54 protein-coding genes (2 of these 54 running past the window's edge) are annotated in these 55,209 nt (G+C 70.4%); 26 read left to right on the forward strand and 28 right to left on the reverse strand.

All coding sequences use genetic code 11. The features are described from left to right. Positions 1-29, reverse strand: partial view of a hypothetical protein gene (locus T336_RS0109915; protein WP_026432413.1) — the 5' portion only. It extends 661 nt beyond the left edge of the window; the window shows 29 of its 690 coding nt (coding positions 1-29); the start codon lies at positions 27-29; the stop codon falls past the left edge of the window. A 74-nt stretch (positions 30-103) separates the two neighbouring features. Next, on the reverse strand, positions 104-784 hold the full coding sequence (gene pyrE / locus T336_RS0109920) for an orotate phosphoribosyltransferase (protein ID WP_026432414.1): 681 nt from the start codon (positions 782-784) through the stop codon (positions 104-106). A 37-nt stretch (positions 785-821) separates the two neighbouring features. Here pyrE and T336_RS0109925 point away from each other — a divergent pair, with 37 nt between their 5' ends. Beyond that, positions 822-1,637: an exodeoxyribonuclease III gene (locus T336_RS0109925; RefSeq protein WP_026432415.1), complete on the forward strand. Its 816-nt coding sequence runs from the start codon at positions 822-824 to the stop codon at positions 1,635-1,637. A gap of 65 nt (positions 1,638-1,702) precedes the next feature. Here T336_RS0109925 and T336_RS0109930 read toward each other — a convergent pair whose 3' ends face one another. The 3 genes from T336_RS0109930 to T336_RS0109940 form a co-directional block, all read right to left on the reverse strand. Beyond that, a complete protein-coding gene (locus tag T336_RS0109930) occupies positions 1,703-2,926 on the reverse strand; it encodes a PrpF domain-containing protein (RefSeq protein WP_026432416.1) in 1,224 nt (407 codons plus the stop codon). A 178-nt stretch (positions 2,927-3,104) separates the two neighbouring features. After that, complete coding sequence (gene dkgB, locus T336_RS0109935) at positions 3,105-3,938, reverse strand: 2,5-didehydrogluconate reductase DkgB (protein ID WP_035225629.1); 834 nt, start codon at positions 3,936-3,938, stop codon at positions 3,105-3,107. Between the two features lie 47 nt (positions 3,939-3,985). Next, a complete protein-coding gene (locus T336_RS0109940; protein WP_019699872.1) occupies positions 3,986-5,188 on the reverse strand; it encodes an MFS transporter in 1,203 nt (400 codons plus the stop codon). A gap of 116 nt (positions 5,189-5,304) precedes the next feature. On the opposite strand from T336_RS0109940, the gene T336_RS0109945 reads away from it, so the two are divergent. The 3 genes from T336_RS0109945 to T336_RS0109955 all read left to right on the forward strand — a co-directional run bounded on the left by T336_RS0109945 (position 5,305) and on the right by T336_RS0109955 (position 7,147). Then, complete coding sequence (locus T336_RS0109945) at positions 5,305-6,201, forward strand: LysR substrate-binding domain-containing protein (protein ID WP_026432418.1); 897 nt, start codon at positions 5,305-5,307, stop codon at positions 6,199-6,201. A gap of 122 nt (positions 6,202-6,323) precedes the next feature. Then, on the forward strand, positions 6,324-6,548 hold the full coding sequence (locus T336_RS0109950) for a hypothetical protein (RefSeq protein WP_244883912.1): 225 nt from the start codon (positions 6,324-6,326) through the stop codon (positions 6,546-6,548). 74 nt (positions 6,549-6,622) lie between these two features. Further along, positions 6,623-7,147, forward strand: coding sequence for a GAF domain-containing protein (locus T336_RS0109955; RefSeq protein ID WP_026432420.1), 525 nt, complete (start codon positions 6,623-6,625; stop codon positions 7,145-7,147). 44 nt (positions 7,148-7,191) lie between these two features. Here the strand turns inward: T336_RS0109955 and T336_RS0109960 are convergent, their stop codons facing one another. Continuing rightward, a complete protein-coding gene (locus T336_RS0109960) occupies positions 7,192-8,157 on the reverse strand; it encodes a bifunctional GNAT family N-acetyltransferase/nucleoside diphosphate kinase regulator (RefSeq protein WP_026432421.1) in 966 nt (321 codons plus the stop codon). 128 nt (positions 8,158-8,285) lie between these two features. Between T336_RS0109960 and T336_RS0109965 the strand changes: the two genes are divergently transcribed. After that, positions 8,286-8,924 (forward strand): MBL fold metallo-hydrolase, encoded by a 639-nt coding sequence (locus T336_RS0109965; protein WP_026432422.1) that lies wholly within the window; start codon positions 8,286-8,288, stop codon positions 8,922-8,924. A 183-nt stretch (positions 8,925-9,107) separates the two neighbouring features. Next, positions 9,108-10,625, forward strand: a complete 1,518-nt coding sequence (locus T336_RS0109970; RefSeq protein WP_026432423.1) for an SLC13 family permease — start codon at positions 9,108-9,110, stop codon at positions 10,623-10,625. A 21-nt stretch (positions 10,626-10,646) separates the two neighbouring features. On the opposite strand, the gene T336_RS0109975 is transcribed toward T336_RS0109970, so the two are convergent. From T336_RS0109975 to T336_RS0109985, 3 genes are all read right to left on the reverse strand, one after another. After that, positions 10,647-11,501: a M48 family metallopeptidase gene (locus T336_RS0109975; RefSeq protein ID WP_026432424.1), complete on the reverse strand. Its 855-nt coding sequence runs from the start codon at positions 11,499-11,501 to the stop codon at positions 10,647-10,649. A 154-nt stretch (positions 11,502-11,655) separates the two neighbouring features. After that, positions 11,656-12,618: a DMT family transporter gene (locus tag T336_RS0109980; protein ID WP_035225636.1), complete on the reverse strand. Its 963-nt coding sequence runs from the start codon at positions 12,616-12,618 to the stop codon at positions 11,656-11,658. Between the two features lie 75 nt (positions 12,619-12,693). Beyond that, positions 12,694-13,449: an AraC family transcriptional regulator gene (locus tag T336_RS0109985; RefSeq protein ID WP_026432426.1), complete on the reverse strand. Its 756-nt coding sequence runs from the start codon at positions 13,447-13,449 to the stop codon at positions 12,694-12,696. Positions 13,450-13,537: 88 nt separating this feature from the next. Between T336_RS0109985 and T336_RS0109990 the strand changes: the two genes are divergently transcribed. The 3 genes from T336_RS0109990 (at position 13,538) to T336_RS0110000 (ending at position 17,204) form a co-directional block, all read left to right on the forward strand. Further along, entirely contained in the window at positions 13,538-14,899 is a 1,362-nt protein-coding gene (locus T336_RS0109990; protein WP_026432427.1) for an AmpG family muropeptide MFS transporter, read from the forward strand. A gap of 100 nt (positions 14,900-14,999) precedes the next feature. Then, positions 15,000-15,719, forward strand: a complete 720-nt coding sequence (locus tag T336_RS0109995; RefSeq protein WP_011793460.1) for a response regulator — start codon at positions 15,000-15,002, stop codon at positions 15,717-15,719. Between the two features lie 240 nt (positions 15,720-15,959). Continuing rightward, on the forward strand, positions 15,960-17,204 hold the full coding sequence (locus tag T336_RS0110000; RefSeq protein WP_020424791.1) for a sensor histidine kinase: 1,245 nt from the start codon (positions 15,960-15,962) through the stop codon (positions 17,202-17,204). A gap of 28 nt (positions 17,205-17,232) precedes the next feature. On the opposite strand, the gene T336_RS0110005 is transcribed toward T336_RS0110000, so the two are convergent. Then, entirely contained in the window at positions 17,233-18,507 is a 1,275-nt protein-coding gene (locus T336_RS0110005; RefSeq protein ID WP_026432428.1) for a YbfB/YjiJ family MFS transporter, read from the reverse strand. Positions 18,508-18,576: 69 nt separating this feature from the next. On the opposite strand from T336_RS0110005, the gene T336_RS0110010 reads away from it, so the two are divergent. Then, positions 18,577-19,461, forward strand: coding sequence for a LysR family transcriptional regulator (locus tag T336_RS0110010; protein ID WP_026432429.1), 885 nt, complete (start codon positions 18,577-18,579; stop codon positions 19,459-19,461). 40 nt (positions 19,462-19,501) lie between these two features. Further along, positions 19,502-20,599: an NAD(P)H-dependent flavin oxidoreductase gene (locus tag T336_RS0110015; RefSeq protein WP_026432430.1), complete on the forward strand. Its 1,098-nt coding sequence runs from the start codon at positions 19,502-19,504 to the stop codon at positions 20,597-20,599. On the opposite strand, the gene T336_RS0110020 is transcribed toward T336_RS0110015, so the two are convergent. The 4 genes from T336_RS0110020 to T336_RS0110035 are packed head-to-tail and all read right to left on the reverse strand — an operon-like array spanning position 20,577 to position 25,132. After that, positions 20,577-21,602, reverse strand: a complete 1,026-nt coding sequence (locus T336_RS0110020) for a glycosyltransferase family 32 protein (RefSeq protein WP_026432431.1) — start codon at positions 21,600-21,602, stop codon at positions 20,577-20,579. The two genes, T336_RS0110015 and T336_RS0110020, sit on opposite strands and share 23 nt — an antisense overlap. Then, complete coding sequence (locus T336_RS0110025) at positions 21,599-22,660, reverse strand: glycosyltransferase family 2 protein (RefSeq protein WP_156957827.1); 1,062 nt, start codon at positions 22,658-22,660, stop codon at positions 21,599-21,601. The genes T336_RS0110020 and T336_RS0110025 overlap by 4 nt, the downstream gene beginning before the upstream one ends. Then, positions 22,657-23,820 carry a glycosyltransferase gene (locus tag T336_RS0110030; RefSeq protein ID WP_084151403.1) on the reverse strand — a complete coding sequence of 388 codons (1,164 nt, stop codon included), beginning with the start codon at positions 23,818-23,820 and terminating at the stop codon, positions 22,657-22,659. The genes T336_RS0110025 and T336_RS0110030 overlap by 4 nt, the downstream gene beginning before the upstream one ends. A 10-nt stretch (positions 23,821-23,830) precedes the next feature. Continuing rightward, positions 23,831-25,132 carry an O-antigen ligase family protein gene (locus T336_RS0110035; protein ID WP_026432434.1) on the reverse strand — a complete coding sequence of 434 codons (1,302 nt, stop codon included), beginning with the start codon at positions 25,130-25,132 and terminating at the stop codon, positions 23,831-23,833. Between the two features lie 174 nt (positions 25,133-25,306). Here T336_RS0110035 and T336_RS0110040 point away from each other — a divergent pair, with 174 nt between their 5' ends. Further along, positions 25,307-26,299 carry a glycosyltransferase family 32 protein gene (locus T336_RS0110040; RefSeq protein WP_026432435.1) on the forward strand — a complete coding sequence of 331 codons (993 nt, stop codon included), beginning with the start codon at positions 25,307-25,309 and terminating at the stop codon, positions 26,297-26,299. 38 nt (positions 26,300-26,337) lie between these two features. Here T336_RS0110040 and T336_RS0110045 read toward each other — a convergent pair whose 3' ends face one another. From T336_RS0110045 to radA, 4 genes are all read right to left on the reverse strand, one after another. Next, a complete protein-coding gene (locus T336_RS0110045) occupies positions 26,338-26,544 on the reverse strand; it encodes a zinc-finger domain-containing protein (RefSeq protein ID WP_019700823.1) in 207 nt (68 codons plus the stop codon). 41 nt (positions 26,545-26,585) lie between these two features. Next, a complete protein-coding gene (locus T336_RS0110050; protein ID WP_026432436.1) occupies positions 26,586-27,524 on the reverse strand; it encodes a branched-chain amino acid transaminase in 939 nt (312 codons plus the stop codon). 44 nt (positions 27,525-27,568) lie between these two features. Beyond that, the gene (locus T336_RS0110055; protein WP_026432437.1) at positions 27,569-28,042 is read right to left on the reverse strand and encodes a hypothetical protein; all 474 of its coding nucleotides are present in this window, start codon (positions 28,040-28,042) and stop codon (positions 27,569-27,571) included. Positions 28,043-28,139: 97 nt separating this feature from the next. Further along, entirely contained in the window at positions 28,140-29,519 is a 1,380-nt protein-coding gene (gene radA / locus T336_RS0110060) for a DNA repair protein RadA (protein WP_026432438.1), read from the reverse strand. Between the two features lie 296 nt (positions 29,520-29,815). Here radA and T336_RS0110065 point away from each other — a divergent pair, with 296 nt between their 5' ends. The 3 genes from T336_RS0110065 to T336_RS0110075 all read left to right on the forward strand — a co-directional run bounded on the left by T336_RS0110065 (position 29,816) and on the right by T336_RS0110075 (position 31,886). Next, positions 29,816-30,145 carry a hypothetical protein gene (locus T336_RS0110065; protein ID WP_026432439.1) on the forward strand — a complete coding sequence of 110 codons (330 nt, stop codon included), beginning with the start codon at positions 29,816-29,818 and terminating at the stop codon, positions 30,143-30,145. 131 nt (positions 30,146-30,276) lie between these two features. Beyond that, positions 30,277-31,272, forward strand: a complete 996-nt coding sequence (locus T336_RS0110070; RefSeq protein WP_026432440.1) for a 2-dehydropantoate 2-reductase — start codon at positions 30,277-30,279, stop codon at positions 31,270-31,272. Then, positions 31,269-31,886 (forward strand): glutathione S-transferase family protein, encoded by a 618-nt coding sequence (locus T336_RS0110075; RefSeq protein ID WP_026432441.1) that lies wholly within the window; start codon positions 31,269-31,271, stop codon positions 31,884-31,886. The genes T336_RS0110070 and T336_RS0110075 overlap by 4 nt, the downstream gene beginning before the upstream one ends. A 21-nt stretch (positions 31,887-31,907) precedes the next feature. Here the strand turns inward: T336_RS0110075 and T336_RS0110080 are convergent, their stop codons facing one another. Beyond that, complete coding sequence (locus T336_RS0110080) at positions 31,908-32,687, reverse strand: IclR family transcriptional regulator (protein WP_026432442.1); 780 nt, start codon at positions 32,685-32,687, stop codon at positions 31,908-31,910. Positions 32,688-32,807: 120 nt separating this feature from the next. On the opposite strand from T336_RS0110080, the gene T336_RS0110085 reads away from it, so the two are divergent. Together T336_RS0110085 and fahA are read left to right on the forward strand one after the other, a co-directional pair. Beyond that, complete coding sequence (locus T336_RS0110085; RefSeq protein WP_026432443.1) at positions 32,808-33,812, forward strand: Bug family tripartite tricarboxylate transporter substrate binding protein; 1,005 nt, start codon at positions 32,808-32,810, stop codon at positions 33,810-33,812. 9 nt (positions 33,813-33,821) lie between these two features. After that, a complete protein-coding gene (fahA, locus tag T336_RS0110090; RefSeq protein ID WP_026432444.1) occupies positions 33,822-35,087 on the forward strand; it encodes a fumarylacetoacetase in 1,266 nt (421 codons plus the stop codon). 29 nt (positions 35,088-35,116) lie between these two features. On the opposite strand, the gene T336_RS0110095 is transcribed toward fahA, so the two are convergent. The 3 genes from T336_RS0110095 to alr all read right to left on the reverse strand — a co-directional run bounded on the left by T336_RS0110095 (position 35,117) and on the right by alr (position 38,829). Further along, positions 35,117-36,712, reverse strand: coding sequence for an ABC transporter substrate-binding protein (locus T336_RS0110095; RefSeq protein WP_026432445.1), 1,596 nt, complete (start codon positions 36,710-36,712; stop codon positions 35,117-35,119). 135 nt (positions 36,713-36,847) lie between these two features. After that, on the reverse strand, positions 36,848-37,720 hold the full coding sequence (locus tag T336_RS0110100; protein WP_026432446.1) for a hypothetical protein: 873 nt from the start codon (positions 37,718-37,720) through the stop codon (positions 36,848-36,850). Beyond that, complete coding sequence (gene alr, locus T336_RS0110105) at positions 37,720-38,829, reverse strand: alanine racemase (RefSeq protein ID WP_026432447.1); 1,110 nt, start codon at positions 38,827-38,829, stop codon at positions 37,720-37,722. The genes T336_RS0110100 and alr overlap by 1 nt, the downstream gene beginning before the upstream one ends. Before the next feature lie 139 nt (positions 38,830-38,968). Between alr and lplT the strand changes: the two genes are divergently transcribed. The 7 genes from lplT to T336_RS0110135 all read left to right on the forward strand — a co-directional run bounded on the left by lplT (position 38,969) and on the right by T336_RS0110135 (position 46,374). Next, on the forward strand, positions 38,969-40,249 hold the full coding sequence (lplT, locus tag T336_RS0110110) for a lysophospholipid transporter LplT (RefSeq protein ID WP_019700810.1): 1,281 nt from the start codon (positions 38,969-38,971) through the stop codon (positions 40,247-40,249). A gap of 85 nt (positions 40,250-40,334) precedes the next feature. Further along, positions 40,335-41,210, forward strand: coding sequence for a DMT family transporter (locus T336_RS0110115; RefSeq protein ID WP_026432448.1), 876 nt, complete (start codon positions 40,335-40,337; stop codon positions 41,208-41,210). Between the two features lie 200 nt (positions 41,211-41,410). Continuing rightward, a complete protein-coding gene (locus tag T336_RS24960; protein ID WP_156957828.1) occupies positions 41,411-41,824 on the forward strand; it encodes a hypothetical protein in 414 nt (137 codons plus the stop codon). 18 nt (positions 41,825-41,842) lie between these two features. Further along, the gene (locus T336_RS24965) at positions 41,843-43,510 is read left to right on the forward strand and encodes a hypothetical protein (RefSeq protein WP_156957829.1); all 1,668 of its coding nucleotides are present in this window, start codon (positions 41,843-41,845) and stop codon (positions 43,508-43,510) included. A 204-nt stretch (positions 43,511-43,714) separates the two neighbouring features. Continuing rightward, positions 43,715-44,287: a hypothetical protein gene (locus T336_RS24970; RefSeq protein WP_051647113.1), complete on the forward strand. Its 573-nt coding sequence runs from the start codon at positions 43,715-43,717 to the stop codon at positions 44,285-44,287. An 8-nt stretch (positions 44,288-44,295) separates the two neighbouring features. Next, positions 44,296-45,843 carry an AAA family ATPase gene (locus T336_RS0110130; protein ID WP_026432449.1) on the forward strand — a complete coding sequence of 516 codons (1,548 nt, stop codon included), beginning with the start codon at positions 44,296-44,298 and terminating at the stop codon, positions 45,841-45,843. Positions 45,844-45,879: 36 nt separating this feature from the next. Then, positions 45,880-46,374: a glutathione peroxidase gene (locus T336_RS0110135; RefSeq protein ID WP_013592815.1), complete on the forward strand. Its 495-nt coding sequence runs from the start codon at positions 45,880-45,882 to the stop codon at positions 46,372-46,374. Positions 46,375-46,384: 10 nt separating this feature from the next. On the opposite strand, the gene T336_RS0110140 is transcribed toward T336_RS0110135, so the two are convergent. Then, positions 46,385-46,858, reverse strand: a complete 474-nt coding sequence (locus tag T336_RS0110140) for a hypothetical protein (RefSeq protein WP_019700808.1) — start codon at positions 46,856-46,858, stop codon at positions 46,385-46,387. Positions 46,859-46,870: 12 nt separating this feature from the next. Beyond that, positions 46,871-47,584: a hypothetical protein gene (locus T336_RS0110145; protein ID WP_019700807.1), complete on the reverse strand. Its 714-nt coding sequence runs from the start codon at positions 47,582-47,584 to the stop codon at positions 46,871-46,873. Positions 47,585-47,812: 228 nt separating this feature from the next. Between T336_RS0110145 and T336_RS24975 the strand changes: the two genes are divergently transcribed. Both T336_RS24975 and T336_RS0110155 read left to right on the forward strand, forming a co-directional pair. Further along, positions 47,813-49,378, forward strand: coding sequence for a hypothetical protein (locus T336_RS24975; protein ID WP_156957830.1), 1,566 nt, complete (start codon positions 47,813-47,815; stop codon positions 49,376-49,378). A gap of 47 nt (positions 49,379-49,425) precedes the next feature. After that, complete coding sequence (locus T336_RS0110155; RefSeq protein ID WP_026432450.1) at positions 49,426-51,036, forward strand: hypothetical protein; 1,611 nt, start codon at positions 49,426-49,428, stop codon at positions 51,034-51,036. A 137-nt stretch (positions 51,037-51,173) separates the two neighbouring features. Here the strand turns inward: T336_RS0110155 and T336_RS0110160 are convergent, their stop codons facing one another. The 4 genes from T336_RS0110160 to glcE all read right to left on the reverse strand — a co-directional run. Next, complete coding sequence (locus tag T336_RS0110160; protein WP_026432451.1) at positions 51,174-52,163, reverse strand: ProQ/FINO family protein; 990 nt, start codon at positions 52,161-52,163, stop codon at positions 51,174-51,176. A gap of 111 nt (positions 52,164-52,274) precedes the next feature. Beyond that, complete coding sequence (gene glcF / locus T336_RS0110165) at positions 52,275-53,534, reverse strand: glycolate oxidase subunit GlcF (RefSeq protein WP_026432452.1); 1,260 nt, start codon at positions 53,532-53,534, stop codon at positions 52,275-52,277. A 46-nt stretch (positions 53,535-53,580) separates the two neighbouring features. Next, the gene (locus tag T336_RS0110170; RefSeq protein ID WP_026432453.1) at positions 53,581-54,351 is read right to left on the reverse strand and encodes a YoaK family protein; all 771 of its coding nucleotides are present in this window, start codon (positions 54,349-54,351) and stop codon (positions 53,581-53,583) included. A gap of 8 nt (positions 54,352-54,359) precedes the next feature. Further along, a protein-coding gene (gene glcE / locus T336_RS0110175) for a glycolate oxidase subunit GlcE (protein ID WP_026432454.1) crosses the window boundary here: on the reverse strand, positions 54,360-55,209 show its 3' portion. The gene runs 263 nt beyond the window's last position; only the last 850 of its 1,113 coding nucleotides appear in the window; its start codon lies beyond the right edge, outside the window; its stop codon occupies positions 54,360-54,362.

Consider the following 55,209-nt stretch of genomic DNA (forward strand, 5'->3'; position numbering starts at 1 on the left):
CTCAGTTGCTTCACCGGAAGGGCTTCCATGCTGTGCAGGTATCCGTGCTCTCCCGCCGCCCGAAAAAGCCCGATGCGGCGTGCGAAGTAAGGTCAGGCGCGGTTCAGACGCCGTAGCGCTGGCGGTAGGCCAGCACGCGCTCGTGGTGGGCGCCCATGCCGGAGCCCCCACGGTCCTGCAGATATTGCAATAAATCGGCCAGCTTGGCGATGGTGCACACCTGCATGCCCAGCTGGCTGCGCACGTACTGCACGGCGCTGTGGTCCACGTCCTGGCCGTTCTCGGTGGCCTTTTCCTGGCGGTCGAGGGCGATGGCCATCGCATGGGGAACGGCCCCGGCGGCCCGGATGAGCGCGATGGATTCGCGCGCGGCGGTGCCGGCGGACATCACGTCATCCACGATGAGCACGCGGCCCCGCAGCGGCGCGCCGACCAGCGTGCCGCCTTCGCCATGGTCCTTGGCTTCCTTGCGGTTGTAGGCGAAGGGGACATTGCGGCCATGGCGGGCCAGTTCCACCGCCACCGTGGCGGCCAGCGGGATGCCCTTGTAGGCAGGCCCGAAGACCATGTCGAATTCGATGCCGCTGGCCAACAGGGCTTTTGCATAGAATTCCGCGAGCCGGCCCATCTTGGCGCCATCGTCGAAAAGCCCGGCATTGAAGAAGTACGGGCTCATGCGGCCCGCCTTGGTCTTGAATTCGCCGAACCTGAGCACGCCCGCCTCCACGGCGAAGTGCACGAATTCCTGGGCGAGGCGGTCCGCCGACGCGCCCTCTCCTGCCATTTCCTCTCCCGCCTGCCGCTGCTCGCCGTCTGCCACCATGGATGCTTCCCTTTTCAAATTGACCAGCCTGAACCTCAACGGCATCCGCTCCGCCACCTCGAAAGGCGTGGAGGCCTGGATCGCCGAGACGCGGCCGGATTGTATTTGCGTGCAGGAGATCAAGGCCCAGTCCGCCGACATGGAAGGCCGTTTCGAGACCCTGGCCGGCCTCAAGGGGCATTTCCACTACGCGACCAAGAAGGGCTACTCGGGCGTGGGCATCTACACCCGCCACGAGCCGAGCGACGTGCGCGTGGGCTACGGCTCCAGCGAATTCGACGCCGAAGGCCGCTACGTGGAGGCGCGCTTCGACACGCCCGCGCGCAAGCTCTCGATCATCAGCGCCTATTTCCCGAGCGGCTCGTCGGGGCCCGAGCGCCAACTGGCGAAGTTCCGCTTCCTGGCGGAATTCCACGTGCACCTGATGCGCGTGAAGGAAGAGCGCGAATTCATCCTCTGCGGCGACGTCAACATCGCCCACCAGCAGATCGACCTGAAGAACTGGCGCAGCAACCAGAAAAACAGCGGCTTCCTGCCCGAGGAGCGTGAGTGGATGACAAAGTTGTTGCACCCTACCGACCTGGGCGGCGGCCTGGTGGACGTGTACCGCCGGCTGCAGCCCGACACCACCGAATCGGCCTACACCTGGTGGAGCAACCGCGGCCAGGCGTATGCGAACAACGTGGGGTGGCGGCTCGACTACCACCTCGCCACCCCGGCGATCGCGGCGCTGGCTCGCGCCGAGGCCATCTACAAGGAAGTGAAGTTCAGCGACCATGCGCCGCTGACCATCGCCTACGACTACGGCCTTTGATCGGACCAGGCTCGATCAGCTTCGGACCTCGAGCGAAGGTTAGGCACGGCTTCGCTCAACGTGCGTCATGTGGCCTGGCCGCTTGATTTGGCGATGGCAGAGAGCGCAAGCTGCAGTGGCCTGGACGCCGCATACAGCGGCGCGAATCCACTCAGCAGCACCTGCGCACTTCGCTGGTAAGCGGCGGACTTCACTACCAGTTCGCTGCCCCGGCGTGCAGCAACGACCGTGGTCGAGAGCACGCCCGCGGGATTCTCGATGCCAACGCCGACCTCGGCGAACGCTGCGCCGGTCGTCTTGGGCGCCAGCGCATGTGCGACCGAGCCAGGGATGAGCGTGGATGCAGCCAGGCAACAGCCGCCCGATACGGCGAGAGACGCGTGCACGGTCTGCGGCGTGAAATAGCGCACCGCGAGGTCCGCCCCCACGCGGGATTCACCAATCATGCAAACCTTGGGAACGGTCTCGCTCAGCGCCAGGTCCTGCACCGTCATGGGTTGGCCATCCTTGCGGCGCAACTGCATCTTGAGCCCGGCCTCGACCCATATCTTGCGCAGCCGCTGCATGAGCGCGGCATCCGCTGCAAGGTCTGTCGTCGGCTCATGCGCCGTCTTGCCCAGGTCGCTGGCGGGAATGATGACCATCGGAACGGCGACGTCCACGCAACTGGCGCGCACACCGTCGAAGACGTCCACCGCATTGCCCGTCGGAAGCAACTTGCCGGTCTTGGCTCCCGCAGGGTCGTGCAGGAAAAGGTCGACCGCTGGATGGCGCCCCATCACCCCGGGGATCGTGCTGGTCTCGAACACTCCGCGTGCGTCAAAACGCATGCGGGAAGTCGTCAGGACGCCGGTGTTGGTGTTGCGGATGTCCACGCTGACGTCGTTGGCCGGCACGAAATCCAGCAGTCCGGTATCCAGGGCCCAGAGCTGCAAGGCCGACGACATGTTGCCGCAGTTCACGCTCCAGTCGATCCGGCCATGGGCAGGGGCCAGCTGCGCCAACGTGCTCACGAGTTGCGGGCCATTGGCACCTTCCTCGACGTCAGCGAAGAAGACCTTGTTGCTGGTGGCGGAACCACGGCCCAGGCCGGTGGTCTGCTTGTTGCCTGGCTGCTCGCCCTCCAGCGGCACGCCCATCAGATGCCTCAGCAACTCCTCGCGCAATGCCTGCTCGTCGGGCGCGATGGCGTTCCAAATCACCAAGCCGGTCGATGTACCGCCGCGCATATGGTGGACGGGGAATTCCCAGGTGTTGTTCCGGATGCGGGGGCGTGCGAGGTGGTGCATAAAGAGCGGCTGGCGGACGCCAGGATGGGGGCATTAGTGCGCTGGAGCGGCCGGAGCCACAGCTGCCCCGGCAATGCCGTGCTTGTCCAGAGCGGCTTCGATGAGCTCTTCGGCCATCGCTACCTTGCGTAGCGTAATCCTCTGCGCCGACCAGCGCCAGCGCCGGCTGTCGGCCGTTTCAGTCCCAGGCCGGCGCCAGCCCTTCCGGATCCACCAGGCGGCCGCCGCGGTCCAGCGCGGCGATGCGCTGCATGTGGGCATCCTCCAGCTGCAGCTGCGTGGCGCGCAGGTTGGAGTGAAGGTGCTCGCGGCGCGTGGACGAAGGAATGACGGCGAAGCCCGACTGCATCGCCCAGGCCAGCGCGACCTGGGCCGGCGTGGCGCCGCACTCCTGCGCGATGGACTGGATCTCCGGATCCTGCAGCATCTGGCCGTAGCCCAGCGTCATGTAGGAGGTGATGTGGATGCCCTGGCTGCGCGCGAAATCCACCACCACCCGGTTCTGCAGGTAGGGGTGCAGTTCGATCTGGTTCGTGGCGATCGCCTCCGCGCCCACGGCAGCCATGGCCTCGCGCAGCAGGGAAACAGTGAAGTTCGACACGCCGATGCGCCGCGCGAGCCCGCGGGAGCGCGCCTCGGCCAGAGCCTCCAGGCTTTCGGCCAGCGGCACGGCGCCGCCCGGCGAGGGCCAGTGGATCAGCACCAGATCGACGTAATCCGTGCGCAGCTTCTCCAGGCTCTCCTGCAGGCTGGGAACGAGCCGGTCGCCTGCGAGGTGGTCGGTCCAGACCTTGGTGGTGAGGTAGAGGTCGCCCCGGGCCACGCCACTGGCGGCCACCGCCTGGCCCACCTCGGCCTCGTTGCCGTAGATCTGCGCGGTGTCCACATGGCGGTAACCGAGGTCGAGGGCATTCGCCACCGAATCGATGGCGGCCTGGCCCTTGAGCCTGAACGTGCCCAGGCCGAACGGCGGCACGGGCGGCTGGGTGGAGGAGGAAGCGGATGCCTGCATGGAAAACTCCTTGTCGATGAATGGATGGGTGGGCCGGTCCCCACGTCTCAGTGGCCCGCGGCAGCCGGACGGCCGCCGCGCACGGCGGCCCCGCCACGGGCATCGAGCACGCCGCTCAGGTGGGTGAGCGCCAGCGCGCCCAGCACCACGATCGCGCCGATCCACGGGGTGTGCATGAGGCCCAGGTGCGTGACGATCAGCCCCCCGGCCCAGGCGGCACCGGCGATGCCGAGGTTGAACGCGGCGATGTTCAGGCCCGAGGCCACATCCACGGCCTGCGGCGCGACGCGCTCGGCCTGGCGCACCACGTACAGCTGCAGCCCCGGCACGTTGCCGAAGGCCACCGCCCCCCAGAGCAGCACCGTGGCGACTGCCAGCCAGGGATGCGGCGCGGTGAATTGCAGGAGCAGCAGCACGGCGGCCAGCATCGCGAAGATGATGCGCAGCGCGGCGATCGGCCCCAGGCGGTCGGCCAGCCGGCCGCCCCAGAAGTTGCCCACGGCCACCGAGACGCCGTACACCAGCATCACCCAGCCCACCGCGCTTTCGCTGAAACCCGACACGCCGGTGAGGATGGGCGCGAGGAAGGTAAACGGGATGAAGGTGCCGCCGTAGCCGATGGCTGTCTTGGCATAGACCAGCAGCAGCCGCGGCTCGGCCAGCACGCGGGCCTGCTGCAGGAGCGAGGCCGGCGGCACGTGCGCGATGCGCCGCGGTACGAACAGCGCGCTGCCCGCGAAGGCCAGCATGCCGAGCCCCGCCACGGCGAGGAAGGTCTCGCGCCAGCCGAAGTGCTGGCCGATGAAGGTCCCCAGCGGCACGCCGGTGACCAGCGCCACCGTGAGCCCCGCGAACAGCGTGGCGATGGCGCTGGCGGCCTTCTCGCGCGGCACGAGGCCGGTGGCGATGGTCGAGCCGATCGAGAAGAACACGCCGTGCGCGAGCCCGGTGAGCACGCGCGCAGCCACCAGCGTGCCGTAGCCCGGCGCCTGCCAGGCCAGCAGGTTGCCGGCGGTGAACAGCGCCATGAGCGCCAGCAGCAGGGCCTTGCGCGGCAGCCGGCCGGTGAGCGCGGTGAGCACCGGCGCGCCGACGGCCACGCCCAGCGCGTACAGGCTGACGAGCAGGCCGGCCGAGGGCAGGCCGATGCCGAGGTCCGCCGCCACGGTGGGCAGCAGGCCGACGATGACGAATTCGGTCGTGCCGATGGCGAACGCACCGAGCGTCAGCGCGAACAGGGCAATGGGCATGGGAAGCACTCCTTGGGATCACGGATCGATGCCAGGAGTGTGGGCGCTTCACCTTTGCGGAAAAAGCCCGTGATCGGCAGAATATATTTGCCCCACAGTCAACAATCTGCCCTCCCATGAAAACCACCCTGGAAGAACTGCAGGCCTTCGCCGCCGTGGTGGACGCCGGCTCGGTCACCGCCGCCGCCGCGCAGCTGGACCAGACGGCGTCGGGCGTCAGCCGGGCGCTGGCGCGCCTGGAGAAAAAACTCGACACGACGCTGCTGCGCCGCACCACGCGCCGCATCGAACTCACGGAAGAAGGCCAGGCATTCCTGGTGCGGGCCCGCGCCATCCTCGCGGCACTGGACGAGGCGGAAGAACACATGGCTGCGCGCAGGCACCAGCCCGCAGGACGCCTGCGCGTGAACGCGGCCACGCCGTTCATGCTGCACGTGGTGGCACCGCTGGTGCCGGCCTTCCGTGATGCCTACCCGCAGATCGCCCTGGAGCTGGATACCGACGAGCGCAACATCGACCTGCTGGAGCGGCGCACGGACGTCGCCATCCGCATCGGCGCCCTGCGCGACTCCACGCTGCACGCGCGCCCGCTGGGCTCCAGCCGCCTGCGCGTGATCGCCAGCCCTGCCTACCTCGCGGCGCACGGCCGGCCGAAGTCAGCCGCAGCCCTGGCCCAGCACACCCTGCTGGGGTTCACCCAGCCCGAGACGCTCAACCTCTGGCCCGTGCGCGGCCCGCATGGCGACGCATGGCCTGCCACGCCGGACATCGCGGCCTCCAGCGGCGAAACCCTGCGCCAGCTGGCGCTGCAGGGTGCCGGCATCGCCTGCCTGGCGGACTTCATGACCGCACGGGACCGCGAGCGCGGCGACCTCGTGCAGTTGCTGGCCCGGGACACGGCCGACGTCCGGCAGCCCATCAGCGCGGTGTACTACCGCAACACGCAACTCGCTTCGCGCATCGCCTGCTTCCTCGATTTCCTGGCCGCGCGGCTGGCCGGCCCCCCACATTGAGGCGCTCCTGTAGGACCGCGCCGGGTCCTGCGCGCAGGCTTGCGCGAGCGCAAGGCCGCCCGGCCCGGCGGCGCTTCAATGGCGCCATGCGCTCACAGAACATTCCCTTCCTCCGCCCCGGGATGTACGTACGCTCCCGGAACGGGAACATCCGCATGCTGGTGACCTGCGACAACGGCGACGGCTCCGTCATCTGCTTCTGGTTCTGCGAGAAGCGCGACCGGCTGGTCTGGCGGCGGTTCGCGTGCGGCGACCTGTACCCGGACCGGCAGCCCGGCACCCGGCCGGTCATGGGCCCAAAAGCCCCGCTGCGACGCGGCAACCATGCCAGGCCTGCCAGCGCGTGATGGGTCGTGCCCGGCCGTACGCTCTGTTGCAGTCTGCCTCTTACGCGCCCACCTGCCGGTGCTTAGACTGGGCCATGTTCCTCGACTACAACCCCGACGACCTCGATGTCCGGATTTCGGAACTGCTGGTGGCCACCAGCGACTCCGCCGACCCGGAACTGCCCTCCGCCGTCCCGGCCGTCCTCCGCCTGCTGCGCACGCGGCTGGACATGGACGTGGCCTTTGTCTCGCAGATCGCGGACGGGCGCCGCACGATCCAGGCCGTGGACCACGCCCCCGGTTTCGATCCCCTTCCGGAAGGCACGTCCGACCCGGTCGAGGAAACCTGGTGCCAGCACGTCGTCGAGGGCCGGCTGCCGGAGCGCGTGGAGAACGCGGCCGCCTATGTCAAGGCGGGGAAGGCCCCGGACCCGGGATATCCCGTGGGCACGCTGCTGAGCACGCCGGTGCGCCTGCCGGGGGGCGGGGTCTATGGCACGCTGTGCTGCTTCAGCCGGGGCATCCACCCGGAAGCCGACATCGGCCGCCTGCGGTACACGGCCGACCTGCTGGCATCGCGGCTCAAGCCCGGGGCCGGCAAGTCGGCTTCCGCCGGCTGAGCGGGCAGGCCGGCGCCGCCGGTACATCCGGTGCCGCTGCGGGCCTACAGGTGGAAATCGCCCCGGGCTTCCGGCTGGTAGAGCACCTTCCGGATACGGATGCGGCGGGTCCGGTTCGCGATCCGCCAGCGGAAGGCATCGCCCTCCCGGTAGCCCAGGATCGCGGTGCCGAGGCCCGAGCAGACGGAATGCCTGCCGGCGGCCTCGTCCACATCCTCCGGATAGACCAGCGCCACTTCCACCGCTTCGCCGTCCACCTCCAGCAGCGCCCTGGAATTCATCGTGACGACATCCTCCGCCACCTGCCGCGGATCGACAACGGTGGCCCGCTCGATCTCGTGCTCCAGCTCGAAAATTTCCGGATCCTGGTGGAACGCGACGAGTTGCCGGAGCCGGGCCTCGTCGATCTCGGTGACGTGGATGGCAGGGGTACTGGCCACAGGGTGTTCGCGCAGGAGCCGGAGATAGCGATCCGAGCCCATGGCCAGGGACGCCACCGAAGGCCCTTCGCTTTCCAGCGCGAATCCGCTGCGCAGGAACGCCTTGAGCGACCGCGCGTTGTCCGGATGGATTTTGGCGATGAGCCTTTCGGCGCGCATGTCGAAGAAGGCGAGCTTCATGCCTTCCCGGATCGCGCTGGCCCCGAGCCGGCGCCCCCAGTTGGCGCGGTCGCCGATGGCCAGGACCATCTCGCAGTCCGGGCCGTCCTTGACGAGGCGCACGAAGCCCACGGGCACGTCGTGCCGGTCGCACGCCATGAAGAACCGGCCGCCCTGGTTGAACAGGTGCGTGAGCACCGGCAGTTGCACGCGGCCGACCACCTGCCCGATGGACCGGGAGACATCGCGCGCATCGCTCAGGTAGCGCGTCACGCCCTCGTCTTCCAGCCAGTCCATCAACAAAAGCGCGTGGGCCCGGGTGATCTCCGGGCACAGGGAAATGAAAGGCTTGTTCATCTTCACCCCATCGGGTTGCGAGAATGAATGAAAGCCTTCCATGGCCCGGGCCATGGCGGTTCTTTCGGGGAAGCGGGGATTCTAGGGAGTTGTGCGGGCGATGGCCAGGCGGCGTCTTTCCATGGGCAGGCTGCATACTCGGCCTCTCGCAGCCCCCTTGTGCCGGCCCTCGTCTCCAGCCCATGCTCCACTACCACACCCACCCCGTCACCGCCTTCCAGCAGAACTGCTCGCTCGTCTGGTGCGACGGCGCGCAAGCGGCCGCCGTGATCGATCCCGGCGGCGACCTCGACCAGGTGCTCGCGGAGGTGGAACGCCGCGGCCTGCGGCTGGAGCAGATCTGGCTCACGCATGCCCACATCGACCATGCCGGCGGCGCAGGCGAACTGGCCGAGCGGCTCTCGCTGCCGATCACGGGCCCCCACCCGGGCGACCAGTTCTGGATCGACGGGCTGCCGCAGCAGAGTGCGATGTTCGGGTTCCCGCCCGCGCGGCCCTTCACGCCCACGCGCTGGCTGCACGACGGCGACACGGTGCAGATCGGCAACGAGACGCTGCACGTGCGGCACTGCCCGGGCCACACGCCCGGCCACGTGGTGTTCCATGCGCCGCAGATCCAGCGCTGCTTCGTGGGCGACGTGCTGTTCGCCGGCAGCATCGGCCGCACGGACTTCCCCCAGGGCAACCACCAGGACCTGATCGACAGCATCGTGCAGCGCCTGTGGCCCATGGGCGACGAGACGGTGTTCATTCCCGGACACGGGCCGGAGAGCACCTTCGGGCGCGAGCGGCGCAGCAATCCTTACGTGGGCGGCACCTGAGTATCCATCCGCAGCGGGATCTGGAGAGGGCCACGGCCGGGCATGCGCCCGGCCTTGATGCCGGTCAACGCCCCGAAGGCGGCATGCGGGCATCCTTTCCGGCAGGCCTGATGGCACCGCGCAATCGGTAGTTTCCGATCCATTGGCGGGCCACGGCCGCACCGTGAAAGCCAAGCCTCCGCCATGACGACGACACCCGTCCCCCCGCCCTCCCCCGCCGCTCCGATCACTTCGCAGCCCGAGCCCGATTCCCGCCGCAAGCTCGGCTACCTGCTGCTCGCCCTGGGCCTGTATGCCCTGGTGCTTGTCTTGCCGACACCGGCCGGCCTTTCGCCCTCGGGCCAGGTCGCCCTGGCGCTGCTGGTGCTGGTCGTCACGCTGTGGATCAGCGAATGCGTCTCGCCCGCCAACAGCGCGGTGCTGCTCACCGGCATGGCGGTGGTGGGGCTGATGGGCAAGTCCCTCACGCCGGGCGCCAAACCCATGGGCTCGGCCGATGCGCTCACCGTGATGCTGGGCGGCTTCTCGTCCACGGCCGTGCTGCTGGTGGCCGCCGCGCTGTTCCTGGCCGTGGCGCTCAAGCACACCGGGCTGGACCGCCGCGTGGCCCTGCTGGTGATGAGCCGCGTGGGCATTTCGCCGGCACGGCTCACGCTGGGCGCGATGCTGGTGGGCTTCGTGCTGGCGCTGTTCATTCCCTCGGCCACTGCGCGCGTGGGCGCGGTGATACCGATCATGGTCGGCATCACCGCAGCGCTCGGCCTGCCCGTGGGCAGCAGCCTGGGCGCCACGCTGATGATCGTGACGGCGCAGGCCTGCTCGATCTTCAACATCGCGGTGAAGACGGGCGCGGCGCAGAACCTCATCAGCCTGAACTTCATGCAGGGTGCCTTCGGGCACGGCGTGACCTGGGGGCAGTGGTTCCTGGCCGCCCTGCCCTTCACCATCGGCATGTCCGTGGTGCTGTTCTTCGTGTCGCTGTGGCTGCTGCGCCCGCAGGTGCCCGACGCCGAGGGTGCCGCGGGCAACCTGCGCGATCAGTTGCGCGCGCTGGGCCCTGTCAGCGCCCCGGAAAAGCGCCTGATCGCCGTGGCGCTGCTGCTGCTCGTGCTCTGGTCCACCGAAGGCACGCTGCACCCGTTCGACACGACCACCACCACGCAGCTCGGCATCGCGCTGCTGCTCATGCCGCGCATCGGCGTGATGCACTGGGCGCAGGCCGAAAAACTCGTGCCCTGGGGCACGGTGGTGCTGTTCGCGGCCTCGATCTCGCTCGGCACGCTGCTGCAGCGCACCGGAGCGGCTGGCTGGCTGGCCCAGCAGACGCTGGGGCAGCTGGGGCTCGCGGCCCTGCCGGTGGTGTCGGTGATCGGCGCACTGGCGGTGTTCAGCATCGTGCTGCACCTGGGCTTCGCCTCCGCCACGGGCCTGGCCAGCACGCTGATCCCGATCTTCATCGCCTTCGTGCAGACGCTGCCGGTCTCGAAAGAGACGGCATTCGGCATCGTGCTCGTGCAGAGCTTCGTGGTGTCGTTCGGCTTCATCCTGCCGACGAACGCGCCGCAGAACATGCTGTGCTACGGCACGGGCGCGTTCGGCACGCTGCAGTTCGCCAAGGTGGGGCTGGTGGTGACGCTGGCGGGCCTGGCGCTCATCCTGCTGCTGTCGGCCACGCTGTGGCCGTGGATGGGCGTGCTCTGACGCTGCACAGGCGGCGCGGGCTCAGCCGCGCCGCGCCGCCTGGTAGAGGCCCTGTACGCGCGGCACGTTCTGCTCCAGTTCGCGGATGCGGTCCGGCCCGCTCGGGTGCGTGGACAGGAAGGCGAGCCCGCCCTGGCTGCCGGTGGCCTCGCCCATCTTGCGCCAGAGCGTGACGGCGGATTCTGGGTTGTAGCCGCCGCGGGCAGCCATCTCCAGGCCGACGAGGTCGGCCTCCGTCTCGTCGCTGCGGCTGAACTTGAGCGAGATCAGCTGCGTGCCGATGTTCGCGGCCGCGTTGCCCAGGTCGCCCAGGCCCAGCAGTTGCGCGCCGAGCGACAGGCCCATGCTCGTGGCCTGCGTCTTGGCCAGGCGGGCGCGCGCGTGCTCGCGCAGCGCATGCGCCATCTCGTGGCCCATGACCATGGCGGCTTCGTCGTCGGACAGCTTGAGCTGGTCCAGGATGCCGGTGTAGAAGGCGATCTTGCCGCCCGGCATGCAGAAGGCGTTGATCTGCTTGCTGCCGATCAGGTTGACCTCCCACTTCCACTGCCGCGCACGGTCGTTCCACTGCGCGGAGAAGGGAATGAGGCGCTGGCCGATGCCGCGCAGGCGCACCAGCTGCGGGTGCGTATCGCCGGCGAGGGCGCGCTGGGCCTTGGCCTTGGCGAGCATCTGGTCGTACTGCTGGTCGGCGGCGGCCTCCAGCTGCTCGGCCGGCACGAGGCGCCGCATCTGCGAGGCAGAGCCCACGTCCACCTGGGCCAGCGCCGGGGCCGCCACCGCCGTGCCGGCCGCGAGCAGGAAACCCCGCCGCGCATTCCAGGGCCCGGTGCGCAGGGCGGTGCAGAAGCGGCAGCCGGTGTCGGAATGCGGCATGGCCGCAGGAGACCCATCGACGGCCGGGAAAGGGGAAGTCGGGTGATCGTTCGGCATGATGGCGCGAGTCTAGTGCGCCATGCCGCAGCGCGGCTGTAGGCCGCCCGCGCAAATGTCCATGCAACCGAAGCGGCGTCCCGGAGGCGGCGCGCCTTCACCCGCCCGCGGCCGCCTTGCGGCCACGGATCTCCGACCAGACCACGATCAGCAGCCCGCCGAGCACGCCCGCCAGCCCCCACACGGCCATGGTGGACGGCGACTCCCCCACCACCGCCACGGCCAGGGCGAACGCGGTGACCGGCTCGGCCAGCGCGAGGGTGACGCCGGTCGCGCCGCTGATGTGCCGCAGCGCGTGCGTGAACAGCAGGTAGGCCAGCCCGGTGGCCACCACGCCCAGGTACAGCACCACGCCCCAGGCGCGCGCCGACACCGCGAGCGGCCCGGCGATGGCGAAGGCGGCCGGCAGGGAGAGCAGCGCGGCCGAGCCGAACACCGCCAGGTTGACCGCCCCTGGCGCGGCGCGGGCCACCAGCCGCTGGTTGACGAGCGCATAGGCAGCGTACGACAGGCCCGCCAGCAGGCACAGCGCGATGCCGCCGGGCGGTGCCTGAACGCTGGTGCGGCCGTCCAGCGCCATGGCGGCCCCGCCCGCCACGCCGAGCAGCGTGCCCGCCCACCACACGGCCGCGGGCCAGCGGCGCTGCACCACGGTCTGCAGCAACCCGGCCCAGACCGGGCCGCTGCCGATCGCGATCGCCGTGCCCAGCGCCACGCCGCTCGCCTTCACCCCGGCGAAGAAGCTCAGGTTGTAGGCGGCCACGCAGACCCCGCCGACCAGGACGCCGCGCCAGGGCAGCGCACCGAGGCCGCGCGCGCCGCCCTGCCACCGCAGCAGCGCCGCAAAAAAGGCACCGGCGATCAGCAGCCGCAGCGCCCCCACCCACACCGGTGCCAGGCCGGAAGGCGCGAGGCTCTGCGCCGTGCCCGTCGTGCCCCAGAGCACGGCAGCGAGCAGCACCATGCCGATGCCCAGCGGCGCCCGGGCGGCAGACGGTGCCGGCAGCCGGGAGATGGAAGATGGCGTCGCAGAAGAGGTCGCGGGCGTCGGGGAGGACATGGCTGCAAGCGTGCCACGCGGCGTGGCCGCCGGATGTCGCGCAACGCTCGAAGTGCGTGCGCCTTGCACCGTGCCTCAGTCCCCGCGCAGCGCGCGGGCACCGGTGCCGCGCTCCCGGCGCAGCGCGCTCGCGAGCGCCGTGCCCGTGGCATAGCCGCAGGCCAGCGCCGCGTCGTCGAGCCGCTGTCCGCGCGCGATGCGCTGCGCGGCGGCATCCAGGCGCAGTCCGCGCAGCCAGGCCTGGGGCGTTGCGCCCGTCAGTTCCAGCCAGCGCGCATGGAAGCGCTGCGGGCTCAGGTGGCACAGGGCCGCCATGCGGGGCGTGGGCCAGGGCTCGTGCAGGGCGGCCTCCACGGCCTGCTGCAGCCGCTCCAGCGGCAGCGCCCGGCGGGCCAGCACGCGGGGCGCACGGCCCAGCAGGGCTTCCAGGTGGGCGGCCACCTGGGCCTCTCGCGCGACGGGCGCGCTCCACACGCCGGGCAGCGAGGGCTGGCCGGGCGCGCCGCCAGCCCCGCCTCCGATGGCGCGCGCCAGGCCGTCACGCGCCTGGGCCGGCACGGCGAAGCGGCGCAGCCGGTCCATGCCCGGTTGCGCCGCCGCATCGACCACGCAGAAGCGGGCCCCGGGCGAGGCCAGGTAACCGTGCCGCGCACCGGCGGGTATCAGGATGCCGCAGGAGGCATCCACGAACGCCGAACGGCCGTCCACCTCCAGCTCCATGCGCCCCTGCAGCCCGACCAGCACCTGCGCATGGTCGTGCGCATGCGCGGCGTGCTCCCCGCCGTAGTGGCGCAGGGTGCAGGAAAGGAAGGCAGGGGTTCCCGGCAGCATGGCCCGGATGGTACGCCCGGCGGCCCGCCCCGATAATGCCGCCACGCCCGGCCGTCCCCGCACTTGGGGGACGGCCAAGCCCTTGCCCATGACCTCCACGCAGCCCTCCGAGCCTCCATCGTCCGCGCCCTCCGTGCCCGCACCGCCCCGCCGCTCCTGGAGGGCCGCCTGGAAGGTCTATGCCGAACCCGCCAGCCTGCGCATGCTCGCCCTGGGTTTCTCCGCCGGCCTGCCGCTGCTGTTGGTGCTGGGCACGCTGTCGTTCTGGCTGCGCGAGGCGGGCGTGGACCGCACCACCATCGGCTACCTGAGCTGGGTGGGCCTGGCCTACGCCTTCAAATGGGTCTGGGCACCGCTGGTGGACCGCATGCCGCTGCCGCTGATCACGCGCGCACTGGGCCGGCGCCGCAGCTGGCTGCTGTTTTCTCAGGCGCTGGTGATGGCGGGCCTGGCGGGCATGGCCTTCAACGATCCGCGCGCGGCCCTGGCACCCATGGTGTGGTGCGCACTGGCGGTAGCCTTCGGCTCGGCGACGCAGGACATCGCGCTCGACGCCTTCCGCATCGAATCGGCCGACGCCGACCGGCAGGCCGCGCTGGCCGCCACCTACCAGACGGGCTACCGGCTGGCGATGATCTGGGCCGGCGCCGGCGTGCTGTGGGTGGCCGCGCGCGCCGAGGTGCCCGGCCTCATGGGCTACCAGCACGGCGCCTGGCGCACGGCCTACCTGGTGATGGCCGCCTCGATGCTGGTGGGCGTGCTCACGGTGCTGCTCTCGCGCGAGCCCGCGCCGCGCCCGCTGCCGCCCGCGCGCAGCGCGGCCGAATGGCTGCGCGGCGCGCTGATCGATCCGTTCGCCGATTTCATCGCGCGCTACCGCTGGCAGGCCGCGCTGATCCTGGCGCTGATCGCCGTCTACCGCATCAGCGACGTGGTGATGGGCATCATGGCCAATCCGTTCTACGTGGACATGGGCTATACCAAGGACGAGGTGGCCGCGGTCACCAAGGTGTTCGGCGTGATCATGACGCTGGCCGGCGCGTTCCTCGGCGGCGCGCTGTCGATGCGCGTGGGTGTGATGCGCGTGCTGATGCTCGGCGCCCTGCTGAGCGCAGCCAGCAACCTGCTGTTCGCCTGGCTGGGCCTGCAGGGGCACGACGTGACCCTGCTGGTGCTCGTGGTGTCCGCCGACAACCTGGCCGGGGGCATCGCCTCGGCCGCGTTCATCGCCTACCTCTCGGCCCTCACGAATGTGCAATATTCGGCCACGCAGTACGCGCTGTTCAGCTCCATGATGCTGCTGCTGCCCAAATGGCTCGCGGGCTTCTCGGGGCGTTTCGTGGATGCCTTCGGCTACCCCGAGTTCTTCGCGGCCACGGCACTGCTGGGCCTGCCCGTGCTGCTGCTGGTGGCGCTGGCCGCGCGGGTGCAGCAGCGCCCGCCGGGCTGAGCCGCGCCGGTTTACCGAAACTTTACGGCCACTTCAACGCCCCGAGATGCGCCGGGGAGAGCATGACATCCCGCCCCCGCGGAAGGAGACGAGAGACGCCATGAGTACCGCCCAGCTGTTGATGATCGAAGACGACTTCCGCCTCGCGCAGATGGTCATCGAATACCTCGGCCAGTCGGGCCTGGAGGTCGCCCACATGGCCGACGGCCAGAGCGGCATGGCGCGGCTGCAGGGCAGCGATGCCGGCCCGCTGCCCGACCTCGTGATCCTGGACCTGATGCTGCCCGACATGGACGGCCTGGACGTGTGCCGCCGCATCCGCTCGCTGCCCGGCGCCGCGGCCCAGGTGCCGGTGCTCATGCTCACCGCCAAGGGCGACCCGATGGACCGCATCATCGGGCTGGAGCTCGGCGCCGACGACTACCTGCCCAAGCCCTTCGAGCCGCGCGAGCTGCTGGCCCGCATCCGCGCCATCCTGCGGCGCCGCGAGACCGGGCCCGCGGCGCCCTCGCAGGCCCTGCGCTTCGGCTCGCTGGAGATCGACCGCGACGCACGCTCCGTCACGGTGGGCGGCCAGCCGGCCGACCTCACCTCCTACCAGTTCGACCTGCTCGTGGCGCTCGCGGAGCGCGCCGGCCGCGTGCTCACGCGCGACCAGATCATGGAGGCCGTACGCGGCCGCGAGCTGGAAGCCTTCGACCGCTCCATCGACGTGCACATGGGCCGCATCCGCGCCGCCATCGAATCCGACCCCAAGAACCCCAGGCGCATCCTGACCGTGCGCGGCGTGGGGTACGTGTTCGCCAAGCAGCAAGACTGAAGATGGAGGCATCCCCCTGTGGCGCTACGCGCCTTCCCCCTTCTCTCGCCACGCTGCGCGCGGCGGGATGGGGGACGACGCCAGTGGCCGGGCGAAGCCCGTTCCACGGCGTCTGCTGGCTTGGCCTGCTCCGCGGCCACCGGACGGGTGGCGGCGGCGCGCGCTTCATGGGCCGCCTGCAATGCCGCAGACCGCAGCATCAGCCGCTATGGCGTGACATCGCCACATTCTGAAACGCCCATGTCCAATCCGTTTTCCCGCCGCCTCTACCTGCGCATCTGGCTCGCCGTGGTCGGCGGGATGGCGGTGCTCACGCTGGCGGTGGGCTGGGCGTGGCGCATCGCGTCGGAGCAGAATGCGCTGTCGCAGCCGGCGCCGCCTCCGCGCGAGGTGGTGCTGCTGGATGCCGCGGGCCAGCCCGTGCTGCGCGGTCTCGCGATCCGTGTGCCGCCGACCGCCGGCGGCCCCCCGGGCGGGCTGGAGTTCAGCGTGGAGGCGGAGAACGGCGAGCTGCCCTATACGCTGCAGTTCTCGCCCCGCGTGCGGCCTCCCGGCCCCGACCGGGACCGGCGCGGCGGCCCCGAGGTCGCGTTCTGGACGCGCCCGCCCTTCGGCTTCCTCTGGATGCTGGGCATCGTGGGCATCGCGGTGGCCGTGGGGGTGTTCCCCATCATCCGCCGCCTGCTCAAGCGGCTGGAGAACCTGCAGCGCGGCGTGCAGCGCTTCGGCGAGGGCGACCTGTCGGTGCGCGTGGCCGAGCACGGCAAGGACGAGGTGGCTGACCTCGCGCGGCAGTTCAATGCCGCTGCCGCGCGCATCGAGACCCTGGTGAAGTCGCACAAGTCGCTGCTGGCCAATGCCTCGCACGAGCTGCGCTCACCCCTCACGCGTATCCGCATGGGGCTGGAGCTGATGCAGGGCAGCACGCCCTCGCCGGCATTCCGCTCCGAGATCCTGCGCAACATCGCCGAGCTGGATCAACTGGTGGACGAGATCCTGCTCGCCAGCCGCCTCGACGCACGCGAGGCCGACATGGGCACCGTGGAAACGGTGGACCTGATGGGCCTGGCCGCCGAGGAGTGCGTGCGCGTGGACGCCGAACTGCAGGCGGCCGACGGCACGGCCGCCGATGCGCTGGAAGTGCGCGGCATCGCCAAGCTGCTGCGCCGCGCGCTGCGCAACCTGCTGGAGAACGCACGGCGCTACAGCCAGGGCGACATCACCGTCACGCTGCGCAGCACGGCGACGCACGTGGAGGTGAGCGTGTGCGACCAGGGCCCCGGCGTGCCGCCGGCACAGCGCGAACGCATCTTCGAGCCCTTCTACCGCCTGCCCGGCGCCAGCGAACGCTCGGGCGGCGTCGGCCTGGGCCTGTCCCTGGTGCGCTCCATCGCGGAGCGGCACGACGGCAGCGTGTACTGCACGGACCGGCCCGACGGCGCGGAAGGTGCCTGCTTCGTGCTGCGGCTGCCGCGCGCCGGCTGACCGACCTACGCCCGCGCCGCGCGGCGCATCACGTCCCCTCCGGCTGCGGTGGCCAGCGCCACGCCATCGCGCCCAGCACCGCTGCCCCCAGGCCCAGCGCTGCGGCCGCCATCGCCAGGCCGTGCGCGAACCCCTGCCGCGGCGTGGCCGCATGGTGCAAGGCCCAGGCCACCAGCGGCGGCCCGGCGATCTGGCCCAGGCCGTAGGCCACCGTCAGCAGGCCCGCGAAGCTGTCTCCCGCCGCGGGCCAGATGCGCCGCGCCTCCTGCAGCGCATAGAACGTGATGGCTGTGAAGGGCAGCCCCAGCAACAGGCTGCCCAGGGCGAAGCCCGGCACCCCCGGCCATGCGAGGCCCAGGCCGATGGAGAAGGCCTGCAGCACATAGCAACCCGCCAGCAGCCAGCGCCGGTCCCAGGCCGCCGGGGTGCGCGTGGACAGCGCCGCGCCCAACGCCACGCCCGCGCCGAACACCGGCCAGAACAGATCGGGCCAGGGCGATCCGGCCGGCAGCACCCCGCGCGCAATCACCGGCAGGAACGTGGCGGTGACGATATAGCCCAGCCCCGCCAGGCCGTAGGCCAGCGTGAGCAGCGCACGGGCGGGGCGGCCGCCCGGTGCCAGGGGGGCCGTGGTTCGCGCCGACGCGGGCCCCGGCGCGCCGGCCGCAGGCCCCGCCGCCCCTCGCACCACTGGCCAGACCAGCGCGCACAGCACCGCGCAGAGCAGCCCGAAGACGGCCCAGCCAGCGGCGGCCCGCCAGTGCGCCGACACCATGGCGCTGGCCGACAGCCCCGTCAGCACGATCCCCAGCCCCGGCCCGCAGAAGATCAGCCCGCCCAGCGCCGGCTGCCCCAGTGCCACCAGCCGCGCCATGCACCAGGACGACACGTTGAGGAACACCACCGCGCTGGCCACGCCCGCGGCCGCGCGCAGCAGCGGCCATGCGCCAGGCACGGGCAGCCCCATGCCGCAGGTCAGCAGCACGGTGGCCGCCAGCCCCCAGCGCGTGAGCCGGGCCCCCTGCCATGACCTGGCCGTGCCCGGCGCCAGCCACGGCAGGGCCATGCAGGCCAGGGCGCCCACCAGATAGCCCACGTAGTTAACCGTGGCCAGCCAGCTGCCACCCGCGAGGGTGACCACGCCGTCGGCCAGCATCATTGGCAGCAGCGGGGTGAAGGCAAAACGGCCGATGCCCATGGCGGCGCCCAGCGCGGCCATGCCGGCCAGGGCGACGGCCAGGGGACGCTCCCCCAGCGCAGGGGTCATGGCGGCAGGATCGGATGGAACGGGATCGGGTGACATGCGGCCTCCTCTTGTTTATTCTCTTTTTCAGATTACCATCCAAACATTCCATCTCTCAACAAGAATTTCATGGACCTATCCGCCCTGGAAATCTTCCGTGCCGTCGCAGCCGAAGGCAGCGTCACCCGCGCGGCCGAGCGGCTGGGCCGGGTGCAATCCAACGTGACCACCCGCGTGCAGCAGTTGGAGGAGCAGTTGGGCGCCACCCTGTTCCTGCGGGAAGGGCGGCGCATGGCCCTGACACCGGCCGGCACCTCGCTGGTGGGCTATGCCGACCGCCTGCTGGCGCTGGCCGAAGAGGCCCGCCAGGCCCTGCACCCCGGCACGCCCGTGGGCCGGCTGCGCCTGGGCGCCATGGAGAGCACCGCCGCCGCGCGCCTGCCCACCCCGCTGGCCCGCCTGCACGCCCGATGGCCCGGCCTGCAGCTGGAACTGCGCACGGGCGCGTCGCGCGACCTGGTGGACCAGGTGCTCGCGCACGCCAGCGACTGCGCCCTGGTCGCCTGGCCGCCGCCCGGCGTGGACCCGGAGGCGCCGGTGGACCGCACGCCCGTCTTCACCGAATCGCTGGCCATTGCCCTGCCGGCCGGCCATCCGCCCGTGGCGCGTCCCGGCGACCTGCAGGTGGACACGCTCGCCGCCTTCGGCCCCGGCTGCACCTACCGCCGCATGGGCGAGGACTGGATGCGCGCGCAGCGGCACGGCGCCGCGCCCCAGGTGCTGGAGCTGGCTTCCTACCACGCCATCCTGGCCTGCGTGGCCGCCGGGCGCTGCGCCGGCGTGGTGCCGCAGTCCGTCATCGACCTGATGCGCGAGCCGCCCGCACTGCGCTGGGTGCCGCTGCCCGACCGCGAGACGGTACTGGTGCGCCGGCGCGGCTGGCACACCCCGGCCCTGGATGCGCTGCTGGACGCGCTGCGCGGTGCCCCGGCCGGCATGGCCCCGGACGCCTGAACCCGGCCATCCCCTGTTCCCAGTCCACCGGAGACCCGCCATGCCGACGCCTGTCCTTTCACCCCGCCGCACCTCGCTGTTCGACCGCCTGGGCATCGACCTGCCCATCGTGCAGGGCCCCATGACCGGCGCCGACACGCCCGCCCTGGCCGCCGCCGTGTCCGAAGCCGGCGGGCTGGGCACGCTGGGCTGCGGCATGCGCTCGCCCGCTGCCATGGCAGAAGCTGCCGCCGAAGTGCGCCGCCGCACGGCACGCCCCTTCGGCATGAACCTCTTCGTGCAGGACACGCCCTCGCCCGACGCCGCCACGGTGCGCGAGGCGCTGGACCGGCTGGCGCCGCTGTACGCCGAATTCGGCCTGGAGCCCGCCGTCCCCGCGCAGTGGTGCGAAGATCTCGCGGCGCAGTTCGAGGCCCTGGTCGAGGCCCGCCCGGCCGTCGCCAGCTTCACCTTCGGCATCCTCGACGCGCGCCAGGTGGAGCGGCTGCAGGCGGCGGGCTGCGTCGTGATCGGCACCGCCACCACCGTGGCGGAGGCCCGTGCCTGGGCCGACGTAGGCGCCGATGCGGTCTGCGCCAGCGGGCTCGAGGCCGGCGGCCACCGGGGCACCTTCCTGGCCGACTTCGAATCCAGCCAGGTCAGCACGCTGGCCCTGGTGCCGCAGTGCGTGGACGCGCTGCGCATCCCGGTCATCGCGGCCGGCGCCATCATGGACGGCCGCGGCATCGCCGCCGCGCAGGCCCTGGGCGCCGAAGGCGCACAGATGGGCACGGCCTTCCTGTCCTGCCCCGAATCGGCCATCGCCCCGGCATACCGGGCGGCCCTCGCCCAGGCAGGCGAGACCAGCACCCGCCTCACCCGCGTGTTCTCGGGCCGGCCGGCGCGCGGCATCGTCAACGCCACCATGGAGCGGCTCGCCCCCTGGGAAGGCAGCGTGCCGGCCTACCCGGTGCAGAACGCGCTGATGGGCCCGGTGCGCAAGGTTGCAGCAGCCCGGGGCTGCGCCGATGCGGTGGCGCTGTGGGCCGGCCAGGGCGTGGCGGCGGTGCGGCCGATGCCGGCGGGCGAACTGGTGGCGCTGCTGGCCAGCGAATGGCGGGCTGCGGCGGGAGGAGTCAGCGCGGGCTCGCCGGCATGACGGCGGGGCCGGTCTCCGCCATGAGGTGCCGCGCCGCGATGCTGTCCGGCAGGTAGAGGCCGCGCGCCAGATAGTCGTCCAGCCGCCGGCGGTCGGGCGCGCGCAGCTTGATGAGGGGCGGCAGCGCGCCCGCAGGCCGCGAGAACAGCAGCCGCAGCTTGAGCTGCGTGCGCCGCCAGCGCCCGAGCATGTGGTAGTAGAACGGCCCGTCTTCCGCGCGGGCCAGCGCCAGCCGGTAGCCGCCGCGCGCGCGCAGGATGAACTGCAGCGCCAGGTGCATGCTGAGGTAGTCCGGCGCATCGATGTACTGCCGCACCTCTTCGTACACGCCCAGGGATTGCAGGTGGGCGATGTATTCGTGCCCCGTGCGGTGGATCACCTGGGTCGTGAACTCCTGCTGCAGGTCGGCGATGAAGCGGCTGCCCGCGGGCGCCGCCATGAACCAGTTCTCCACCACCGGATAGGCCGCGTCGCGGGTATGGCGCCCGAGGTAGAAGCCCACGAAGTCGGCCGGGATGCGCTCCTGCTGCGCCAGCACCCAGTCCAGCGGCGCAGTGAGGATGGTGCTGGCGTCCACCCAGATGCCGCCATGCAGCCGCAGCAGTTCCAGGCGGATCCAGTCGGCGCGCTTCGCGGGCGATACGCCGTCGAGCACGGCCGGGATGTCCGGCAGCCATGCCCCGACAGAGGCATCGTCCAGCAGGCGGATCTCGTAGCCCGGGCTGTTGCGCCGCCAGTTGGCGAAGCAGCGCTGGATCAGCAGCGGCGGAGTGGCCCCTTTCCAGTAGGCCCAGATGACGCGCGGAATGGGGCGCCGGCCCTCGCCGTCTTCCCCGTCCGCCGGCATGCCCCGGGCGGGCGCGATGGCATGCAGCGCGAACGGCGGCGGGGGACAGGCCTCGAGCCGGCGCGGCCACAGGCCGTAGAACCAGCGCAGGCCGCGCGCCAGCCAGAGTTCGCCATGCGTCTTGAGCGTGGGGCGGGGGAATGCGGGCAGGTTCATCGTTGGCGAAGCGCGTGGGCGCGCAGGAATTTCAGGCGCCGCGGCCACCAGCCGCGCTGCAGATAGGCGCGCGCCAGGACATCGGCCGGCAGCGGCGACACGGCGGCGAAGTCGGCGCGGATGCGGTCGGCGGCGGCATCCAGTGCCGCCGCATCCGCGCCGGGCTGGCCCGCGGTGCGGGCCACCACGCGCATGGCGCCCGTGAGATTGCGCGCGCTTTGGTGGGCCAGGGCGAAGCGCAGCGCCGCGTCCGCGGCCTCGGGCCGGCCACGCAGCGCTTCGCTGAAAGCAAGCAGCGCGGCGGACTGGTCCAGGGCCTTGGGCAGCGTCATGGTGGCCAGGATGCTGCCACCGCGCTGGCGGTAGGCCACCCAGGGCCGGGGCGCATGCCAGTAGCTGCGGGCGCCCAGCAGCGCCAGCGGCATGGTGGCCATGTCCTCGAAATACCGGCCGGCCGGAAACCGCACGGCATCCGGCCAGAGCCCGCGGCGCGTGATCTTGGACCAGGCATGCAGCTGCCCGGTGGACAGCAGCCCGGCCAGCAGCTCCGGCCCGCCGGGGCGCAGCATGGCATGCGGGCCGTCGAAGCTGCCCCGGTGGCCTTCGCCGCGCAGGCGGTGCTTCAGGCGCGGACGCTCGCGCCAGACGGCGAAGTCGCACAGCACGGCATCGGGCGCGTGCAGGCGCACCACCTCGCGCAGCCCCTCGATGGCACCCGGCAGGAGCTTGTCGTCGGAATCGAGAAACCACAGGTAGTCGCCCCGCGCCGCACCGATCATCGTGTTGCGCGCGGCGCTCAGGCCCGCATTGCGCTCGTGGCGCATCAGCCGCAGGCGGCCGGGCCAGCGGGCGTCCAGCGCGGCCATGACCTCGGCCGAGCCATCGGTGGAGCAGTCGTCCAGCAGCAGCACTTCGACACCCGCATCGGCCGGCGCCTGGGCCAGCACCGATTCGATGCATTCGGCCAGGTATTCGCGCACGTTGAAGACGGGCACCAGCACGCTGAGCCAGGGCGCGGCCACCGTGCGGGCCGCCATCGGGGATGCCGGGACCGTCATGGTGCAGCAGGCGTCTCGCGCAGCAGGCCTTCCAGCAGGGCTTCGTAGCGCGCCGTCATGGTGGGCAGGCCGTAGTGCGCCACGGCGTCTTCGCGCGCGGCGGCGGCCATGCGGGCGGCGGCATCGGCATCGGTCAACAGCAGCGCGAGCGCATCGGCCAGCGATGCGGCATCGCCCGGCTCGGCCAGCAGGCCCGTGCGGCCGGGAGCGATCACTTCCTGCACACCCACCACGCGGCTGCCGACCACCGCGCAGCCGGCGGCCATGCCTTCGATGAGCGACAGCGGCATGCCTTCGTAATGCGTGGAGAGCACGCAGATCCGCTGGCCCATCAGCAGCCCCGGCACGTCGGCGCAGTGGCCGATGAACTGCACCTGGGGCAGCAGGTTCAATTCGCGCGCCAGCCGCTCGGCGGCCTGCCGCGCGCCGGCCTTGCCGCCACCGGCCAGCCGCACGGGCGGAGTGAGGCCGCGATCGCGCAACAGCGCCACGGCGCGCAGCAGCGTGGCATGGTCCTTCTGGCGGGCGAAGCGGGCGGCCATCACGATGCCGGGCTCGCGCGCGGCAAAGGGGTGGGCTGCGGCCTGGGCGAAGGGCTCGAGCCGTACGCCGTTTGGAATGGCGTGGATGCGCTCCGCCGGGAAGCCGCGCTCCAGCAGTGTGCTGCGCACGCCTTCGGACACCCCGACGATGGCCGCCGTGCGCCGCGCCAGCCAGCGCGCCTGCGCCAGGCGCCAGGCGGTGTAGCGCTCGCGGGAGTTGTGCTCCACGTGCACCAGCCGGGGCACGCCCGCGAGCAGGCCGGCATAGCGGCCCCAGAGGTGCTCGCTGAAACCGTGCGCGACCAGGATGTCCGGCCGCCAGCGCCGGCAGAGCGCCGCCAGCTGCCACACGGTGGCCGCATGCGCCCAGCCGGGTACCAATTCCACCGCCAGGCCCTTGGCCCGCAGCGCCGCCACGCGTTCGGGGGTGGTGGTGCGGCGCTTGGAGCGCAGCGCCAGCAGGGCGTCGAAACGGCCGGAGCCCGTGTGCGCGCGCACCAGATCGACGGCCACCTGCGTGGCGCCGGAAAAGCCGCCGGTCACGAAATGCAGCACGCGCGGCGGCCGCGCGGGCGGCATGCCCGCGGCCGGAGCGGCGTGGAGCGTGCGCGCGCTCATGGCACGGGTTTCATGCCCTGGTGCCCGCCGCCGGCGCACGCATGCCCAGCAAGGCCGCCCAGATCACCATGTTCATGAAGATGTAGAACATGATGCCGCTGTTGTGCGCGAAAAACACCTGCGTGAGCCCGAAGCCCGCATAGAGCAACGGGATGCACACCCCCGACAGACGCAGCGCCAATACCTGGGCACGCACCGGCTCGGGCTCGGAAGCGACCGTGGCCATGCGGCGGCGGCTGGGCCAGAACAGCGCGAGCGGCACGCCGTAGAAGCACAGCAGGAGGAACACGCCCCCGATGCCGGTCTTGACGAAGATGTCCAGCGGTTCATTGTGGACATAGATGTACTCCAGGATCGAGGGCTCGTACTGCTTCGCGGCCACCCGCGCGGCCTTTTCCCGCATGTAGCCTGCCATGCCCCAGCCGGTCCATGGCCGCTCCATGCCCACGTTCCAGGCGAAGCGCCAATGCTCCAGCCGCTGGCCGACGGAGTTGTCGGCCTCGCCGTGGGTGTCGTACTGCGTCACCTCTTCCTGCATCCGCTCCCAGCGCTTTTCCATCACGCCCCAGTTCATGGCCGTGAGCACGGCCAGCGCAGTGACCAGCACGGCGGTGATCGCGGTGGTCCGCCCCGGATGCAGGCGGTGCAGCAGCCACAGGCCCACGGGCAGCGCCAGGAGCAGCGCCAGCCAGCCTCCGCGGGACTGCGACAGCACCGAGGCATTGAGGGCCCCGAGCGCGGCCACGACCGCCAGCCATGCCACGGCGCGCGGAAGCTGGCGCCACAGGACGATCAACTGCAGGGCCAGCATCGAACCCAGCAGCAACGCCAGGTTGCCCCACTGGATGGCGTTCGTGCGGCCTGTCGGGAATCCGGAAGCGCGCAGCGCGCCCTGCACATGCACCTGCCACAGCGCCACCAGGCCCGCACCGATGCAGCCCACCAGCAGCCCCCAGAACAGCGGACGCGGCCGGGGCGGCTGCGAGGCGATGAACAGCCCGCAGACGGCGCCCAGCATGAACTTGATGGGACGGTCCCACTGGCCCATGGTTTCGCGCGGGTCGGACATCACGCACCACAGCAGCCCCATCGCGAAGGTCACCGCGACGAGGGCCAGGGTCCCCCGGTCGGGTCTCACGCGCACCCAGCGGGGGAGCGTGGCCAGGGCGCCGAGCAGGAGCAGCACGGCCCCGTAGGAATAGCCGGAAGGCAGCGTCAGCGCCAGGGCCGGCACCAGGAAGGCGGCAAGCGTCGTGAGGCGACGCGGCCAGGGGCCGGGCCCCAGCAAGGAGGAAAAGGCAGCGAGAGTCATCGGAAGGGCAAGGCGTGCTTCGCGGGCACGGGTACGGAAAAGGCGGAACGCGTGGCGCGGGCCGCAGCAGGATATTTACTCGGATGGTCTCTCCGCGGCGGATCGTAACGCAGCGCCACGGTGCCAGAATGCCGACCGTCGCGCATCCGCGCAGTCCGGCCGACACGGTATTCCATGACGCTTCGCATTTCTGCCCCCGCCCTGCGCGCGGCCTATCGCCTCGTGGCCTGCCTGCGCCCCCGCGGCAACGCCCGCTATCCCGGCCAGCCGCAGGCCGTGCTGTTCGACGGCCAGCCCGGCGCTGCGACCGCCGCTGCCGGCCAGCCGATCCCGCCACGCCTGTGGACGTACTGGGATACCGAAACCGCCGATCCGCTGGTGGACCAGTGCATCGCCAACTGGCGCATCCACTGCCCGGACTTCGAGGTGCAGGTGGTCAACCGCCGCAACATCGGCGATTTCGTGGCGGCCGGCGACCTGCCGCCGGGCTTCGCGCAGCTGCATCCGACCAAGCAGTCGGACTGGGTGCGCCTCTACCTGGTGCGCCACCACGGCGGCTACTGGCTCGACGCCACCATCCTGCTCACGCGGCCGCTGCACTGGATGGACGCGCTGCGGCAGTCGCGCGGCGCGGAATTCGTGGGCTTCTACCTGGGCGGCTACACGCACGACGAACGCTTTCCGGTCATCGAGAGCTGGGCCTTCGGCGCCCCCGCGCACGCGCCCTTCGTGACCGCTTGGCAGCAGGAATTCCACCACGCGCTGGTCACCGCCGGCACCGACGCCTACCTGGCGCAGGTGCGGGGGCAGGACGATGCGGCCGCACGGCTGCAGGGCATCGCGGACCCGGCCTATCTGCTGATCCACGTGGCTGCCCAGCAGGTGCTGCGGCGTGGCAACGCCTTCCGGCTGGCGCTCTTCAAGGCGGAGGACACTGCGTTCTTCTACCAGCAGGCCCTGCGCTGGAAGTGGTATTTGCTGTATCCGCGGCTGTGCCTGGTGCCGGCCGAGCCGGAGCCGGCGCCGCTCATCAAGCTGCGCGGCGGCGAGCGCCGGCATTTCTCGGAGCTGTTCGCCCGGCACGGCGGGCCGGCGGCCGGCAGCATCTGGCAACAGGCCTGCGGCAGCGCCGCGCCAGCGCGCGCCGGGGACGGCTCGGCAGCGTAGGGACACGCACGTCGGGGCCGCGCCAGGGCGGCCGCGGCTCAGTGGCCCGCGCGAACGGTTTCGCCCGCCTTCAGGCGGTACACCGTGCCGCAGTAGGGGCACTTGGCCTCGCCCGTGTGGGCCACGTCCAGGTACACCTTCGGGTGGGTGTTCCAGACCTTCATGTCGGCCTTGGGGCTCGGGCAGAAGACGCCGCCCTGCGGGTTCAGGTCCTTGGCGAGCAGTTCGATGGTGGCTTGCGTCATGGTGGGGGTCGCGCTGTGCGGACAGGAGAAACAAAAAGGGGTCAGACCAGCGTGAGCCAGTGGGCGTACTTCGGATTGCGGCCGTTCACGATGTCGAAGAACGCGCTCTGGATCTTCTCGGTCACGGGGCCGCGGCTGCCCGCGCCGATGGCGATGCGGTCGAGTTCGCGGATGGGCGTGACTTCGGCGGCCGTACCGGTGAAAAACGCCTCGTCGGCAATGTACACCTCGTCGCGCGTGATGCGCTTCTGCACGAGTTCCAGGCCCAGGTCCTTGCAGATGTGCAGGATGGTGTTGCGCGTGATGCCGTTGAGCGCGCCGGCGGACAGGTCGGGCGTGTACACCACGCCGTTCTTGATCACGAAGATGTTCTCGCCCGCGCCCTCGGACACGAAACCGGCGGAATCGAGCAGCAGGGCCTCGTCGTAGCCGTCTTCCGTGGCCTCCATGTTGGCCAGGATGGAGTTGGTGTAGTTGCTCACCGCCTTGGCCTGCGTCATCGTGATGTTGACGTGGTGGCGCGTGTAGCTGCTGGTCTTCACGCGGATGCCGCGCTGCATGCCTTCCTCGCCGAGGTAGGCGCCCCAGGCCCAGGCCGCGACCATCAGGTGGATCTGGTTGCCCTTGGGGGACACGCCCAGCTTCTGCGAGCCGATCCAGGTGAGCGGCCGCAGGTAGCAGGAGGCGAGCCGGTTCTCGCGCACCACGGCGCGCTGGGCCTCGTTCACCTCGTCCTGCGTGAAGGGGATCTGCATGCGCAGGATCTTGGCGCTGTTGAAGAGCCGCTCGGTGTGCTCCTGCAGGCGGAAGATCGCCGTGCCCTGCGGCGTCTGGTAGGCACGCACGCCCTCGAACGCGCCGCAGCCGTAGTGCAGCGTGTGGGTGAGCACGTGGATCTTGGCGTCGCGCCAATCCACCATCTGGCCGTCCATCCAGATCTTGCCGTCACGGTCGGCCATCGAGGGAACTACGGGGCTCATGGGATTCCTTTTTCCGGGGGCATGCTGCCGCAAAACCGGTGATTTTACGGCGCGGACGGCCCCGCGGCGGGCGGCAGCGCACCTGAAGCGCTGCCCGCAGCACCACCGCCCTCCGCGTCCGCCTCTGCCGCCGGCCGCACCAGCTCCCAGGCGGCGAGCCGGCCGCCGCGGAACTCGCAGGTCACGTGCGACTGCGTGCCGTCCGTCCAGCGGTAGCGCTCGGGCTCCTCGCCCTGGGGCGACAGCAGCTCGCCCAGCGAGCGCGTCATCGCCACCACGTGCATCAGGTTCACGCCCTCGCGCAGGCGGGCGTTCAGCATGACGGCGCTGCCCACGTAGCCGATGGGCCGGTCGGCGGCCTTGCGCATGATGTTCATGAGCCGCGTGAAATGCAGCAGCGCCCACATAAGCAGGCCGCCGCCGACGGCGAAAACGCCCTGCCAGCCATACGAGCGGTAGGCCGCGATGACGAGCAGGGCGATGAGGACGGGAATGAAGAAGCGGCGCAGCAGGTTCATGCGCCGATTGTCGTCGGCCGGGGCAAGCCCTTCGCTGTGGATGGTGCTTACAGCGTCCCCCTCGGGGGAAGGCGCCGAAGGCGGCTCAGGGGGGAATTCACCCCATGCCGCGGACCACCTCCATCGCCTCCTCTACCCGTTCCACTGCGTGGATCGTCAGGCCCTCGATGGGCTTCTTGGGCGCGTTGGCCTTGGGCACGACCGCCATGGTGAAGCCGAGCTTGGCGGCCTCCTTCAGCCGTTCCTGGCCGCGCGGCGCGGGCCGCACCTCGCCCGCCAGCCCCACTTCGCCGAAGGCGAGGAAGCCCTTGGGCAGCGGCTTGCCGCGCAGGCTGCTGGTGATGGCCAGCATCACCGCCAGATCGGCCGCCGGTTCGCTGATGCGCACGCCCCCCACGGCGTTGACGAACACGTCCTGGTCCATGCAGGCCACGCCCGCATGGCGGTGCAGCACGGCCAGCAGCATGGCGAGGCGGTCGCGGTCCAGGCCCACCGACAGGCGGCGCGGGCTGGGGCCGCCCTCGTCCACCAGCGCCTGGATCTCCACCAGCATGGGCCGCGTGCCCTCCAGCGTGACCAGCACGCAGCTGCCGGGCACCGGCTCGCTGTGCTGGCTCAGGAAGATGGCGCTGGGGTTGGTCACGCCCTTCAGCCCCTTCTCGGTCATGGCGAACACGCCGATCTCGTTCACGGCGCCGAAGCGGTTCTTGATGGCTCGCACCAGCCGGAACTGGCTGTGCGTGTCGCCTTCGAAGTACAGCACCGTGTCCACCATGTGCTCCAGCACGCGCGGGCCGGCCAGCGCCCCTTCCTTGGTCACGTGGCCCACGAGGATGATGGACACGCCCGTGGTCTTGGCCGCCCGCGTGAGGTGGGCCGCGCATTCGCGCACCTGGGCCACCGAGCCCGGCGCGCTGGTGAGCTGGTCCGAGTACACAGTCTGGATCGAGTCGATCACCGCCACGGCAGGCTGCGTCGCCTCGACGGTGGCGAGGATCTTCTCCAGCTGGATTTCCGCCAGCACGTTGACCTGGCTGTGGTCCAGCCCCAGCCGGCGCGAGCGCAGCGCCACCTGGGCGCCGCTCTCCTCGCCCGTCACGTAGAGCGTGGGCAGGCCCAGGCGCTGCAGCGCGTCCAGCGCCTGCAGCAGCAGGGTGGATTTGCCGATGCCCGGATCTCCCCCGATGAGGACCACGCCGCCCTCGACCACCCCGCCGCCCAGCACCCGGTCCAGCTCCTCGATGCCGCTGGCAGAGCGTGCCACGTCGGCCGCCTCGATGGCCGACAGCGGCGTCACCGCCTGCGACTGCGCCAGGCCCGCATGCTGCGGCGTGCTGTATCGGTTCTTGCCCGGCCCGGCCTCGGCGGCGGACTCCACCAGCGTGTTCCAGGCCCCGCAGGCGGGGCACTTGCCGAGCCAGCGCGGGCTGGTGCCCCCGCATTCGGTGCAGGTGAAAACGGTCTTGTCTTTGGCCATGGAAGCAGGAGCCCGCGGGCAGCGGGCAGCATGAAAGAAAAGGAAAGAGGAAAAGGGACGCGCGCAGCCCCGGAGAAGGCATGCGCGGCAGCCACGGGCGGGGTGGCTGGCATGCACATGGGGCCGTCGATGCCAATTTTCACGGGGTGGCCGGCGGCGGATCGTGCAGGAAAACCGCGTAACCGTAAGCAAATGCGTCGTCAACCCTATCCTACTCTGCGTGCACGGCACCCTCCCTAGGATGGGCCTCCCGGTGGCATGACGCCGCCTTGTTTCCTAGAACGGAGAACGAACCTATGACCAAGAACACCGCACTTTCCGCATCGCGCCGCTGGCTGGTGGCCGCACCGATCGCGCTGGCATCGGTGCTGGCCCTGTCCGCCTGCGACCGCAACAAGGAAAGCAACGTCAACACCACGCCGGCCACCACGCCGGCCCCGGCGACCACGGCACCCGCCTCCGATGCTGGCACGTCGGGCACCGGAAGCAGCTCCGGCGGTGCGGTCTTCGGCGGAACGGCCCCTGGCGCGGCGTCCTCCGCCCCCTCCGGCGGTGCCGTCTTCGGCGGCACGGCGACCACGCCCCCCGCCTCCGCGGCCTCCGACGCCGCCAGCGCCGCACGCTGACGCATCCCCACCCGCTGCGGGACGCGCGCTTCCCGCCCGCAGCACAATAGCCTCCCCGGCCCGGCGCATGCCTTTCGTGCGCCGGGCCATTCCGCGCCCACGGCGGCGCGATCCCGAGGAGGCAGGAGACGATGCAGGTTGCGATCTATGGTGCCGGCGCCATCGGCGGCTGGCTGGGCATGGCACTGTCGCGCGGTGGTGCCGACGTGTCTTTCGTGGCGCGGGGCCCCACACTGGATGCCCTGCGCACCCAGGGCCTGCGCTGCATCCGACCGAACGGCGCCTGCGAGGCCGCGCCCGTCGCGGCCCATGACGATCCGGCCGCGCTCGGTGCGCAGGACGTGGTCGTCCTGGCCGTCAAGGCCCCCGCACTGCCCGACGTGGCCGCACGCATCGCCCCGCTGCTGGGCCCCGGGACCACCGTGCTCACGGCCATGAACGGCGTTCCGTGGTGGTTCCTGGAGGGATGCTCCGGCCCGGCGCATGGGCGGGAGCTGGCTTCCGTGGACCCTGGCGGATCGCTGGCACGCGCCATCCCCACCGAACGGGTGGTCGGCGGCGTGGTGCACGCCAGTTGCTCTGTCGATGGGCCCGGCATCGTGCGGCAGCATTTCGGCAACCGGCTCATCCTGGGCGAGGCCGGCGGCGGCACCACCCCGCGCCTGGAAGCGCTTTCGGCGCTCATCGCCCGCGGCGGCATCGAGGTGGAACCGTCCCCGCGCATCCAGCAGGACATCTGGTTCAAGCTGTGGGGCAACATGACGATCAACCCCATCAGCGCCCTGACCGGCGCCACCACCGACCGCATCCTGGATGACGACCTCGTGCGAGGCTTCGTCTCCGCCGTGATGCTGGAAGCCAAGGCCATCGGCGAGCGCCTGGGCCTGCGCATCGACCAACAGCCCGAAGACCGGCACGCGGTGACGCGCAAGCTCGGCGCCTTCAAGACCTCCATGCTGCAGGACGTGGAGGCCGGCAAGCCGCTGGAGATCGACGCCCTGGTGGGCGCCGTGCACGAACTGGGCCATGCCACCGGCGTGCCCACGCCCCACACCGATGCGCTGCTGGGCCTCGTGCGCCTGTTCGCATCCAACCGTCTTTCCCTTCGCAACGACACCCGCCCATGACCTCTGCCCTCACCCTCTACTACGCCCCCGGCACCTGCGCGCAGGCAGTGCGCATCGCCCTGCACGAAGCCGGCGCGGAGTACCGCCTGGTGCGCCTCGACTTCCCGGCCGGCCAGCAACGCAGTCCGGAATACCTCGCGGTCAACCCCAAGGGCCGCGTGCCCGCGCTGGTCACCGAAGAGGGCACGCTGACCGAGACGCCCGCCCTGCTCGCCTACGTGGCCCAGCGCTTTCCGCAGGCGCGCCTCGCGCCCACCGATGCCTACGGCTTCGCGCGCATGCAGGAGTTCCACAGCTACCTCGCCTCCACCGTGCACGTCGCCCATGCGCACCGCCCCCGGGCGATCCGCTGGGCCGACGAGCCCGAGGCCATCGCCGCGATGCAGCGCAAGGTGCCGCAGAACATGACCGAGTGCTTCGAGATGATCGAGCAACACGGCCTCGGCGACGGCCCGTGGGTGATGGGCGACCAATACACGGTCGCCGACGGCTACCTGTTCACCGTGGCCGGCTGGCTGGCCAGCGACGGCGTGGACATCGCCCGCTTTCCCAAGGTCCACGCCCATTCGCAGCGCGTGGCGGCGCGCCCGGCGGTACAGCAAGCACTGGCCTGAGCCTGCGGAGGGCCGCCCGCATCACCGCAGCGCGGCTTCGTCGCTCCACGCGAAACGCACGCGCGGCTCGATCTGCGCGATCTCCGCGCGCAGCAGCGACGCCAGGCGGGCGGCCTCGCGCTGCGTGAGGCGCGCGACGGTGGTGGACAGGCTCACGGCCGCGAAGGCGCAGCCGCCCGGGTCGCGCACGGCATGGCCCACGGCGGCAGTATTGGTGTTGAGGCAGCCGCCGCTGCGGGCATAGCCCAGTGCGCGCGTCTGCGCGATGAGCGTGCGCAGCGACGGCACGTCGAGCCCGCCGTAGCGCCCGAGCACTCCCGCATGGGCGGCGAGCGACGCCTCCACCCGGGCATCGTCCTGCGCGGCCAGCAGGGCCAGGCCCGCGGCGCCCACGCCCAGCGGCCGCCGGCCGCCCACCGTGACGGACAGGGGCGGATCGAGCCGCTGCGCATGGGTGTGGTCATGGCAGACGGCTTCGAGCCCGCTGCGCACGAACAGATAGGCGGCATAACCCGTGGCCTCCGCCAGGCGGCGCAGGTGGGCCGCGAAGAGCGGCGCCACGTCGTGCCGCGCGCGGGCGGCCAGCCCCACCTCGAAGGCCAGCCGGCCCAGCACGTAACCGCGCCCGTCGGGCAGCAGCGTCACGAGGCGCGCCTGCGCGAGGTCGCGCAGCAGGCGGTGGACGGTCGGATGGGGTATGCCCGACTGGCGGGCGATGTCCGACAGCGAGAGGCCTCCCGCGTCGTAGCGCGAGAGCTGGTCGAGGATGCGCAGGACGCGGTCTAGCACCACGGTGGTCATGGGCGCCAGCATACCCGCCGGGGAATGGAATCCCGCGGCTTCTTGTCCATACCGTGGACAAACTACTGGCGCGGCCGGGAAGGCAGGCAACAATCCCGGCAACGACCACCAGGAGACAGCATGCGTTCCATTCCATCCGATTCCCGCTCCATGCCGCGCCGCGCTGCCATGGGCGCCGCCGCGGCCCTGCTGCTGGGCGCCGCCGCCGGTCCCCTGGCCGCGCAGGAAGCCTTCCCCTCCCGCCCCATCCGCTTCATCGTGCCCTACGCGGCCGGCGGTACCACCGACCTCGTGGCGCGCACGGTGGGCGCGCGCATGGCGCAGACGCTGGGCCAGCCCGTCGTGATCGACAACCGCGGCGGCGCGGGCGGCAACATCGGCATGGACGCGGTGGCCAAGGCCGCGCCGGACGGCTACACCGTGGGCATGGGCGCGATCTCGACCAACGCGCTGAACCCGCACATCTACAAGAAGATGCCCTTCGACCCGCGCAAGGACTTCACGCCCGTGGGCCTGCTGGGCCAATCGACCATCGTGCTGGAGGCCGGCCCCGCGCTGCCTGTGAAGAACGTGGCCGAACTGATCGACTACGCACGCAAGCACCCCGGCCTGCCGTTCTCCACCGCGGGCGCGGGCACCTCCATGCACCTGGCCGGCGTGCTGTTCGGGCAGCTGAGCAAGACCGAATGGACGCACGTGCCCTACAAGGGCAGCGCCCCGCTCATCACCGACCTGATCGCGGGCCAGGTGCCCGTGGCCTTCGACAACCTGCCCGCGTCGCTGCCGCACATCCAGGCCGGCAAGCTGCGGGCGCTGGCCGTGGCGGGATCACAGCGCTCACCCGCCCTGCCCGACGTGCCCACCCTGGCCGAATCGGGCCTGGCCGGCTATGCGGTGGAGCCATGGTTCGGGGTCTATGGTCCCGCGGGCATGCCGGCCGCGGTGGTGCAGCGCCTGGACAAGGCCCTGCAGGAAGCGCTGGCCGACCCCGCCGTGAAGGACCGCCTGCAGGCCGCCGGCTTCACGCCGCGCGGCTCCTCCGCGGCCGAGCTGGGTGCGCTGACGCTGCGCGAGTACGACCGCCTGGGCCAGGTGGCCCGCAAGGCCGGGATGACCGTGGACTGAAGCTCCGCCATGCCACAGCACACCGACGCCACCCACGACCCATCCCTGCGCAGCTGGGTCGAATCCGCCAACGCCGCGGGCTGCGACTTTCCCATCCAGAACCTGCCCTTCGGCCGCTTCCGCGCGCAGGATGGCAGTGCCCGCATCGGCGTGGCCATCGGCGACCGGATCCTGGACCTGCAGGCCGCGGGCCTCGTGGCCGGCGACGACATGAACGCGCTGATGGCCGCAGGGCCGCAGGCGCGCCGGGCCCTGCGCGCGCGGCTGTCGCAGGGCCTCGCCGCCGGCAGCCCGCAGCAGGCCGCATGGCAGGGCGCGCTGCTGCCGCAGGCGGGCACCGGGATGCTCGTGCCCTGCCGCATCGGCGACTACACCGACTTCTACACCAGCGTGCACCACGCCACCAACGTGGGCCGGCAGTTCCGCCCCGACAACCCGCTGCTGCCCAACTACCAGTGGGTGCCCATCGGCTACCACGGCCGCGCGTCCTCCATCGGCGTGAGCGGCGCGGCAGTGCGGCGCCCCCGCGGCCAGCTCAAGGCCCCCGATGCCGCGGCGCCCGTGCTCGCGCCCAGCCGGCGGCTGGACTACGAACTGGAACTGGGATGGTTCATCGGTGCGGGCAACGCGCAGGGCGAACCCATCGGCATCGGCGAGGCGGAAGAGCACCTGTTCGGCGTCGCGCTCTTCAACGACTGGAGCGCGCGCGACATCCAGGGCTGGGAGTACCAGCCGCTGGGCCCGTTCCTCTCGAAGAATTTCGCGAGCACGCTCTCGCCCTGGGTGGTGACGCTGGAGGCCCTGGCGCCGTTCCGCGCGCCCTTCACGCGGCCGGAGGAGGACCCACAGCCCCTGCCCTACCTGGACTCACCCGCCCACCGCGCCGCGGGCGCCTTCGACATCACGCTGGAAGTGCTGCTGCAGACGGAGCGCATGCGCACTCAGGGCCTGCCGCCAGTGCGGCTGTCACGCACCGGCACCACGCGCGCCGCCTACTGGACGCCCGCGCAGCTGGTGGCGCACCACACGGTGAACGGCTGCAACCTGCAGAGCGGCGACCTGCTCGGCTCGGGCACCCTGTCCGGCCCCGGCCCGCAGGAGGCCGGCTCGCTGCTGGAACTGGCCGCGGCCGGTCGCCAGCCCGTGCGCCTGCCCACGGGCGAGGAGCGCAGCTTCCTGGAGGACGGCGACACGGTCACGCTGCGCGGCTGGTGCGAGCGCGAGGGCGCGGTGCGCATCGGGCTGGGCGAGGCCAGCGGGACGATCTCCGGCTGACGGCGCCCGTCACGCGTGCCGCGGGCCGGTCATTTCTCGACCTTCAGCACGCGCCAGTCGATGCGGTTGTCGGCGCGGTGCGGCAGCTCCACCTTCTGCGTGGCGGCCCAGGGAATGATCTGGTTGTAGAGCGGGATGTGCGAGATCAGCTCGTGGTCCTTCAACAGGGCCTGCTCGATGAGGCCGTTGCGCGTCGCGGCATCGGTTTCCTTCTTGATCCGCTCGATCAGCGCGTCCTGCTGCGGGTCGGAGAAGCGGCCCAGGTTGAAGTTGCCGTCGCCGCCCGCGCCGGGCGAGCGGACCAGCGACTGCAGCGAATAGAACGCATCGAAGGTCGGCACGCCCCAGCCCAGCAGGTAGATGCTGGCCTCGTTGCGCTGGATCATCGGGAAGTACGTGGCGAACGGCTGGGTGCGCAGCTTCGCGCGCACGCCCACCTTGGCCCACTGCGCCGTGATCGCCTGGCAGAGCTGCTCGTCGTTCGTGTAGCGGCCCGCGCTGCACGCGAAATCGACCTCGAAGCCCTGCGGATAGCCCGCATCGGCCAGCAGCTTCTGCGCGGCGGCGGGGTCGTAGGGCCAGCGCACGTCGGCCTTCTGCGTCCAGCCGTTCACCTGCCGCGCGATGAGCGCGCCGGTAGGCTGCGCGAGGCCGCGCAGCGTCACGCGCTGGATGGTCTGGATGTCGATCGCCTGGTAGAGCGCGCGACGGACGCGCACGTCCTTGAGCGGGTTCTTGCCCTTCACGCTCGATCCGGACAGTTCCTCGCGGAACTGGTCCAGGCCCAGGAACAGCGTACGGTTCTCCGGACCTTCCAGCACCTTGAAGCCCTGCGTCTGGCGCACGCGCGCGATGTCCTGCGGGCTGGGATCGAGCACGAAGTCCACCTCGCCCGACAGCAGCGCCGCGGTGCGGGTCGCATCGGATTTGATCGGGGTATAGACCACATCGGTCACGTTGCCGGCGAATTTGCCCTTGCCCCACCAGTGGGGATTGGCCGCGAGCACGGTGCGCTGGTCGGGCGACCACGACTTGAGCACGAACGGACCCGTGCCCAGCGCGTTGCGGTGCGTGTAGGGCTCGTCGCTGGTCTTGATGTCCTTGGGGGTGGTCGCGTTGTTCTTCTCGGCCCAGGGCTTGCTCAGGATGCGCAGCTCGGTGAGCTGGTTCACCAGCACCGGGTTGGGCACGTCCGAGAAGATGTCGATGGTCTGCGCATCGACCGCCTGCACGCGGTCGATGCCCTGGGCATAGACCGCGTAGTTGGAGGTCTTAGCCTTCGCGCGCTCCAGCGAGAACTTCACGTCCTCGGCCGTGAGCGGCGAGCCGTCGCTGAACTTCACGCCCTGCCGCAGGGTGAGGCGCAGCTGGGTCGGGCTCACCTGCTTCCAGGCGGTGGCCAGCTGCGGCTCGGGCTTGAAGGTCTTGCTGTTGTATTCGACCAGCGTCTCGTACACCGCCGAATGCAGCACATTGTTCGGGCCCACGTTGTGGGCATGCACGTCCCAGGTGGTCACGTCGGCCGAGCGGGCAAAACGGAAAGTGGCCGCCTGCGTTGCCAGGGGCAGGGCTGCCGTGAGCGAGGCCGCGAGCGCGGCCGCCAGGAGGGTTCTGGAAAATCGCATGGTGGTGTCTTCTTCTTGAATGGGGCTGCTCCGCAGCGAGGGTGCCACTATGCCAAGCTGCCCCTGCCTGCAGAACGACTTTGTGGTTGTATCGATATGCGGGGCGCAGGCGCAGCCCGCGTCCCTGTCGCCAATTCAGCGGTGGCCGCCCTGGAGCATGCGCACCGCCTGCGGCAGCGACCGCGCCTCGGGCAGGAAGCGGTCGAGCGCGGCCCCGAGCACCACGGCGCACAGCACCGCGCCCAGCAGGGGCTTCCAGGTGAGGCGCACGGCGGCCGCGAGCCAGCCCGCGCGCTCCACGCCCATGGCGGCGCGCGCCGTGGCATAGGAGAAAGCCAGTTCCACCGCCACGGCCAGCAGCACGTCGAAGCCGAAGTACAGCAGCGCGAGCGCCCCCGCGCCGAACAGCACGGCCGCGCCGATGAGAAAAATCGCCACCACGGGCACGACCACCACCGCGCCCTCGTCGGCCTCGGCGGCGGCGCCCAGGGCATTGCCCGCCATGTCGCCCAGGGCGTCGCCGAAGTGCCCGTCGGCCCCGGCCCCCGCGAAATCGCCGCCGCCGGACTGCGGCAGCGTGGGCGATCGCCCGCCGGCACTGCGCACGGCCCGTGCGGCCAAGTCTCCGGCGTCGTACAGGGCGTCGGCCACGTCGAGCACATCCACGCCGCTGGAGGCATCCACATCCCCCTCGCCCCGGTCCCGCGCGTTCCGGGCAGGCAACCGCACGAGCCGAGCCGCCCAGAGCCGCAGGACCAGCAGGTAGGCGACATAGCCCGCCCCGAGCGTGGCCAGGTAACGCACGGCGAGCGACTCCACGCCCAGCACCATCTGCGTGTGCGAAACCGCCCACATGAAGGCCATCATGAAGGCACCGATGCACCAGCCGTGCACTCGCAGCTGGTAGCGGCTCAGCAGCGAAGCCTCCAGCGTCCGTCCGGGCGTGCGCACGCGGCGCCAGTTCGATCCCCCGGCGCGCTGGCCGGGCCGCGTACGCCCGGCGGGCATCAGTCCACCACCACCGGCACCCGCGGCGCCAGGGCGCACATCAGCTCGTAGCCCACGGTGCCGGCCGGCTGCGCCACATCGTCGATGCACAGCACGGCCCCGCAGGACGCCCGCCCCCAGAGCGTGGCCTCGCTGCCCACGCCCGCTTCCACGCCCGCCTCGTGCAGCGGCGAGAGATCCACGGTGATCATGTCCATGCTCACCCGTCCCACGGTGCGGGTGCGCACGCCGTTCACCAGCACCGGCGTGCCCGTGGGGGCATGGCGGGGATAGCCATCGGCGTAGCCGCAGGCCACCACGCCGATGGCGAGCGGCCGGTCCGCCGTGAAGGAAGACCCGTACCCCACCGTATCCCCGGGCTGCAGCTGCTGGGTGCCGATGATGCGCGCCGACAGCGTCATGGTGGGTGCGAGGCCCCAGTGCGCTGCCGTGTGTTCGGGGTGGTCGGCGGCGGCGCCATAGAGCACGATGCCCGCACGCACCCAGTCACCGCGCACCCGCGCGTCGCCACCGGCATGCCGCAGGGTGGCGGCGCTATTGCTGACCGTGCGCTCGCCCGGCAGGTCCTGCGTGGCGGTGCAGAAGGCTTCGATCTGGTGGGCGATGCCGCGCGGCCCGTCGGCGTCGCTGAAGTGGGTCATGAACGAGATTTCGTCCACCTGCGTCAGCGCATTCAGGCGCGCCCAGGCCGCCCGGTAGCGCGCCGGCGGGAAGCCCAGGCGGTTCATGCCCGAATTCATCTTGAGAAAGACCCGGTGCGGAGCATGCGTCTTGTGCGCGGAAAGCCAGTCGATCTGCTCGTCGCAATGCACCACGTGCCAAAGCGACAGGCGCGAGCACAGTTCCAGGTCGCGCGGCTCGAACACCCCCTCCAGCAGCAGGATGGGCCCCCGCCATCCCAGCTGGCGCACCCGCTCGGCCTCGCCCAGGTCCAGCAGCGCGAAGCCGTCCGCCCCGCGCAGCCCTTCGAACGCGCGCTCGATGCCGTGGCCGTAGGCATTGGCCTTGACCACGGCCCACACGCGGGCGTCGGGCGTGGCGGCACGGGCGCGCGCCAGGTTTTGCTGCAGTGCAGCAGTGTGGATCGTGGCTTGTATGGGGCGCGGCATGGAGGCTGGACGGCAGGTGGAAAGGGGGGAATTCTGGCATCGGAGCGTATAGGGCGCGTGATATAACCGCCAGTCACTTGCAGCCGGGTCCGAGATTTAACAGGGCATCAGTTCCGCTGATGCACCCCACAGCCATTCGATGAAGCGCGGTTTCTACACCATCATGTCGGCGCAGTTCTGCAGCTCGCTGGCCGACAACGCACTCTTCGTGGCGGCCGTCGAACTGCTGCGCACCAACGGCTCCCCGGAATGGCAGCGGGCCGCGCTGGTGCCGATGTTCGCCCTGTTCTACGTGGTGCTGGCCCCCTTCGTCGGGGCCTTCGCGGACGCGATGCCCAAGGGCAAGGTCATGTTCGTGAGCAACGCGATCAAGGTCGTCGGCTGCCTCATGATGCTGTTCGGATCCCACCCGCTCATCGCCTATGCCGTGGTGGGCCTGGGCGCAGCGGCCTACTCCCCCGCCAAGTACGGCATCCTCACCGAACTGCTGCCGGCCTCGCAGCTGGTCAAGGCCAACGGCTGGATCGAGGGCCTCACGATCGCCTCCATCATCCTGGGCGTGCTGCTGGGCGGACAGCTGGTGGGCCCCAACATCTCCGGATGGCTGCTGTCGGTGGACATCCCGTTCGTGGACACCGGCGTGGACACCGCGGCCGAAGCGGCCATCGCCACGCTCATCACCGTCTATCTCGCCGCCGCCTGGTTCAACACCCGCATTCCGCACACCGGTGTCGAAATGCGCCCCATGCCGCGCAACCCGCTGGCGCTGCTCCCCGATTTCTGGGCCTGCAACAACCGCCTCTGGCGCGACAAGCTCGGGCAGATCTCCCTGGCCACCACCACCCTCTTCTGGGGCGCAGGCGGCAACCTGAAATTCATCGTGCTGGCCTGGGCGGCCGCCGCGCTGGCCTACAACACCACCCAGGCCTCGGCGCTCACGGGCGTGGTGGCCATCGGCACCGCGGTGGGTGCCGTGGTGGCCTCCATGCGCATGCGGCTGGACATGGCCACCAAGGTCATCCCTCTGGGCATCGCCATGGGCGTGCTGCTGATCCTGATGGTGTTCATCAAGAGCATCTGGATCGCCATTCCCTTCCTGATCCTGCTGGGCGGGCTGGGCGGCTACCTGGTCGTGCCCATGAACGCGCTGTTGCAGCACCGCGGGCACAACCTCATGGGCGCCGGCCGGTCCATCGCCGTGCAGAACTTCAACGAACAGGCGGCCATCCTGGGGCTGGGTGCGTTCTACAGCCTCTCGCTCAAGATGGGGCTGTCGGTGTTCGGCGCGATCACGGCCTTCGGGCTCGTGGTGGCAGGCGTGATGTGGCTGATCCGGCGCTGGCACATCCACAATTGCACCCGCCATCACGACGAGGTGGAGCACCTGCTGCACCTCGCGCGGCACGACCACCACCACTGAAGTACCGGCCCCCGGTGGGCCGCGCACGGTGCCGGCGCGCGCGGCCCCTTCTGGCGCCCGCCGCCGTTCCGGCCCGGATTTCTCCATGACCTCCCCGCTGCCCATCCTCGCCCTGCTGTTCAATGCCTTCGTCTGGGGGCTGGCATGGTGGCCCTTCCGGCTGATGCACGCAGCAGGCCTGCACCCGCTCTGGGCCACGGCAGTGATGTATTGCGGCGTGCTGGTCGCGCTGCTGGCGTTGCGCCCGGGCCTCTGGGCGCAGGTGCGCGCGCATCCGCAGCTCTGGCTGCTCGCCCTCAGCTCGGGACTGAACAATGTGGCCTTCAACTGGGCGGTCACCGTGGGCGACGTGGTGCGCGTGATCCTGCTGTTCTACCTCATGCCCGCCTGGGCGGTGCTGCTGGCCTGGAAGGTGCTCGGCGAGCGCCCCACGGCCGGGGCGATCGCGCGGCTGGCGCTGGCCTTCGCAGGCGTGGTGCTGGTGATCTGGCCCGGGGACGCGTCCGCGCAGGCACTGCTGCACGGGCTGTCGATGGCCGACGGCCTCGCCCTGCTGGGCGGCTTCATGTTCGCGCTCACCAACGTCACGCTGCGGCGCCTGCACGCGGTGCCGGGGCAGGCCCGCATGTTCTCGATGTTCGGCGGCTGCATGCTGATGGCGCTCGTGGTGGGCACGATCGGCCTGCACGCGGGCGTGGTGGAGCCCTTCCCCGCGCCGAACGCCACCTGGATCGCCACGGCGGCGCTGCTCGCGGGCGTGCTGCTGCTGGGCAACTGGGCGCTGCAGTTCGGCGCGTCCCGGCTGGCGGCGGGCACGACGGCGATCGTGATGCTCTCGGAAGTGGTGTTCGCCAGCGTGTCGTCGGTGCTGCTGTCGGCGGCCACGCTGCAGCCGCGCACGCTGCTGGGTGGCGGCATGATCGTGCTGGCCGCGCTGCTGGCTTCGCTGCAGCGGCGCTGAGCACGGGGCCAGGCGGCTGACGGCCAGTAAAAACGGCCCCGGACAATTACACTGCCACGATCGGGAGCGGCAGCCCCCGGCCCATTTCCCGGGACTCGCCCCTCTCGCCCAACAGCCTTTGTCAGCTATTGCAGCACATACCCATGGTTCGTTCGCTATTGGATACGAGGCGCACGGGGATCGCTACATCCCAGGCCAGCATGCTTGCCACCGACACACCGGAGGGCCCGGCTCTTCAGTCCAGGCTGAGGCAGAAAAGATCGGCTGCCTATGTACAGGCCATGGCACAGCTGGATGCCGGCGGTCATGTGCAGAGCCCTGCAGCACGGCAAGCACTGCTGGATGCCATCCGCCAGGAACTGCCCGACATCGCAGTCGATGCGCTGCCGCTGGGGATTGTGGCGCGCTGCCATCTCGGCCCCCCGCACGAGGTTCACACACTGGACTGCAGCGCACGGATCATTCGGCACTTCAAATCCCATGAAGCTCTCCCAACCCAGCTGGAACATGCCCGCAGTCTGGCCCTACACCCAGGCTATGCTTTTGTAGAGGTGTATGCCACACGCTTGATCGCGGTCAGCCTTTCAGGGCAGACGGCGCTCATCGATGTTTGAACACCGCCACCAAGCGCCATGAATCGAGACCCCGGCACGCTGGCCTTACACCATTCCATCCAGATGGACCACATGGGACGGGATATGGCACAGGTTCGCTCCGACATGTCGCGCCTGGGGCAGGCATTTTCCGATTTCGTAGACGCCGACTTCAGGGCGAAGGAACTCAGCCTGGCAGAAACCCGCCAGGCCAGGCTTCGCCAGGAGATAGAGAGCCGCTTTGGCCAGAATGACCGGGTGCGCCACCATGCGATCGGCATCCTCCAGGCTGCGGACATCCAACTCGTTCGCCGTGAAACCCTGCGTGGCGCCACGGAAGAACTGATGCTGTCCGCCCCAGGCTACTGGCTGGCCCCCGCCCTGGTGGCCCTTGCCGCGTGGCTGGCGGACGACCGCGACCTGGCCCAGCGCGCAGTGGCCGAGTCGCTGCGCCGCGATGACGAGAAAACTTCGCTTTTCTTCGCCCTGGTCACACGCCGCGCCTGCCGCAACGAGGCCAGCCGCGCATGGCTGGATCGCTTCTTCGGCCTGCAGAATCCGCTCGGGCTGGACCGCCAGGCCGTCATCATGGTGGACGCCATGGCCAACGGCGTGTTCGCTGCCGATGCAGTCCACTCATGCTCGCGGCGCATCGCCGCCTGGATCGAGGAATTGTCTCGGCAGGTCGACTTCGCGGAGGCACAACGCGGCCAATGGATCGAGGCACTGCGCGCCAAGGCCCCCCGCGTAAACCATGCCCGTCGCTATCCCCATCTCGCGCGTTACAGCTCGACTTGGCAACTGCTCAACGACAACCTGAACGCTGCGGGGATGCAATCAGCGGTGCTTCAGCATTTTCAGAAGGTATTCGACGGAGAGATCAGGCCGGCGAGCAACGTGCTGAAGGCAGTGGACAGCCTGCTGGACGCCCTCATCACACACTTCGACGATGAAGAGCTGGAACTGCGCAGGCAGGAAGAACTGTGCAAGCTCATCATCGAGGAGAACGGCGACATCCAGGCCGCGCAGAACCGCTATCAACAGCGGACCAGGACACTGGACGAGCAGGTGGACTTCATGCAACTGCTGGCCAATGCTGCCATGCACCCCGAAAGCACGCATGCGTCCCGCGCCACCCAGCGTCTCGCCATCGCTCACTTGCGCGGCTGGATCCTGGATGCGCATGCCGACATCACGGCAAGGGCCCGCAACGCAGTGGCGCAGAAAGTCTTCATCACCATAGAGGACTGGCAAGGCGAGAGCCGCCAGGGAGACAATGAAGCAGATTTGCTCTCCAACCTGAACGGCCACCTCGACCAGCGCGAAGCCCACCATCTTTCCGCGGCCAGGACAGGATTCGGGCCCTGGCTCGCGATGGCGGTCGGCTTCGCACTGGTTCTGATGGGCGTCAACGGGGGCCCGATGGTTCTTCTGCTGGGCATGATCGTTGGGAACGGTGCCTATGCCATTTACGCCAAGAAGAAAAAGCGACGCGCCGAGATCCGGCTCGATGCCGCACGTCTGAAACAACAATCCACGCAAGCCCTGCGTGCCTGCCTTGCCGAACTGGTGGAACTGCGCCGGGAGCTTGCACAAAGCGATGCCGTGGCTGCCAATGTCACTGCCCTGCTCGAAGGCATCAGCCCGGATCATCATCTGCAGCCCGGCCACAACACGGTGCGCCGCGTGCTCTCAACCGCTCCCTGAAAAGCTGGAGGAGACCGCCATGGCCGACGAATTTCCCGACCTCTCCGTACCACCGGCGGCCGCACGGCCGCCTGCCCCTGTTGCGCCGCCACCGCCAGACGCACCGCAACCGGACACCGCATCAACGCAAGCCGATGTTCTGGCCGGCGCCCTGCCCGGTTGGGATCTTCTGCCCTCATCGCCATTCGTACGGCGTGTCAGGTGATGCAGCAGTGGCAGAACCCTGAGTTCGCGCCCGGCGAGGCATCCATGCAGCAAGAGGATCCACAAACCTACGCGCAATGGAGTGCGTTGCTCGAACGGCTGGCCCGTGGCGACGACGACGCGCACTGCCTGCAGCAACTCCGCCAGGGCACGTTGTCCTGGACGGGTGGCGTGGCGCCGCTGTTCGCCCAGCGCATGAGCGACGAAGTGCATCGCCGCCTCCGGGTGTGCGCAGACAGGCTGGGCCGGGACCTGCGCCTCGGCACGGATGAAACCCAGGTCGTGCGGGCGTTGCTGCAGGCGCGCGCGCAACTGGGCTTCATTCACCAGCTATGCCATCTGCCGGCACTTCCCGCGGACATACGCGCCCGGCTCGCGGCCGAAGTGTCCACGTTCGCCGAAAAATCGCAGCGTTCGCTGATGGACAGCGCCCGGGGCGACCGTACCGGACGTCTTGCATTCCTGGTTCGGAACACGTCCCTGCTGCACTACCAGCGGGACGGTGCCGGCGCCCCCCCGGCAGCAGCCCCTATCGCCACCAGTACGCGCCGCAGGCGCCAGATTCTTCTCTGAACCCGCGCATGGACACGACCGAATTCAAAGCGACGCTCACGCGATACCTCAAGGCCCGCATTCCTTTCATCTCGATCCGCAGCGCCGAACGCAACCGCGTCCTCGAATTGCTGCGCGAAACAGTAGCTTCGCTGCAAGCGCCGGTATTTGTCCACACGCTCTCCCAGGGCACCCGCGATCTGGCCAGCAGCCGCAGCATGAATGATGATCGCTCAGTCACGGGTGCCGTGGATTTTGCGAGCCAGCAGTTCGCCCAGCGCCAGAACCTGACTGCCGTGCTGACCGAGGTATCCGACATCGAAAACGACACACCTGCAGCACGGCACCTGCTCGACGTGGTCATGCTGGCCGCAGAACACGGAGGATCGGTCGTGGTCATCACCACCCAGCCCGTGTGGGGCCAATTGCAGCGGACCGGCATGTCGCTCGTCCTGTCGCCGCCGACCGAGGACGAAATGCTGGCGATCATCCGTGACAACCTGTCGGCCTACCGCGACCAGATGCCCATCGAATGGGACGAGGAAGACGAGCGCCGCGCAGCCGCCTCGCTGGTGGGCGTTTCGCGCATCGAGGCAGAGAACATCATCGCGACCCTGCTGGCCAACGGACGCATCACCAAGGCAGACATGGTCGAAGTGATGCATGCCAAGGACCGCATATTCGCCGATATCACCGGAATCGAACGTGTGAATGTGCGCGGCACCGAGCTCCATGTAGGCGGGCTCGGGGGACTCCGCGCCTGGTTGGAGAAGGAACAGCCCTTGCTCACGGCCGATCTGCGCGAACGCGGCATCCGGCCGCCGCGCGGCGTGCTGCTGGTGGGGGTTCCGGGTTGTGGCAAATCGCTCTCGGCCAAGGCGATCGCAGCCGACTGGCGCCTGCCCCTGTATCGTCTGGATTTGTCCACGATTCACGGACAGTATCTGGGCCAGAGCGAGTCGAGGCTCAAGGACGCGCTGGCCACTGCAGACCATGTGTCGCCCTGCGTGCTGTGGATCGACGAGATCGAAAAAGGACTGGCAGGCGCAGGCTCCAGCGGCGACGGGGGCACGGCGACGCGGCTGGTGGGCCAGTTCCTGTACTGGTTGCAGGAGTCACGCGCTCGTGTATTCGTAGTGGCCACTGCCAATGACGTATCCCGCCTGCCTCCGGAGCTCTTGCGCCGAGGCCGCTTCGACGAACTTTTCTTCGTGGATCTGCCGACGCCACCCGAACGGCGCGAAATCATCGAAATCTACACCCGGCGCGGGCTTCGCCAGGTCGTGGACTCCGGCCTGATCGACGAGTTGGTGCATCTGTCCGATGGCTTCGCCGGATCGGATCTGGAATGCGCCGTGCGGGAAGTGGTGAAGGAGGCCTATCTGCGCGGCGACGCCGCAGTCACGCCTGAGCTATTTCGCCGCAGCTTCATCAACGTGGTACCGTTGTCCCAAACCGCCCCGGAGCAGATCGAAAGCATCCGCGCCTGGGGCAGGGAGCGTGCCGTGCCGGCCTCCGGCCATCCCATCGGGCAGCCCTCCAGCCAGCAGCGTCCACGGCGCCAGGTACTGGGCTAAATCAGTGCACCATGCAAACCGCCATTCGGGAGAGCCATGACCTCAGCCTATGACTTCGATGCCCTGCAGATGGACGGCCAGACGGTGCCGCTGCGCCAGTACGCGGGCCGCGTGCTGCTCATCGTGAACACCGCCAGCGCCTGCGGCTTCACGCCGCAGTTCGCGGGCCTGCAGGAACTGCACCAGCGTTACGCGGACCGCGGGCTCGCCGTGCTGGGCTTTCCGTGCAACCAGTTCGGCCGGCAGGATCCGGGTTCGAACGGCGAGATCGCCGCGTTCTGCCAGCGCAACTACGGCGTGGATTTCCCGATGATGGCCAAGATCGACGTGAACGGATCCGAGGCGCCGCCGCTCTACCGCTGGCTGACCGCGGAGGCGCCGGGCCTGCTCGGCACCAAGGCCATCAAGTGGAACTTCACCAAGTTCCTGGTCGGCCGGGACGGCCAGGTGATCCGCCGCTACGCCCCCACCGACAAGCCCGCATCGCTCGCCGCGGACATCGAGGCGGCGCTCGCCAGCCCCGCGCCCTGATCCACCCCGGTCAGTCGGACAGTTCGCGCTGGGGCCTGCCGGTGATCTCGAAACGCCGGGAAAACCCCAGCGGCCTGGAGACCCCGCGCGCCTCCGGCATCAGGGGCACGCGCAGGCGGGACCGCGGCAGCACCTTCAACCGCCAGTCGGTGCCGCCGATGAAGCGGAACCGCACCGTGTCCGTTCCCTCCACGCCCAGCAGCAGGAAACTGCCGGTGGAATACATGCCGCCGAGGGTGGCGGAGTCCAGCAGTTCCAGGCTGGGGCTGAAGAGGTGGATGCCGAGGAATTCCTCGTCCGGCACGTCGTCGGTGGTGAACAGCAGGTAGCCGCTGTCGCAGCGGAACGCGGCCTCCAGCAGCGCCGCCTCCACGGTGCGGCCGGTGCGCTGGCCGGCCAGCACGATGTCGCTCAGTGGCTTGTGCCGCGCGTCGGCCTCCCGCAGGAGATGGAGGGAGAGTTCTTCGGGAGCGAGGACATCCATGGACCGGGCGCCTCACCAGAGCATGTCCACGCCGAAGGCGGCCAGTGCGCCCCCCACGAAGGCGCCGACCGCCACGCAGACCGGCGCCCCCGGACCGCAGGCCAGGCCCGCGAGCGCCCCGCCGGCCATGCCGCCGCCGATGCCCGCGCCGGTCACGGCCACCTCGCGGCCGGTCGCGGCGACCTTGTCCTGCGCCGTCGCCACGTTGTACACCGACAGCGCCAGCGACAGCACGATGAGCCCCCGCCCTGCGCGCGACAGACCCCGCATGGTCTGGGTGACGCGCGGGTTGGATTTGCCCGCGGATTTCACGATCTCCGCATAGACGCCGTTCTGCTGCGCTGCCGTGAGCCGGTCGAACTGCGCGCCCGGACCATGCAGCTGCTGCACCTTGCGCGCGATGAGTTCGTTGAGCGTCTTGCCCTCGGCCTTCAATTGCTGTGCCATGGCCCGCCCGAAGGGGGTGCTGCGCCCGCGGATCACTTCCATGATCACGTTGCGCGTGTCCTGCGCCTGCTGCGCGGCCTGCGCCCAGGTGATGCGCCCCGACAGGGCCTGGGTGCGCAGTTCGTTGGCCATGGCGTCGATCTGGCGGGTATAGGCGAGCCGGGCATTGGCGTCGATGGTCATGTGCGCGCCGGCATTGCCCATCTCCACCTTGAGCATCCAGACGGCTGTCTCGAACGCTGAGCGGTCCTGGACGGAATTGTCATTGTCGGTGGTCATGTCTCCTCCTGCCCGTTCTGATGCGCCCGGCTCCCCGAAAAATGGTGCCCTGGGGCTGGTGCCAACCGTACCAGCGCAGGCCGCCACGGTTGCGCAACGACCCGTCACAAAGGTCATTTTTGGTATCCATTGATACCAGAAGCCTACCCAGGAGGGGTAGGCAGGACGCGCGTTTTACGCTTTAGTAAATACTTCGCATTCACGCCACCATGCACAGGAGGGAAGCCCATGCAGAACACCATCATCGCCCGCCCACTCCGGCGTGCTCGCCCGGCACGCCTTGCTCTGGCGTGCGCGCTTGCCTTGGCCGCGTCCGCGGCAGGCGTCGCACCGGCCTGGGCGCAAACCACCGCGGCGGCGGGCGCGGAGCCCGAGCCCGGCATGTGGGCCTTCGACGGCGAACAGAATGGCAAGCCGGGACGCGGCCTGCAGATCGACACCCAGGAAGGCCAGGGCATGGTCGTCTCCTATGTCGGCTACCGGTCCAATGGGTCCTCCCTCTTCCTCCAGGCCAGTGGCCTGCGCCCGGCGGGCAGCACCGCGTTCACCGGCACGCTGCAGGAGTTCCGCAACGGCCCCGTGATCGGCGGTTCTGCCGGCAACGGGGAGCCGTCCACCAGCCTGGGAACCATCCAGCTCAGCTTCGACACCCCCACGTCCGGCACGGTGACGCTGCCCGGCGACGTGCCTCGGCGCATCTCGCGGCTGACATACCAGGCTCGATGGAATGAACCGACCAAGAATTACCTGGTACTGCCGACCGCAGGCTCTGAACAGGAGTACGCGATCCAGCTGGCGCAGGGCAGTTTCCGCCTGAGCCAGACATCGACCCGCGACGGCACGCTGTGCACCTATTCCGGCCCCTACCAGACCCGGGGCGCCGGGATCGAGGGCGAAGGCACGAAGCTGTGCACGGACGCGGCGGGTACCCAGCGCAGCAAGGCCATCCGGATCGAGCGGTTCGCCATCGACAGCTACGGGCTCTTCTCCGGCACGGTGCTGTCCAGCGACGGCACGGAATTCCTGTCCGGGTCCTGCTATTACCAGGCGGTCTTCCTCGGCGGCTATCCCGCATGCCTCACGGTCCGGCGGGACGAAGTCGTCGTGCAGCCAGGCATGTGGAGCTTCGACGGCGAATTGGACGGCAAGCCGGGCCGCAGCCTTCAGATCGACACCCAGGGCGGCAGCCGGACGCTGCTTGTCTCCTACCTGGGATACCGCCAGGACGGCTCGTCGATGTTCCTGCAGGGCGCGACGCCGGGCCCCATCTCTCCGACCAACTACGGCGTCGTGCTGAAGGAATACCGCAACGGCCCGGCGATAGGCGGCCCCGTCACTTCCGGCGAGGAGGCCTCGACGGTGGGCGAAGTGCAACTGGCCTTCGACGGTCCCACGGCGGGCACGGTCAAGCTGCCTTTCGAATCCACGCCGCGTCGCATTTCGCGCTACCGCTACGAGGACCATACCGCGCGTTTCAACAAGGAATTCGCCAGCTACGTGTATCCGTTCGGAGGGGAGCACGGCGTGAAGACGCTGTTGAACATCGCGGCGCGCAACAACGTGTTCCAGATGAAATCCACGCCCGCCACCAGCAACTATTGCGAATACAAGGGTACGTACCGCCTGGCCGGCAACGGACTGGCCTCGGAAGGCACCCGCACCTGCTTCAGCGACGGCGGTACCACGACCACCGACACCCCCTACCGCATCACCGACCTGACCGTGGACCACAACGGGCTGCTGCGCGGAAGGATCGAGGAAGCAGAGGGCACGCGGCTGGTCACCGGCCGGTGAGACGGCCGAACGCCCATGGACCAGCCACGCTGAAGGAGATCACTACCATGCAGATTGTCATTCCCTCCACCCGCAGCGCGCTGGTGCCTGGGCTTCTCGCGGCCCTGGCCGCCATCGCCGCCACGCCGGCCTTTGCGCAAAGCGAGGCATCGGCCGAGCCTGAACCCGGCATGTGGGCCTTCGACGGCGAACTCACCGGCCAGCCCGGCCGGAGCCTGCAGATCGACACCCAGCTGGGCCGCGGCATGGTCGTCTCCTACCTGGGCTACCGCGCCGACGGCTCCGCGCTCTTCTTGCAGGCGAGCGGCTACCGTGCGCAGGACGACAACGGTTTCACGGGGGAGTTGCGTGAATTCCGCAACGGTCCGGTGATCGGCGGGCAGACCGCCAACGGCGAAGTCGCAGGCAGTGCCGGCACGCTGCGGCTGGCCTTCGACACGCCCGTGTCCGGCACGGTGACGCTGCCGGGTGAGGCGCCGCGGCGCATCGCGCGTTTCACCTATGGCGCGCAGGAACTGTCCCGGGTCACCGGGTTCCGGAAGGACGTGCAGCTCACGGTGCATTCCCGGGAGCGGTTTCCGGGAACGGCGACCTACGCCCTGCAGTTCTCCGGCGGCAATTTCCAGCTGGTGCAGACCAGCACCCGCGACGGCAGCCTGTGCTCGTATGCGGGCCCCTACCAGCTGCGCAGCGAAAGCATCGTCTCGGCGGAAGGCACGAAGCTCTGCACCGACGCCGCCGGCAACCAGCAGCGCAGTACCTACCGGCAGGGCCACTTCCGGTTCGACAACGAGAACTTCCTGTCGGGATCGGTGCGCACCGAGGGCCGCGACGAATTCTTCACCGGGCCCTGCCAGGCCGGCGCCGTGCTCGGCAACAGCCCCGTCGCCCCGTGCTCCCAGGCCTGGTACGGCCAGCCGGCGCTGCAGCCGGGCATGTGGAGCTTCGACGACGAGCTGGACGGCCGGCCGGGCCGCAGCGTGCAGATCGACCACCTGGCCAACAGCGGCATGCTGGTCGTCTCCTATCTCGGCTATCGCGGCGACGGGTCTTCGATGTTCCTGCAGGGCGCGGCCTATTTCGGCTTCCTGTACAACCAGACCTACACCTTCGCCCTGAAGGAGTACCGCCGCGGCCCCGTGATCGGCGGCCCGGTGACGCCGGGGGAGGAAGCGGCGACCATCGGAGAAGCACAGCTCACCTTCGACAGCCCCACCAGCGGCATCCTGACCCTGCCCGGCGAGATGCCGCGCCGCATTTCGCGCTACCGCTACGAAGACCACACCGTGCGCTTCGACAAGGCGTTCGAGGGCTACGGCTACCCCTCCGCGCACACGCCCGGCACACCGATGTCCATCGACATCGTCGCCCGGGCCGGCGTGTTCCGCATGGACACCCTGACGGGGGACACCTCCCTCGCCTGCCGGTACCGCGGCACCTACCGGCTGACCGGCGAAGGGCTCTTCACCGAAGGGTCGCGCTCCTGCGGCACGCTGGACGCGGCCACATCCGCCCCGTACAGCGGCGAAATCGCAGTGAACGAGAACGGCCTGCTGCGCGCCCGCCTGACCGAGAACGGCCGCTCTCCGGTGCTGATCTCGGCGGGATGCAGCAACGGCCGCCTGTGCACCCGCGCGGAGCTGCAGCGCCCGCGCTGAAAAGCCCTCGCCGCGACCCGCATCCCCGTCGCGCATCCAGGCGTTGCGGCGTGCGGCAACGCCGTGCAGCGCAGGCTGCGCCCGTGCCCACAGGCGCCGGGCGAGAAACCGCCCGGCCGCCTGCACGCCACGTCACATCATTTCGCGTCGTCCTCGGGGGTGGCGGCGCCTTCACCGGCGGCACCATCGCCACCATGCGCACCGTCGCCAGGCTCCGGCGCATCCACGGCGGCTGCTTCGGTCCCGGCCTCGGCCGCGGCGGCACGGGCCTGGGCCGCGCTGCGCAGCTGGCGCCCGCGCTGCAGCGAACGCTCCGCCGCGCGCACGTCCATGCCGTACATGTCGGCGAACTGCGCCACGTCCGCACTGCCGCTGGCCTCGAAGGCCCGCAGCAGGGCTTCGGCCTTGGCATCGCGCTCCGCAACTTCGGCCAGGGCCTCGTCCAGCACGGCGTTCGCCTTTTCGTCGCGGCTGCGCACGAGCGCGTCGTAGCCGATGCGGTCCAGGCCCGAAGCCTCGAACGCTTGGGCGATGCGGCGGCGCAGCTTGGCAGTGAGGTCCTCGCCGTCGCGCGGCTTCTTGCGGCGGAACACTTCCAGCAGCGCGTGGTGCACATGCTCGGGCGCCATGGCCTCCACGGCCTGGCCCTGCAGATCGTGGCGCGGACGGCCCTCGGCCACCACCTGCAGGTAGCGGGTGGAGCGGGTGTGGATGCCCAGCGCGGCCTTCAGGTCGTCCTTCTCGAAGGCGCCGGGATGGGCGTCCTGCAGGTCCTGGAAGATGCCGCGCTTGAGTGGCAGGAATTGCGCGCCGAAGAGGTGCGGATAGAAGCCTGCCAGCTGTTCCAGCACGGGATGCGTGCGGCGCGGGCCCTGGGCCTGCGGCGCGGCAGCGCCTGGAGCGGCAGCGGGATCGCCCGCGGGGCGGTTGCGGGCGCCTCCGCGGCCCCGGCCTCCACGCCGGCCGGCGCGGGGAGCGCGGCCTTCGCTGCCGGCCTCGGCTGCATCGCCGGAGGAGGCCGGCGCGGCGTTGTCCGTTGCGCCGTCGCGGCCTGCCACGGCCTGCGCGTCGCCCGCTGCGGCGGGGACGGGGTTCTGGGTTGCTTCTGCGGTCGCGTTGTCGGTCATGGCAATCAAGGATGCGGTCTGGTCAGGGCGTGCGGCCCGGCTGCGCGGCATGGCCACGCGGCGTAAAACCCGCCATCATGCCAGTTTGCCGCGCGCGGCCCCTGCACGGCGCTAGACGGCGCCTGGCCGCAGGGCCTCGTCGAGCACCTCCACCCAGTGCCGCACGGGCACCTGGGTGCCGCTCTGCAGGTGCGTGATGCAGCCGATATTGGCCGAGAGGATGGCCGCGGGCGGCTCCTCCGCACAGGCCTCGTCCAGCGCGCCGAGCTTGCGGTCGCGCAACTGGCCGGCGATCTCCGGTTGCAGCAGCGAGTAGGTACCGGCGGAACCGCAGCACAGGTGCGACTCCGTGCGTGCCACGCGCAGGCGAAAGCCCAGGCGGGCCAGGTGGGTCTCCACCCCGCCGCGCAGTTTCTGGCCGTGCTGCAGCGTGCAGGGCGGGTGGTAGGCAAGCAGCGCCCGCGGGGGATCGATCCGCCCCTGCAGCCGCTCGGCGAGCGCGGGCAGCATGTCCGGCAGCAGTTCGGACAGGTCCCGTGCCAGCGCGCTGACGCGCTCCGCCCGCGCGGCGTAGGCCGGATCGTGGCGCAGCAGGTGGCCGTATTCCTTCACCGTGGCGCCGCAGCCCGAGGCATTGAGCACGATCGCCTCCACGCCGCCCGCCTCCACGTGCGGCCACCAGGCATCGATGTTGGCGCGCATCTGCGCCAGGCCGCCGTCCTGGTCGTTGAGATGGAATTTCACCGCGCCGCAGCAGCCCTCGCCGGCGGCGATCACGGTCTGGATGCCGGCGGCGTCCAGCACGCGCGCCGTGGCGCGGTTCACGTTGGGCAGCATCGCCGGCTGAACGCAGCCCGCGAGCATGAGCACCTTGCGCGGGTGCTCGCGCACCGGCCAGGCGCCGGCCTCCTGCGGGCGCGGCACCTTGGCGCGCAGCGTGGCAGGCAGCAGCCCGCGCACGGCCTGGCCTGCCTTCAGCGCCGGCTTGAACAGCGGCGACGGCAGCCCCTCCTTCAACGCCCAGCGGCGCGCGCGCTCGGGCAGCGGCCGCGGCACCTTGTCCTCGACGATGCGCCGGCCGATATCCACCAGGCGCCCGTACTGCACGCCGCTCGGGCAGGTCGTCTCGCAGTTGCGGCAGGTCAGGCAGCGGTCCAGGTGCAACTGTGTCTTGCGGGTGGGCGCCTCCCCCTCCAGCACCTGCTTGATGAGGTAGATGCGCCCGCGCGGCCCGTCCAGTTCATCACCGAGCAACTGGTAGGTCGGGCACGTGGCGGTACAGAAGCCGCAGTGCACGCACTTGCGCAGGATGCCCTCGGCCTCGCGGCCTTCGGGCGTGTCCTGGAATTCGGGGGCGAGTCGGGTTTGCATGGTGATCGTTGTCGTGGGAAGGTCGTGGCGTCGGCCCGCGGGGCACTCAAGGGCGGTGGCGGCGCGCGCGCCACAGCGCGGCCAGGTGCCCGAAATCCGAGGCGAGCGGCGGCAGCGCGAGCCCCAGCAGCACCGCCGCCAGCGGCACCACCCAGACGAAGCCCACGTGCTTGAAGCCGGCCGCGCCCACGATGCCGCCGGCCGTGAACATGCCCAGCAGGCTCGCGAACAGCACCAGCCGGGCGCGGTTGGAATGCACGTGCGCCTCGGGCGGGGTGCCGCGCCGGTTCCAGTAGAGCATCTTGCCCATCTCGATGCCCAGGTCAGTGGCCACGCCTGTCATGTGCGTGGTACGGATCTGGGCGGAAGACATCTTGGTCACCACCGCGTTCTGCAGCCCCATGAGGAAGGCCAGCAGCAGCACCGTGAGCGGCACCGAGAATGGCGTGGGCCAGCCCAGGGTGATTGCGCCCATGAGCCCGAACAGCAGCATCAGCACGGCTTCGAGCAGAAGCGGCAGCGCGAACCCGCTGCGCAGCCGGTGGTGGCGCGCCCAGTTCACCATGATCGCGGTGGTGCCCGCACCCGACATGAACGCCCAGAGCGTGCCCACGGCGGCCAGCACCAGGGCCATGTTGCCCAGCACGAGGTTGTCGGCCACGGTGGACAGGAAGCCCGTCATGTGCGAGGTGTAGCTGTGCACGACGAGAAAGCCGCCGGCGTTCACCGCGCCCGCGTTGAACGCCAGCAGCAGGCCCAGCAGCCGGTTGGTGGACGGCGTGCGGTGCCGCCCCATGAGATGCCTCAGAAGGCGCATGCCCCGGCCTACCCCGCCACCCGCCGTCCGGGATTGAAGATGCCCTCGGGATCGAAGGCAGCGCGCAGCCGGTCCTGGATGCGCTGCAGGGCCGCGTCCGCAGGCTGCGCCGGCGCGAGGGGAGATTCCGCCGGGGCGCGGAACAGCGTGGCAGAGCCGCCGACGGCACGCGCGGCCTCCTGCAGCGCAGGCCCCAGGGCTGGCGGCGCCTGCACCCAGCGCAGCCCGCCGTGCCATTCGACCAGCGGGCCGGATGCACCGGCAGGCAGCGCCAGGGCCGGGGCCGACTGTGGCACCGACAGGCGCCAGAGCGCAGCGCCCGCGGGCCGGCCGGCGAACCACGGCAGCGCCTGTTCGCGGCAGGCGCCCCACTGCGCGGCCGCCTCCTGCGGCGATTGCAGCTGCCCGCCCAGGGCGCGGCAGGCGGACTCCACAGCCGCCACGGCGCCCCGCAGCCGCAAGTGCAGCAGGCCGCCGCCCCGGGCGCCGGAAGGACCGGCCTCCCAGCGGCTGGCATTCAACGGCAGCGGCTGGCCGCCCCATTCCTGCAGCCGCCGCAGCGCCTCGGCCTGCGGCAGCTCGAAGCACAGCGTGGCCTCCGCGGGCGGCACGGGCAGCACCTTGAGGCTCACTTCGGTCACGACGCCCAGCGTGCCCCAGGCCCCGGCCATCAGCCGCGACACGTCGTAGCCCGCCACGTTCTTCATGACCTGCCCGCCGAAGCGCAGGCATTCGGCGCGGCCGTTGACGATCTCCGCCCCGAGCACGAAATCGCGCACGGCCCCGGCGCTCGCGCGGGCCGGGCCCGACAGCCCTGCCGCGACCATTCCCCCCACGGTGGCGCCCTCGCCGAAATGC

Origin of the sequence: Paracidovorax oryzae ATCC 19882 (assembly GCF_000687165.1) — a bacterium.
Lineage (GTDB): Bacteria > Pseudomonadota > Gammaproteobacteria > Burkholderiales > Burkholderiaceae_C > Paracidovorax > Paracidovorax oryzae.

Coding starts and splice junctions, on each gene's coding strand:
- T336_RS0109965 (WP_026432422.1), top strand. CDS start 8,286: ATGCTCCACTACCACACCCACCCCGTCACCGCCTTCCAGCAGAACTGC.
- T336_RS0110160 (WP_026432451.1), bottom strand. CDS start 52,163: ATGACCGACAACGCGACCGCAGAAGCAACCCAGAACCCCGTCCCCGCC.
- T336_RS0109975 (WP_026432424.1), bottom strand. CDS start 11,501: ATGCCGCATTCCGACACCGGCTGCCGCTTCTGCACCGCCCTGCGCACC.
- T336_RS24975 (WP_156957830.1), top strand. CDS start 47,813: ATGCAGAACACCATCATCGCCCGCCCACTCCGGCGTGCTCGCCCGGCA.
- pyrE (WP_026432414.1), bottom strand. CDS start 784: ATGGCAGGAGAGGGCGCGTCGGCGGACCGCCTCGCCCAGGAATTCGTG.
- T336_RS0110140 (WP_019700808.1), bottom strand. CDS start 46,858: ATGGATGTCCTCGCTCCCGAAGAACTCTCCCTCCATCTCCTGCGGGAG.
- T336_RS0110130 (WP_026432449.1), top strand. CDS start 44,296: ATGGACACGACCGAATTCAAAGCGACGCTCACGCGATACCTCAAGGCC.
- T336_RS0110115 (WP_026432448.1), top strand. CDS start 40,335: ATGACCTCCCCGCTGCCCATCCTCGCCCTGCTGTTCAATGCCTTCGTC.
- fahA (WP_026432444.1), top strand. CDS start 33,822: ATGCCACAGCACACCGACGCCACCCACGACCCATCCCTGCGCAGCTGG.
- T336_RS0110065 (WP_026432439.1), top strand. CDS start 29,816: ATGACCAAGAACACCGCACTTTCCGCATCGCGCCGCTGGCTGGTGGCC.
- T336_RS0110100 (WP_026432446.1), bottom strand. CDS start 37,720: ATGCCCGCCGGGCGTACGCGGCCCGGCCAGCGCGCCGGGGGATCGAAC.
- T336_RS0110085 (WP_026432443.1), top strand. CDS start 32,808: ATGCGTTCCATTCCATCCGATTCCCGCTCCATGCCGCGCCGCGCTGCC.
- T336_RS0110145 (WP_019700807.1), bottom strand. CDS start 47,584: ATGACCACCGACAATGACAATTCCGTCCAGGACCGCTCAGCGTTCGAG.
- dkgB (WP_035225629.1), bottom strand. CDS start 3,938: ATGCAGGCATCCGCTTCCTCCTCCACCCAGCCGCCCGTGCCGCCGTTC.
- T336_RS0109960 (WP_026432421.1), bottom strand. CDS start 8,157: ATGGCCCGGGCCATGGAAGGCTTTCATTCATTCTCGCAACCCGATGGG.
- T336_RS0109985 (WP_026432426.1), bottom strand. CDS start 13,449: ATGCTGCCGGGAACCCCTGCCTTCCTTTCCTGCACCCTGCGCCACTAC.
- T336_RS0110020 (WP_026432431.1), bottom strand. CDS start 21,602: ATGAACCTGCCCGCATTCCCCCGCCCCACGCTCAAGACGCATGGCGAA.
- T336_RS0110025 (WP_156957827.1), bottom strand. CDS start 22,660: ATGACGGTCCCGGCATCCCCGATGGCGGCCCGCACGGTGGCCGCGCCC.
- lplT (WP_019700810.1), top strand. CDS start 38,969: ATGAAGCGCGGTTTCTACACCATCATGTCGGCGCAGTTCTGCAGCTCG.
- T336_RS0110055 (WP_026432437.1), bottom strand. CDS start 28,042: ATGAACCTGCTGCGCCGCTTCTTCATTCCCGTCCTCATCGCCCTGCTC.
- T336_RS0110035 (WP_026432434.1), bottom strand. CDS start 25,132: ATGACTCTCGCTGCCTTTTCCTCCTTGCTGGGGCCCGGCCCCTGGCCG.
- T336_RS24965 (WP_156957829.1), top strand. CDS start 41,843: ATGAATCGAGACCCCGGCACGCTGGCCTTACACCATTCCATCCAGATG.
- T336_RS0110050 (WP_026432436.1), bottom strand. CDS start 27,524: ATGAGCCCCGTAGTTCCCTCGATGGCCGACCGTGACGGCAAGATCTGG.
- T336_RS24970 (WP_051647113.1), top strand. CDS start 43,715: ATGCAGCAGTGGCAGAACCCTGAGTTCGCGCCCGGCGAGGCATCCATG.
- T336_RS0110040 (WP_026432435.1), top strand. CDS start 25,307: ATGACGCTTCGCATTTCTGCCCCCGCCCTGCGCGCGGCCTATCGCCTC.
- T336_RS0110080 (WP_026432442.1), bottom strand. CDS start 32,687: ATGACCACCGTGGTGCTAGACCGCGTCCTGCGCATCCTCGACCAGCTC.
- T336_RS0109930 (WP_026432416.1), bottom strand. CDS start 2,926: ATGCACCACCTCGCACGCCCCCGCATCCGGAACAACACCTGGGAATTC.
- T336_RS0109950 (WP_244883912.1), top strand. CDS start 6,324: ATGTACGTACGCTCCCGGAACGGGAACATCCGCATGCTGGTGACCTGC.
- T336_RS0109990 (WP_026432427.1), top strand. CDS start 13,538: ATGACCTCCACGCAGCCCTCCGAGCCTCCATCGTCCGCGCCCTCCGTG.
- T336_RS0109995 (WP_011793460.1), top strand. CDS start 15,000: ATGAGTACCGCCCAGCTGTTGATGATCGAAGACGACTTCCGCCTCGCG.
- T336_RS0110170 (WP_026432453.1), bottom strand. CDS start 54,351: ATGCGCCTTCTGAGGCATCTCATGGGGCGGCACCGCACGCCGTCCACC.
- T336_RS0109980 (WP_035225636.1), bottom strand. CDS start 12,618: ATGTCCTCCCCGACGCCCGCGACCTCTTCTGCGACGCCATCTTCCATC.
- T336_RS0110005 (WP_026432428.1), bottom strand. CDS start 18,507: ATGTCACCCGATCCCGTTCCATCCGATCCTGCCGCCATGACCCCTGCG.
- T336_RS0110075 (WP_026432441.1), top strand. CDS start 31,269: ATGACCTCTGCCCTCACCCTCTACTACGCCCCCGGCACCTGCGCGCAG.
- T336_RS0109940 (WP_019699872.1), bottom strand. CDS start 5,188: ATGCCCATTGCCCTGTTCGCGCTGACGCTCGGTGCGTTCGCCATCGGC.
- alr (WP_026432447.1), bottom strand. CDS start 38,829: ATGCCGCGCCCCATACAAGCCACGATCCACACTGCTGCACTGCAGCAA.
- T336_RS0110030 (WP_084151403.1), bottom strand. CDS start 23,820: ATGAGCGCGCGCACGCTCCACGCCGCTCCGGCCGCGGGCATGCCGCCC.
- T336_RS0110070 (WP_026432440.1), top strand. CDS start 30,277: ATGCAGGTTGCGATCTATGGTGCCGGCGCCATCGGCGGCTGGCTGGGC.
- T336_RS24960 (WP_156957828.1), top strand. CDS start 41,411: ATGCTTGCCACCGACACACCGGAGGGCCCGGCTCTTCAGTCCAGGCTG.
- T336_RS0110155 (WP_026432450.1), top strand. CDS start 49,426: ATGCAGATTGTCATTCCCTCCACCCGCAGCGCGCTGGTGCCTGGGCTT.
- T336_RS0110095 (WP_026432445.1), bottom strand. CDS start 36,712: ATGCGATTTTCCAGAACCCTCCTGGCGGCCGCGCTCGCGGCCTCGCTC.
- T336_RS0109945 (WP_026432418.1), top strand. CDS start 5,305: ATGAAAACCACCCTGGAAGAACTGCAGGCCTTCGCCGCCGTGGTGGAC.
- T336_RS0110045 (WP_019700823.1), bottom strand. CDS start 26,544: ATGACGCAAGCCACCATCGAACTGCTCGCCAAGGACCTGAACCCGCAG.
- T336_RS0110135 (WP_013592815.1), top strand. CDS start 45,880: ATGACCTCAGCCTATGACTTCGATGCCCTGCAGATGGACGGCCAGACG.
- T336_RS0109970 (WP_026432423.1), top strand. CDS start 9,108: ATGACGACGACACCCGTCCCCCCGCCCTCCCCCGCCGCTCCGATCACT.
- T336_RS0110010 (WP_026432429.1), top strand. CDS start 18,577: ATGGACCTATCCGCCCTGGAAATCTTCCGTGCCGTCGCAGCCGAAGGC.
- glcF (WP_026432452.1), bottom strand. CDS start 53,534: ATGCAAACCCGACTCGCCCCCGAATTCCAGGACACGCCCGAAGGCCGC.
- T336_RS0109955 (WP_026432420.1), top strand. CDS start 6,623: ATGTTCCTCGACTACAACCCCGACGACCTCGATGTCCGGATTTCGGAA.
- T336_RS0109925 (WP_026432415.1), top strand. CDS start 822: ATGGATGCTTCCCTTTTCAAATTGACCAGCCTGAACCTCAACGGCATC.
- radA (WP_026432438.1), bottom strand. CDS start 29,519: ATGGCCAAAGACAAGACCGTTTTCACCTGCACCGAATGCGGGGGCACC.
- T336_RS0110000 (WP_020424791.1), top strand. CDS start 15,960: ATGTCCAATCCGTTTTCCCGCCGCCTCTACCTGCGCATCTGGCTCGCC.
- T336_RS0110015 (WP_026432430.1), top strand. CDS start 19,502: ATGCCGACGCCTGTCCTTTCACCCCGCCGCACCTCGCTGTTCGACCGC.